Origin of the sequence: Candidatus Poriferisodalis sp., from assembly GCF_965214215.1 — a bacterium.
Lineage (GTDB): Bacteria > Actinomycetota > Acidimicrobiia > Acidimicrobiales > Poriferisodalaceae > Poriferisodalis.
This window is the reverse complement of the sequence record NZ_CBDCBD010000003.1, coordinates 575,645-633,315: the sequence shown is the minus strand read 5'-3', so window position 1 is coordinate 633,315 and position 57,671 is coordinate 575,645. Positions and strand designations below refer to the sequence as shown.

Genomic DNA, 57,671 nt, shown 5'->3' with positions numbered 1-57,671 from the left:
ATGACCGCGGCACAACATCCACCTCGGCGCCGAGGAGGTCTTTGAGATCTGCCTTGAGGCCGCCGATGTCGAACAGCGTGACGCCCCGGTCGAAATCGACCAAGAAGTCGTAGTCGCTGTGCGCGTCGTCGTCGCCCCGCGCAACAGAGCCCACGAGCGCAATCGCAGTCGCCTTGTTGCGCGCAGCTGCGTCCCGGATCTCCGCTCGGAACCGGCCAACGACTTGCTCACGCCTGCCCACGCCGTCGAATGTAACGCTTCGGCTCGACAGGTCGAAGCCGTCGCACACGCGTGCGGGTCGACGGTTCCCAGCGACCGCCATACCTCTCGCTGCGCGCCGCACTTCGGTCACAAGTAGGACTGCCTGAGCCCCAAGCTCAACGAGTCGGAACGACGGGGCATGTATCGCACCTCCATGACGTGTCTCTCCGTGTTCGGCTCCTTCCGGTGCGAATTCGGGTCCTGACAGCGCTCTCGACGGCGGCGGCCAGCTCGAGAGTGACGAGATGCTGGACCATCTCTCGGCAGGCCGAAGCGGAGACGCGAAGCACCCCGGGGCCGAAACCCCGGGGCTCTTTCGTTGTTGGTCTCTGCCGATCAGGCGGGCAGGCCGCCCGAACGGTTCAGGCCGACGGTGCAGCAACTCGCTAGAAGCGTGGACGAAGGTCGTCCAGCAACGCTCCACTGGCATCGTGCAGGTCAGACGCTTGCCTGCGAGCGGCTGTCAGGTCTCCGCTGCTCAACGCCTGTTCAGCCTTCCACAACGCCTCACCAGCCATCCTTGTGAACCTGTTGCCTGCTGGTTTTGCTTGGCGCATGCTCGCGAACGCACGGTCTTCCTGCTTCCGCTTGATGAGCAGGTCAACGTAGCCGTCAACGGCTGCTTGGCGCCCTCGCCGCCTGCGGGTCCCAGCCACATGCCCAAAACGTCGCGTTCTTCTTGAAGATCCACGCCTATGGCGACATACACGGGCCGGTTCGCGACCTGGGAGTCGCGGACCTTGACGACGATCGCGTCGATCAGCAGCACCGCGTACACGGGATCGAGCGGTGCGGTTGTGCCACGCAGCCATGTCAGCCACGATCCCGTCGGTGATCTTCGAGATCGTCTCCCGGCTGACGTCGGTGTCATAGATCTCGGCCAAGTGGGCCTGGATCTCGCCGGTTGTGAGCCCTTTCGCATAGAGGCTGATCACATTGCCCGACAGCCCGTCGAGACGGCGCCGATGCTTGGGCACCGTGACCGGCTCGAAGGTGCCCGCACGATCCCGCGGAACCGCCAGGTCGATCTCGCCGCTTGACAAGGGAGCGTCTGACAGACCCGAGATGTGCTCTCACCTGGGCCTATGCCCGCAGCGCGGGCTCGGCTCGAGCCGCTTGAGACGTTGTCCAGCAGCGGTTCGGCATGAAGGTATAAGGACTGCAACAGGCAAGCACGGGCGAGCGTCGTCTGCATCGGCGAGCCGTCCGGCGCTCAAGGTGCGAGCGGTGGCACCGTCAGTAGGTCCAGTCCTGCCAGTCGGCGCTGAAGTACGTGCCGTCGGCGAACAGTGTTGCATCCGCGGCCGCCTGGACGATCCCGTTCGCCTCGTCCGCGAATCCGTCCAAGTCGACGCGGTCGCCGTCTGCATAGCGCAACCTCTCCTCGACGAGATCCGCGATGCCGAGCAGCAACCCCAGCGTGTACTGGCCGTCATCGGTCCTCGCGGCTGCGATCGGGCGTCCGCCGATTTCCAGCGGCACCCGCGTCCAAGCAGGCGTGTCGGCTTGGACGCACTGGTAGAGCGTGTAGTAGTTGCCGAACCTCAGTTCGTCCGCGAGGCGGCCGTCGATCTCCGTCTCAGGCGGCGAGAACTCCTCCGGATCGAACGCGTCGCCCTGACCTTCGTCCGTGCAGCACAGGTGGAGGACGAATAGCTGCAACGGCGTGGACCTCTTGGTGGCAGTCCACGATGCGCCGGGCGAGGCGAACCCGGCCGCGCACCCGACTCGATGACAGCACCGGACGCCGGGCCACAAGTAGCACCCGGAGTGATTCCGCGGGATGACGCTGCGGACTGGGTGACGCCGCAGCGGCCGATGCCGGCATCGTCATGTCGATTTCCCTCCGATACAGACGTCTGCCGAACGCCTCTCGAACCCGACACTTGCTCGTGAAACCAAAACGACGCGGACGGGACTGTACCTGGGTGTCTCGGGCTGGTTGACCGGTTCATCGGGCTGGGAGCCCCGGCAAACCCAGCAGTGACACTCGGGTGCTCTGTGTGAGCGAGGCGGCTGGCGACTATGTCGAGCAGCGCCTGGCCCTACCGGTGCGTCGCTGTCATCGCGGTGTGCCAGCCCGTTCCCAGCTCGGCTGCGATCTCCTGGATCGCCCCACCCCGCGCCCGTCCGGCGAGTCGCCCACCGGGCAGCGAGGCATGCCTCATACGACCCAGCCGCACCTGCTGACCCGAGCCGGACATTTCGTGTCGTGTCGGCTGCGTGCTGCACCCGATCTGGCACGTCAAGAACCCGACCGCTCGTCACATGCGCCAGCTCCGGCTCTGCCGTGCTTCGCCGCAGCCGACCGCAGAGAGCCGGCACGCCGTGACGGGAAGACCGCCCCGGCGCCGCCGGTAGAGGCCCGCCCTGGTGCTGCCGGCAGATGTCGTCGTGCTGTTCGCGGGCGCCGACGCAATGCTGGAGCGGCTGCGCGGCCAAGCAAGGTTCCTGCACCCCCCGCCGCAGCGCACTGCAAACAGCGATCCTCGCCGCCACCGAGACCCCCACCCGCCACTGGGACAAAGCCCACATCGGCTGACACACCACCCCCCGCAGAGACGATGTAGTGGAGACACCGACCAGCCGCGCCCCCGCCGACCTTCACAAACACAAAACACGCGCCAAACTCGGGCCCGAGACCTCGTCGGCAAAGCCTTCGAACTGCTCGGCTGCGGATTGCAGCCGATGGCGGAAGTCAGGTGCCGCACACGTGCGCCTCGGGCTCAGTCGCTGAAATCGCACGTAAGGACTGTCGGCAGACCGCTACGTTGGAGCACACTGATCGACGTAGGGGAAACATGACCGAAGACTCTGAACAAGACGCGGAGGCTGAAACGGGGGAGCCTAGCGATCCGGCCGATGATCCCGCCCTCGAAGCACTAATAGTTGAAGCATTTCGTGTCGCAGCGCAACGCGGATCGCCGGTCTGGTTCCAGATGCACGGAACTGTGTTGAAGAATCGTTTGCTCGACCTCACCGATCGACGATTCAGCGAGTCCAAGTACGGCGTGGAGCGATTCGGAGAACTCCTCGATCGACTTGACAAACTCTTGGCAATTGACCACTCCATTCATCCCTATGTAGTGGCGTTGCGTGAGCCATATCGTGCTCGCGTTGCTCCTTCGAACTTGGCGCCGTCTCTCAAGATTCGACAAGATCTCTGGCGGGCAACTATTGACTATTCTGCTTCGGGCAAATGGGTTTGGGAGAAGTCTTCCCGTCAAGCAGTGCTTGTGGAAACAGATATCGATGACGACGCACTGCTCATGCCAACACTTGACCCAGAGGTGCTCGGGGCTTGGAGGTCTGATTTCCTTGCCGAGAACGCGTCGCAATTGGACGAAGCTGGTCGCCTTCAGGCAGAGGCATGGAGCAGCAAGAGCCTGAGCACATCGGCGCTACCGCCCCAACTGCGTAACGCGTGGAACGATCGAGTCCGAAAGGGAATCTATGAGCGCCTGGTTGGGTTCTTCGAGGACCACGAATTGGAAGCCCCGTCAGATCTGTTGCTAGAAGCAGCACAACCGAAGCCGAATGTCGGACTACGCGAATATCTTCGGCGATGTATTGACCTGATGGATGAGGCGGAACTAAAGCAATTGCTGATTCCTGCCCACATCGCTCATCGTACACGTCGGTGACTTCGATCTCGCCGCTCGTGTGGCATGTCGCACTGCCCAGCTCCGGGAACCAGAGAACGATAGAACGAACTGCACGCAGTCATGGCTGGGAGTTCACATCAGTTGACTGCGTCCATCTGACTTCAAGCCAGGGCAGAAAGGCGTACATTCTTGGCCGGAGAGATGCGACCAAAGTCTATGCAGAAATGCACCGTCGCCCAGTCGCCGTCGTCTACGACGGGGCAGTGCACGTTCGAACGGATCCCAGCAAGAGATTTCACCATAAATGGTTGATCTCTATACACCGCTTCTGCCGATACAAGGCATTCGCAAAGAGTCTCAAGTCCAATAATGCCTTGCAGTGGGACAACGATTTCATCGATTGGATGTCGTCGGCCTCGTGCGACGATACGAATGACCCGAGAATCCTCCCATTTCATATGTTTGACTTTCAACAACAACTCGACCTTGATACGAAAGACAGCCGTAAGCGATTCAAGCAGATTTATCGTTCGGGACCGTCTCTTAGGGATGGCAGCAGCCGACGTTGGTCGTACGCAAACACCGGCCGTCGACATGGACGTGAGCCTCAGACCGTTCGGGGACTCTTGCTGCCCACGGGCTTCCATTGGGATGTGAACGCAGGCAAACAGTGCACCATCCGTGCGTCGGATTCGGTGTGGAAGGTTTCGCCCAACGGCTACATCAATGTCTACGCCGACGGCCATGTCCGGGTCGGCGACCACTGTCGTCAAGTCTGGTCGGTCAAACAGAGCACTCAGGAAGACGCCGCTGAACGAGGGCACTAGACGCGTCGATGCCGCCAATTGCAAATTCCCGGCCAAATGGCCGGGAATTGCAGTTGACTTGCGAGGTCTTTGCCATTGAGTGTGTGATTCGGTGGGAACTGGACTGCGCAATTGAGACTGCTGAGTCTCGCCTCGCTCTTATGGGGCAGTCCGTTCAGCTCACCTCCACCCTCACATGACTGGTGTTTACGGTCTCGAGTGTTCCGCGCGCACCCCCCTCGGCACTTAGGCCTCGGATCGCTAAACACTGTATCAAGAGCCGCGACAGGTCGCGCCTGGCGGGCACGCGTCGCATGCGAGCGGGACGGGACTTGCGGATCGGCACACGGCAGTGCTGATCGAGAATCTCCTCGCGTAGAGACACAACCTCAGCGTATCTTCGCCCTCGCGACCGACTCACCGACCGACGACCGATGCACACCGACACCTCATGTTTCTCCTTGCTCGGCTCCTTCCGGTGTGATCTCGGATGAATCGCCCCGAGTTTCGTGGAGGCTCTGGGGGTCCCTGACTTTGGTGGAGGCGGGTTACTGGATTCATGCTGCCGGTTTGTGTTGGTGTCGAGCTTCGAACTCGATGGGTGTGAGCATGCCAAGCGAGGTGTGCCGTCGCTGCCGGTTGTGCCAGATCTCGAGGTATTCGAAGATCGCGTTGGCCAGCTCGATGCGTGTGCGCCAGCGTTTGCGGTCCAGCAGCTCGACTTGCATCCGGGACCAGAACGACTCGACCATCGCATTGTCGAAGCAGTCCCCGACCGAGCCCATCGATGGCAGCAGCCCCGAGTCGACAGCGCGTTGGGTGAATGCCCAGGAGGTGAACTGGGTGCCTTGGTCGCTGTGGATCACGGTCTCGCCGGCTGTGGGGTTGCGGCCGTCGATCGCCATGCCCAAGGCGTTGGTGACCAGTGACGCTGCGGGCCGCGAGTCGATCGACCAGCCCACGACGCGGCGGCTGAAGGTGTCCAGCACCACGGCGCAGTAGACCTTGCCTTCGCGGGTCGGATGCTCGGTGATGTCGGTCACCCACAGCCGGTCGGGCTCGGCTCGGGCGAAGTCGCGGTCCACGAGATCGGATGCGGTCGCCACGTTGGGGACCTTGCGGAACTTTGGCCGCCCCGAGATGCCCCGCAGCCCTGATCGTCTCATCAACGTCTCGACGGTCTGACGGCCCACCGCGATGCCGCGGCCCAAGGTGAGCTCGGCATGCACCCGAACGGCGCCGTAGGTCTGCCGGGAGCCAGCGTGAACCACCGCGATGACGTCGCTCAGCCAAGCGTGGCGGACCGACCGCGCCGATGGCGGGCGACCCAGCCAGCCGTAATAGCCCGACACCGACACCCCCACCACGCCGCACGCCCGCTCGACGGGAAGTCCCTCCGCGGCCATCACTCTGATGGCCGCGAACCTGCTTTTGGGTCGGCGTCCCCCTTCAGCAGCTCGGTCGCCCGACGATGGATCGCCAGCTCGGTCTCGAGCTCGCGGACCCGTTTGCGCAACGCCGCAAGCTCGGCGTGCTCCGCGGTCGTCATGCCCGTCTCGATCCCGGCGTCGATGCGAGCCTGACGTCGCCACATATAGATCGACTGGCCGCTGATCCCCAGCTCCGCAGCCACCGCAGCCACCGGCCGGCCCGCCTCGACCAAATCGATCACACGCCGCCGGAACTCCGGCGAATAACCCCTCCGTGCCATAAAACCTCCTCAAGGCCCATGACAGCAGAATCCAATAATCCGCCCGCGCGAAACACAGGGTGCACCACTCTGTTCCTTGAGAGGATGGAGCTATGCCAGGAAATGGAAGATATCCCGCCGAGTTGCGTGAGCGTGCGGTGAGGATGGTGCTCGACAACGAGCGTCTTTACGGTTCGCAGTGGGAGGCGATCTGCTCGGTCACCGGCAAGCGGGGGCCGACGCCTGAGACGGTGCGGCTGTGGGTGCGCCGCGCTGAGATCGACGTCGGTTCGCGCCCGGGTGTGACCACGGCGGAGCGTGAGCGGATCAAGGTCCTCGAACGCGAGAACCGTGAGCTGCGCCGCGCGAACGAGATCTTGAAGGCGGCGTCGGCTTTCTTCGGGTAAGGGGCTCGACCGCCAGTCCCGCAGGTAGTGGCGTTCATCGACGCCCACCGGCACCGGTTCGGGGTCGAGCCGATCTGCGCTGTGCTCACCGAGCACGGCGTCGGGGTCGCCCCGTCCACCTATTGCGCCGCGAAGACCCGGCCGCCGTCGGCTCGGGCGCTGCGAGACGCCCGGCTGCGCGGCTGGATCGCCAGGGTGCATCGGGAGAACTACGGCGCCTACGGGGCGGCGAAGGTGTGGGACCACCTCAACCGCGTCGAGGGCGTGCGGGTGGCTCGCTGCACCGTCGAGCGGTTGATACGCGAGCTGGGCCTGCAAGGAACCCGCCGAGGCGGCACGGTCCGCACGACGACCCCAGCTGACGGCGCCGAGCGGCCCGCGGACCTGGTCAAGCGGGACTTCAGCGTGCCGGCCCCGAACCGGCTGTGGCTGGCCGATCTCACCTACGTGCGCACCCAAAGCGGCTGGGTGTACGTGTCGTTCGTGCTCGACGCCTATTCGTGCCGAGTGCGCGGCCGGCAGGCGTCGCGTTCGATGCGCACCGAGCTGGCCCTCGACGCCTTGGAGATGGCTGTCTTCGCCCGCCGCCGCTCAGGAGCAGACCTCGCCGGGCTCACCCATCACAGCGACATGGGATCCCAATACCTGTCCATCCGCTACAGCCAGCGGCTCGCCGACAACGACATCGTCGCCTCGGTCGGCAGCAAGGGCGACAGTCCTGACCTATAGGGGCATCAGTGAAGATTTGAGCAGGGAGCGGGCCGTCGGCGTCAGGCTGCCAGCCAGCCGTGCACACGAAGGTGCTCGTGAGCCGCTGTGACGTGCTTGTTCGAGAACATCCCCCGTTTGCGTTCGCTCCACCCGCGCACCTTGTCGATGATGTCGTCGGTGTCGCCCCCGGCGCTCTCGCGGTGGGCGATCCAGTGCACTGTGGCAAGCAGTTCCAGCGCGTAGGACGATTCGAAGCCTTCGACGAGTCCCAGCACTTCTTCGACTCGGTCGCCTGTCGCTTCGCCGATTATCAAGTCCGCGGCCTCGACCACAGCCTCGGGCACGGCACGCAGCGGCTCTGCGTCGAAGACCTTGGCTGACCCGTCTCCGTACCCCTGCAGAAAATGGCCTTCGACCGCTTTGAGCACGTGACGGAGGTTGTCGGCGTAGGGCCCGTAGCGGCCGCGCTGGAAGTCCAATCGCAGCGGTTCGCCTGCTTCCTGGAGGAAGTACATCAGCTTCTGCACGCTGACCAGCGACGCCCCGCCTTCCAGCGTGCGCGCAGCGATGCGGTCCACCAGCAGCACGAGCGCTGCTCTGCCCGGCGTCCAGTTCGGCCTGACCGACGCGTAGCGCATGTCCGCCGCGGCCGGCGTTCCTTCAGGCGCGTACACATGCACCTCGACACCCAGCCCGTCGAGGTGCTCTTCGATCAGCGGCCGGACGTCTGTCCACGCCAGCCCTCCGTTGCCGCATCCCAGCGGCGGCACGGCCACCGAAGCGATGCCGAGCCTGATGATTTCCGCCCGCAACGCCTCGAGCCCGGCGGCGATGTCGCTGATCCGGGACCCCGACCGCCAATGGCGCTTGGTGGCGAAGTTGATGATCCACCGCGGCGACACCAGCTGGCCGTTGTCGAACACGTGCATCCGCCCGATCTGGACCTCGCCGCGTTTGCAGGCCCGCCGGTACGCCTCGAAGTTGGCCCCGAACGCCTTCTTGAACTGGAGGGCGATGCCCTTGCCCATCACCCCCACGGTGTTCACCGTGTTCACGAGCGCGTCGGCATCCGCGTCTAGGAGATTGCCGTGGGACTCGACAAAATCCGTCATCAGAAATACCAGTCAGGGCGGACGCGAACCGTCGTTGTGGCACCAAAGGTATCCAACGCGCTCACCGCCACGCGCGATACGGCGTCGGTCTTGTCCCGCCGACGCGAGCGATGCTGCGCCGCCGACGATCCCCACGGTGAAGGTGTCGGGTTAGGGGGCGATTCCCCCGACTGGCGATGTCATGGTGTGCTCCTGGCCGAAGCGATGCTCCGCAGGGCTCGGGATCGACAGGGCCGTTTCGCCGCAACCGAGTCGAGACAGCCACGCCTCCTACCGGACAGGAGCGCTCCTGTCCGGTCTCAGGCTCGACGCGGCAGGTCGGACAACAGGCACAAGGCCAAAATATTGTGGAGTCAGCGCCGAGCGCAGGACCGGACCGTAACCCCTTGGCTGGAGGCTCCGGCGACATCAACAGTGGCACTCGGGATTTTCTGTGTATCCGGTCGTGGTCTGAGGGTTCGCAGCTTTGGGCTGGGAAGGATCATGTCTGTGACGGATCAGAACATGGCGGCTGTGCCGACGAGAGAGGTCGTCGGCGAGACGGCCATGAATGACTGGACCGAACGGCTGGTGACCCAGGCACGCGCCGATGGCGTGGAGCTGACCGGCGGCGGCGGTCTGCTGACAGGCCTGGTGCGCCAGGTGCCCCCGGACCGGCCCGGAGGTCGACATGAGCGACGCCGGCTCGCGCTCGGCGGTCCGCGGCTCGCAGCGGCAGGCGGCCGGTTCGACGGGGCAGGGCATCAGGCCTCGCTCCAGATAGCGGCGCTGCAAAGCGCGTGAGTGGTCTCGGGACGACAGCCACATCAGCCGGGCCGCGACGCACACCCGACATGACCCAGCCGCGCCTGCTGACCCGAGCCGGACGTTTCGTGCCGTGTTGGCTGCGTGCTGCACCCGATCTGGCACGACAAGAATCCGACCGCTCGTCACGTGCGCCAGCTCCGGCTCTGCTGTGCCTCGCCGCAGCCGACCGCAGGGAGCCGGCACGCCGTGACGGGAAGACCGCCCCGGCGCCGCCGGTAGAGGCCCGCCCTGGTGCTGCCGGTAGATGTCGTCGTGCTGTTCGCGGGCGCCGACGCAATACTGGAGCGGCTGCGCGGCCAAGCAAGGTTCCTGCACCCCCCGCCGCCGGGGCCCCGCGGCGCACGCGGCTACGCATGCGGTGGCGGCGCAGAAAGTGCATTGCGCAGCAACGCAGCAGCACGTACCCTCGCAGATTGCCGTGTCACAGGGAACGCCCTGCCACGGTTCTACTTGTCAGGCGGGAGATCGGTGCCACGAGGCCCCGTGCCCGGCACCACAACCCAATAATTCCAGCAGGAGGCTTGGAACCTTGACTATTCGAACGAAGCGGCGGGGCTGGCGCTCCCTTGCTGCGATCCTGGCGGCGATGCTCATGGCATCGGTGCTCGCGGTCGTGGCAGGCGCACCGGCTCAAGCCGCGAACACGTCCGACGAGCACATGATCGATACGAACGACGACGGCAAGAAGGACTCGCGCGAGTTTGCCGGCGCTGATCGTTACGAGACATCGCTCAAGTTGGCGCACAACTACGCCGGTGGCGACCTGGGTTCAGTGTCGACGGTGATCGTCGCTTCGGGCGAGACACTGATCGACGCGGTGACCTCAGCTGGCCTGGCCGGTTACAAGGACGCACCGGTACTGCTCACGCGCTCTGCCGGGATCTCTCGAGGCGTGGCTAACTACATCGAGGACCATGGCGTCGGCCAGGTCATCGTGGTTGGCGGCGCAGCGTCGGTCCCCGATGCGGTGCTCGAGGAGATCAAGAATCTGGCTTCAGAGCCGACGGTGATGCGCATCGCGGGCGATGATCGTGCTGCGACAGCTGCTGCGGTCGCTTCCGAGCTGGGTGGCAACGCCACTTGGTGCGGTACCGACGAGAGCGTGGCAGTCGTGGTGAACGGCAGCGATATGCCAGCGGTCGACGCAATTGCGGTCGGCCCGATGGCGTACGCACTCGAATTGCCAGTGCTGCTGACCGACTCCGACGCATTGCCCGACTCGACTTCCAACTTCCTGATGGACGAGAAAATCGAACGGGTTGTGATCGTGGGTGGCATGGCATCTGTTTCGGCTGATGTCGCCGACGAGATTTCCGAACTCGGCAACATTGCCGTGCAGCGGATCGCCGGCGACTCTGCGGCGGCTACGTCCGTTGAGATCGCCGAGTTGATGCTGGACGACTGCGATGACGACTTGGGCACCTCATCCACCCGCGTTGCGCTGGTGAATCGCGAGGCCACCGCTGACGGCATCAGTTCTGCTCCGGTGCTCGGCAAGGGCATGGGCGACGGACCGATTCCGGTTCTCTTGGTCGACAGTGAGCTGCCAGCCTCGGTCCGCGACTACCTGGCCAGCACGCCCGAACAGGTTGGTCCCGAACAGACAGATCCAAAGACGAACCTGACGATCATCGCAATCGGTGGCAATGCCGTTGTGAGTGAGGCCGTCATGGAGGCTGCGATCGCTACGGCTACATCGTCGGATCCGCTGACCGCCGAAATCAAGGCCGCTGCCTCGGCTGCAGAAGACAACACCGAAACTGATGTCGATGAGACCAAGGGTCTGATCACCATCACGTTCAGTGATGGCATCAACGATCTTGACGAATTCAAATTGGCCGCCAAGCTGAAGGATGTCCTGTACGTCAACAGTGCCCCGGCATCGATCGGCGAGGAAGGCGGCGAACTGTCGATTACCGATCCAATGCCTGCCGCGACTGCCACGTGCGGTCCTTCGGAGTCATTGATGGTGACGCTCACGCATGGTCTGAAGGCAGGCGATGAGATCGAAATCCGGCCGACGGCGACTCAGTTCGGTGACGATGACGACAAGAGGCCGCTGCAGCCAGCATCGTTCACGGTGCCGACTCCCGACCGGGACACCGCTGCTCCGAGCCTCGAGGTCATCGCGGTCGAGGGTGGTGGCGACATCCACGTCATCTCCAGCGAAGCGGGTAACGCCGATGCGACTAAAATCTCCGTGACTACACGTTCTGGTGTCAAGGTTTCAGTCGCAGCGGCCGCTACCCCAGAGGCGGCGGAATTCCCGGCTGTGTTTGGTGCCGTCCGCTTTGACTTCGAAACGATGTATGCGTCGGACAACACTGTCGGGGACGATCCAGAGGGATCTGGTACCGACGGTGTTACTACCAGTGGCGCATACAACTTGGTCAAGGGTGACATCGTCGTTCTGAATCCTGGTGCGATCAAAGACGAAGCGGAGAACGCCAACCGGACGATTCGCGAGACGGTCGACGCTCGGACGAAGTCCTTCACGGTGTCGTCGATCCGACTCAGCGCGGTCAATCCGGGCGTCGATGACGATCCGACCAACGACCTTGGTCCTAATGCTGTACCTGACAGCATTGCTGGCGTGAGCACCCCGGCGAAAGTCACCATGGGTGCCGTGACCATCCAGGCCCTCTGGGACGGCAGCGCCGCTGGTGCCGCTGGTAACGGCTGGACCTTGACGGTCGACTCGGCAGCTGGTCGTGATACGGCAGCAGAGACTCCCGAGATTGATGTCAGCGTGAACTCGCGGAACAGCATCATCCGGGTCCGTTTCATGGACGGAACGCCGAAGGTGTCTGACCTGCTCGCGGCGCTGAACGGGTCGAGTGACTTCACTCGCCACTTCAAGGCCGTCGCAAATTGCGCCAACGCCAACAATGGCGCCGATGACGCCAATAAGTCTGGCGAATCGCTGACAGGCGGTCTGAGTTCAGTTGCGTTCATGGTGACGTTCAACGACTACGTCGAGATGCTCACCACAGACGACAACGGCAACAACAACCTGCGTGATGACATCCTCAGCGCGTTGGTCACCAAGTACTCACCTGCTTCCGTTGCCGATACTGCGGAAAACCTCAGCGCCAATACTCCGTACACCGCGGCCGTTCGGTTCTTGCGACCGTTGGATCGGGTCCACATGTTGTTCACCACGAACAACGCTGGAACGATCCCAGGTGCCCGAACGGGTACAGGACGCGGCGTCGTTGACATTGGTGGTGACGATGAGGGTGATGACTCTGACGAAGAGCACGTCGCGAATAGCTACTTCCCGGAGAACCTTGAAACGCTAAAGGTCGACGAAAAGCAGAACGCTGCGAAGGAACTCCGCATTTCCTCCAACCGGAGCGTTCTCGTCAAGTAAGTCGTCTGACATACAGGACACCCAGTAAGGAGGCATCAGCTCACTGACAGGGTGAACAGCCTGAGAAGGGCCCCGGGGCAATCGCCCCGGGGCCCTTCGCGTCTGCGAGCAGCAATAGCGCATACATGATCCAAATTGCTGGATATAGGAGGCAGCGCGGATAGGTGGCGTCTTGGGGGCTCTTCGCGTTTTAGCGTGGGGTGAGGGTGTCGAGGAGGGTCCAGTCGGGTTTGCCGGCGTAGAGCAGGACTCGGGTTCGGTAGTGGTCGAAGTTGGCGGTCCCGAACGACACGCGCTTGATCAGCTTTGCCAGGTTGTTGGCTGCTTCGGTCGGTCCGTTGGTGACGCGTGAGCGATGCCAGTTGGTGATCTGGGTGCGCCAGTCGCGAAGGGTGCGGCCGAGGCGGTTCAGTTCTGCCGAGTACGTCTCGTCTCGCAGGTCGCGGGAGAGCTCGTCGAGGGCTTCGACGGCGACTTGGTGGTCGCGGATGCGGTAGGTCATGCGAAGGGTTTCTTTGGCGTGCCAGGCGTCGCGGACCTCGCCTCGGGGGTCGCCGGCTGCGAGCAGGCCGCGCAGTTTCGCCTCGCCGCGTTCGGTGACGCGTTCGTGTGCTTTGAGCAGCAGCCGCCGTATCCGGTACAGCGGGTCGCCTTTGGTGCCGCGTCCGCCGGTGGTCTCGTTTTGGACGCGTCGGCGCACGTCGTCGACGGCCGAGTTGGCGAGCTTGACGACATGGAACGGATCGGCGACCCCGGTCGCTTTGGGCAGCGCGTCGGTGAACGCTTTGCGGTACGGGCCTGACAGGTCCATCACTCCCCAGCGCACCCGCCGCCGCCATCGCGACGTGCGCCCCTGGATCCATCTGGTGGCGCCTTCGGCGCTGCGACCAGCGACTATGTCCAGCAGCTTGCCTTTGCGGGCGTCCACGATGGTGGTGCTCCACTGCTTGTCGCGATAGCGGCCGCGGCGGAATATCAAGATCTCGTCCAAGCCGAGCGCGGTCACCCCGTCGTTGCGTGAGGCGTCGGCTTCGAGCAGCGCCCGGCCCCACCGCTGCACCGCGGCCATCGCGGTGTGCCAGTTGCATCCCAGCTCAGCTGCGATCTCTTTGATCGCGCGTCCCGCACCGGCGCGACGGGTAGCCCAGCGGGCCGCCCGGCTGGTCATGCGCCCCCTGGGCGGCGCGATCTGAGGCTGCTGATCGGTGAACGTGCGCACCGCACAGCCCTGATGCGGGCACAGCCAGCGATGCTTGCGCCACACCAGCTTCACCGGCCGCCCGAACACCGGCAGATTCGCGAGACGCACCTCGCTGACGCCGTGACGGTGCACCTTGGCGCCGCAGCCGCCACAGCACGGCCGCTCGGTCAGCTCGATCTCGACCATCAGCGGTCCGCCGCGGCGACCCCCAACGCCGGTCACCGCGACGCCCGGGCCGAGGCCCACCATCAGCCTCAACGCACGCATAGGGTCAACAAGCACAGGGATCCTCCAGAACTCGGGTATGCGAACACTCCCGATTCTGGGGGATCCCTCACTACACGGCCCGGACCCTCAAACGCTCATCCCACGCGCAAACGATGCTCCTATGTTTGTCAAGCGGCGATTTGGTCGAGATGTCGTTGGTAGCGTTCGGCGAGCTGGCGGTCGTGGCGCAGGCCTCGTTCGACGGCTGAGATTTTGGGGGTGGAGGCTCCCAGCGCGGCGGCGGCTTGTTCGAGGGTGATGCCGTGTTTGACGCGCAGGTCTCGCAGGTGCTGGCCGTCGGGCACCTCGGGCGGGTCGACGATGAGCCGGTGGATTTCTCGGGCTATGTGACGTTTTGATTCGCACTGGGTTTTGCGCAGGCTCCAAGGATTGGAGCGAGCATGGGATCTATGGACACACAAACAGGCCGGGCGGCGACGTCGCGTCGGTATTCGGCTGAGCAGAAACAGCACGCGGTGCGGATGGTGTTCGCGTTGCGCGAGGAGCTGGGCACCTCGGCGGGGACGGTGGTCAGGGTGGCTCGGCAGCTGGGTTACGGCGAGGAGTCGCTGCGCCGCTGGGTGGCCCAGGCCGAGATCGACGCCGGGACACGGGCAGGGGTGTCGACCGCTGACAACGCCGAGCTCAAGAAGCTCCGCCAGGAGAACCGCGAGCTGCGCCGGGCGAACGAGATCCTGCAGCGGGCAGCGGTTTTTTTCGGGGCGGAGCTCGACCGCCGACAGCGATGATCGTCGAGTTCGTCGACGCGAACCGTGCCCGCTTCGGGGTCGAGCCCGTCTGCGCTGCGCTGCAGTCGGCTCCGTCCACGTATTGGACAGCCAAACGGCGGCCGCCGTCGCAGCGGTCGGTGCGCGACGCGAAGATGATGCCGATCTTGTTGGCGCTGTGGCAGGCCAACTACTGCGTGTACGGGGCGCGCAAGCTGTGGATCGCCGCCAGACGCGCCGGTCACGACATCGGCCGCGACCAGACAGCCCGGCTCATGAAAATGCTGGACATACGGGGCATAAGGCGGACAAAAAAGGTGCGGACCACCCGGGCGGACCCCCAAGCGGACCGGCCTGCTGATCTCGTCGAACGCGACTTCACAGCCGACGGCCCGAACCGGCTGTGGGTCGCCGATCTGACCCATGTCCCCACCTGGTCCGGCGTCGCGTATGTGTGCTTCATCACCGACGCGTTCTCCCGTCGCATCGTCGGCTGGCGGGCCGCCTCTCACATGCGCACCCAGATGGTGCTCGACGCGTTGGAGATGGCCCGCTGGGCACGCGGGACCCGACTCGAAGGACTCGTCGCGCACACCGACGCCGGCAGCCAGTTCACCAGCATCCGCTACAGCGAACGCCTCGACGAGATCGGCGCGGTGCCCTCGATCGGGTCGGTCGCGGACTCATACGACAACGCCCTCGCCGAATCGGTCAACGCGCTCTACAAGACCGAACTGATCCGCGGCCCGAGCCAAGGACCATGGCGCACCGTCGACGACGTCGAGCTCGCCACCCTCGGCTGGGTCCACTGGTGGAACACCGACCGTATCCACGGCTACCTCGACGACATGTCACCCGATGAATTCGAAGCCGCCTACGCTGCGACCAGAACCGACCACAACAAGACAGAAAACCACAACATTCAGCCTGCGCAAAACCCAGGGTGAATCATTGGAGGCAGCGCAGGATCTCGCGGTCGGTGTTGCCTTGGGCTCGTCGGCGTGCGGCGTAGGCCTGGGTGCGCTCGTCGCTGCGGAGCCGGACGGTCGCGATGCGCCACAGGGCGTTGTTGGCCTGGCGGTCGCCGCCGCGGTTGAGCCGGTGGCGCACGGTGCGGCCCGAGGAAGCCTCGACGGGGCTGACGCCGCACAGCGCAGCGAACGACGCTTCGCTGCGCAGCCGTTCGGGGTTGTCGCCGGCGGCGACGAGCAGCGCGGCAGCGACTTGGGGGCCGACGCCGGGAGCAGCCAGCAGCGCCGGCGCGGCAGCGGCGCACAAGCGCGTGATCTCGGCGTCGAGCTCGTCTATCTCGGCGCTGAGAGACTGCCAGCGCGTCGCGAGCGTCCGCAGCGATCTCTTGGCGGCGGCGGCGGCTTCGCCTCGGCTCGGGTCGGGCCGCAGCCGTGAGCATGCCTTGATCAGCGAGGCGCTGCTGCGACCACGCAAAGGGGCCGTGACCTGCTCTGATGCGGTCACCGCCAAGCTTTTGATCTGGTTCATCGCGACGGTGCGGGCCTTGACCGCTGAACGTCGTGCCATCCTCAGCGCACGGATCGCCTCCACAGGCCCGTCAGCGGACTTCGGTGTCGCAGTGGCCTCGCCCGACAGCACTGAACGCGCCGCCGCAACAGCGTCCGCGGAGTCGTTCTTGTCGCCGCGGCGTGACCGCCGCCGCGGCCGCAGCACCTCGACCACCGTGACGCCGGCGGCGGCGAGGAACCGCGACACGCCAGCGCCGTAGCTGCTGGTGCCTTCCACGCCGACGCTGTCCACCTCGCCCCAAGCGCGCAGCCACAACCCCAGCTCCTCATAACCGGTGCGTGTCGCCGGGAACGACGCGGTTCCCAGCAGCCGGCCTGCCGGGTCCAAAGCTGCGGCGACGTGAGCGTCGCGGTGGGTGTCCACACCGCCGACGACCCGGCATCGATCTCGATATCGATCTGGCATAATCGGTTGGCCCTCCTCAAAATTGGGTCAGGCGTCAACCGGCCGGAACGACGGACAGTGCACTCAAGGCGCTTGAACCGACGCTCCTATCAAGTCACATTCCTTCCGGCCGGCTGGCGCGCGCCCCCGACGCGAAACAGGCCGACAGATCGTTTGCAAGGCACGAAACCAGCGAAGCGCGGAGTCAGACCCGTAACCGTCGAGGACACAACCACCATCATGAGTGCGAAGAGCCGGATTGAGGCGATGAGATCGACCGGAGCGACCGGTGAGGGCATCGCGACGGCGCTGGGCCGGCATCCGGCGACGGTGTATCGCGAGCTGGGACGCTGCGGCGGCCCCACCGCCGTGTACGACGCGGCCGCAGCGCAGACGGACGCGAAGCGCCAGGCGCGGCGGCCTCGCGCGTGCAAGCTCGAAGCCGACCCGGTGCTGGCCGCACAGGTGAAGCGGCCGATGAAGCAGCGCTGGTCGCCCCAAGCGATCAGCGCCGATGTGGCCGCTGAGGGGCAGCGGGTGTGCGCGGAGACGATCTACCGGGCCGCGTACAGCGGCTGCGGGCTCGGCGCCCAAGCGTGGGCTGACCTGCCGAGGGGCCGGCGCCGTCGCCGTCGTCGCAGCCGGCACAGCGAAAAGGCCAGCCCGCTGGGGGATTACCGGCCGCTCAGCCGGCGGCCCGCAGCCGTGGAGGAGCGAAACGAGCCGGGCCACTGGGAAGGCGACTTGATCATCGGGGCAGCCAACCGCACCGCCGCCGCGACCCTGGTGGAGCGGGTCAGCCGTCACACGCTGGTCGTCGCATTGCCGCACGGCTACCGCGCGCCCCAAGTCGCCGCGGCTGTCACCGATGCCCTGGCGAATCAGCCTGCTCATCTGTTGCGCAGCCTGACCTGGGACCAAGGCCGCGAGATGGCCCGCTGGGCCGACATCGAAACGGCACTGGGCATCGAGGTGTTCTTCTGCGAACCCCACAGCCCAAGCCAACGCGGCACCAACGAGCAGACCAACGGGCTGCTGCGACGCTGGCTGCCCAAAGGCACATCGCTGGACCTCAGCCCGCTGCGACTGTCGATCATCGAGGACAACCTCAACTGGATGCCCCGCCGACTCCACAACTGGCAATCAGCCGCCGAGGCTTACACTCGACTCGCTCGCAACCACCGATAGAGCCTGCCGAGCGACGTGACCTCATCCGAACCTGTGCTGGCAGATGCCTCATCACTGTTATGTCCGTCCCGTCCCGGCACGCGAGCCGTTCCGAGATGAAGGACGACATGATGCCAGACTCACAGCAGGCGGTGATCGGCGGTATTGACTGCCACACCGACTTCCATGTCGCCGCGGCGCTCGACCCGCTGGGTCGGGTGCTGGGCACCGAGTCGTTCCCCGCGACTGTTGCGGGCTACGACTCGACCTACATATGGCTGGCGTCGTTCGGGCCGATCGCTGCGGTCGGCGTCGAGTCGACCGGGTCCTACCGAGCGGCCCTGGCCCGTTCGCTGACCGAGCAGGGCTGCGGGGTTATCGAGGTCAACCAGCCCCATCGCCATCTGCGTTCGCGTCGCGGCAAGAACGACGCCATCGATGCCGAGGCCGCCGACCGCAAGGTGCTGTCGGGCGAAGCGACCGCAGCCGCCAAGGACACCACCGGCATCGTCGAGTCGATCCGTCAGCTCAGCGTCGCCCGCAACGGCGCTGTCAAGGCCCGCACGGCTGCGCTGTGCCAGCTCGGCAATCTGCTCGTCACCGCTCCCGCCGCTTTGCGCGCCCAGCTCGACACCCGCCGAACATTGGAAGGCAAAGCTGCTGTGTGCGCAAGGCTGCGGCCTGACACCGATCGCCTCGCCGATCCCGTCCAGGCCGCCAAAGCCGCCCTGCGCAGCCTCGGCCGTCGCATCGCCCAACTCGGCGCCGAAGCCGACGGGCTCGAACGCAGCCTGAGCCAGCTCGTCGCAGCCGCAGCGCCCGCCACGGTGTCGCGACTGGGATGCGGCACCCACCACACCGCCACGCTGCTCGTCGCCGCCGGTGAGAACGTCGACCGGCTCAGCACCGAGGCGTCGTTCGCTCACCTGCGAGCCGACCTCGCCACCCTCAAGATCCGCACTTGACATCTATAGGAACGTCCCAGGGTGAATCAAAACCGCAGGTCACAGACCTGACACCCACCCCAAACCGCCCCGAGGCGCCAAATTCGGGTACAACCTCCGACGGCTCCCGGGCACTAGCATCGACCCTCATCGCGGCGTCATTCAGACCGACGCTGGTGTCGCGCGCAGCTTCCATCCCGACAACCCAGATACCGAGCTCGACGAGAGCCTCATGCCGCGAAGTCTCTACGTGCCTCCCGCAGCCGACTTGCGCCGCTGACGTAAGACGACCCGATCACGCCGTAGCAAGCGCCCCAGACACGGCGCGCGTCCTTGGTACGGTTGGCTGAGGGTGTGCCAAACATGCCCGTGGAGGTCTCCGATGACGCAGCGCGCCTTGTTGCCTCGAGCTTGCAAGGAAGGAAGCAGCGACCGCGCTGGTCGGGGGCGGTCCCGACATCTACGTCGACGTCTCGGAGCGGCCCTCGCTTGCAGTGGGCTTGTGGCGGCGCTGCTGCCAGCGTCCGGCGGCCCTGTCGGAGCTGCGGCCGTGGATGTCACATCTGACCGAGTATTCGGCCCGACCCGGTACGAGACCGCCGTCGAGATTGCCGAGGAGTATCTCGATGAGTTGGGTGGTAGCCGTTCGGTGCCTGACACGATCATTCTCGCCTCCGGGGCAGATGATCACTTCGGCTACGCCCTGACAGCGCCTGCTCTCTCACGTCGCTTCGAGGCGCCGCTGCTGTTGACCGATCCGGACCAGTTGTCGCCATCGACATCAAACTTCCTCAATCGCAACGACATTGAAACGGTGTTCATTCTCGGCAGTACCGATGTGGTGTCTGCGGCCGTACAACAGTCGGTTGAGGCCATCCGCGGCACCGAGGTGGAACGCATCGCCCGGGCTGATGTCTACGGAACCGCCGCCGCCGTGGCCGAGCGCGTCGGCCCCCGAGCAGGCCAACCGGGGACCTACCGCACCAATGGTCGGACCGTGCTGTTGGCGACAGGTGACGTATTCGCCGACGCCTTGGCAGCTGGACCGCTGGCGTACCGGGGAGAGCACCCGATTCTGCTGACGCCCGGTAGTGAACTGGACACCAACGTCTCGCGCTTTCTGACACGCAGTGACACGGACCACGTGATCATCCTCGGAGGCACCGCCGCAGTGAGCCCGCGTGTGGAGCGTGCCATTCTCGACATGGACGTCACCGTGGACCGGCTCTGGGGATTGGATCGATTTGCCACTGCTGTGCGCCTCGCCGAGGAGTTGCTGGGCGATCGTCCCCCGCAATCGTGCTTCGTCGGAGGTGAAGTCGGGCTTGCCTACGGCCGCAAGGCTGCTGACGCCATCGCCAGCGGACCGCTGCTGGGTGAACTATGTGCGCCGCTTCTTCTGACCGAGTTGGGTGAGCTGCCAAGTGCCACACGCGAATTTTTGGAGTCTGACGAATACGAGACAGGCGATCTAGACGGTGATCTACACATCACGGTGTTCGGTGGTCGTTTCGCTGTGTCACCGGATGCGCTCGCCCAGGCAGACGCGGCGGCGACGAGAGATCCGATTCGAGCCCAGATTTCGGCGCTGCAAGGTCGCTGTCACTTCACTGTGACCTTTGATGAGCCAGTGCTGACACGAGATGCTCAAGATGTGCGCAACTACCGGCTGGAAGGCGACACGCTCAACTCCAGTCAGGCCAGAGTCGACGCTGGCGTTGGCACTATGACGACCCGAGCCACTGTCGTGCTCAGTGGTGCCAGCAGCGCGGCGGCTACTTCAGTGCCGACCGGCTGCAATGCCCCGCTGATGGCCCGCGATGAAATCGAATTAGTTGACGGCGTGATTGGCAACGACATCGACCGTCGCAGAGTGGAGCGCGTCTCGTCAGCGGTGCGCGCCGATCGTTCCCGCCCCCGCATCACCATCGCCGCACTCGATGGCTCCACGATTGTGTATGTCGAAGCCAACGAGCCCCTTGAGCCCGGGCCTCAGGGCAATCCGGAGCTCATCTTCAAGCGCAGCGGTCAGGAAGACGAGACGCAGCAGTTCGCCGTCGGCGATGGATCGCTTCGCTACGAGGTCGACGTGCCCCTCGTAGATGGTCTGCAGGCCGGCGACCGGGTTTCCATCGCCGAGGATGAGGTCGAGGACCTGGCTGGCAATCTCAACCGTGAGGGCACGGTCACGGCGCGCCGCGACGGCACCGCACCGCGCATCTCGCGAGTGATTATCACCGAGCCCATCGGTCGCAGCGCCGCCTATGTGGGCGTTGACGGCCGCTTCAGTGGCAGGCGGTTCGAAGATGCGCTGACGATCACAGCGAAAGCTACGGGCGAGGCTTACGGTGCCATCGGCAACGGCTGGACTCTGGAGGTCATGCTGGAACCGGATTGGCCCGGAAGTCGGGTGTCTGAGATCGAGGTCTCCACCCGCCGACAGACCATTTCTGCGACTGTCGGATTCCCGCGGAAACTCGACGATGTAGCCAGGGACTTCAATAACAATCCGGACTTCCGGGAACTGTTCAGCGCGGATGTCACCGGTACCAACTCCGGAGACGTGGCCATCGTCAACGACAACATGCGGCCAACAAACTTCCGTGACGGCATCAGCACCGTCGACATGACGGTCGAATGGTCCGAACCGGTGCGCGACTGCGACGCCGCTGAGGGAGCGGTGGACCCAGGCAGAATCGAGCTCGACGTCGAGGGTGACGGAGAGTACGACTTTTACCTTGACGGCCGCTTCGCAGCGCGGCTGCAGGTGGACTTCGTTGACGCACCTGATGGGAATACCTCGATCGTCTCCAATGAAGCAACCTGCGACACGGCCCCCGGCGTTCCTTCTGGCACGCTCGTTGCGCGCCTTGAATCGCCGCAATTCAGCTCGCTTCCGGATCTTGACTCTCGACTGTTCGTGTATCGAGGAGCTGCTACTGACCTGAAGGGCAACGTTGCGGTCAACCGACGCGTCGGCAACTTCGTCCGCCCGTAGCGTCTCGGAGTGCGAGGGTGACGCGATTGTGCAGCCCGGTGTGGTTGAGTGGACGCGCGACCCCTGACGAAATGGCAGGAGGCACCGATGAGTGCTCGTTCTTCGCACGAATCCGATGAGCGTCGCGGACGGTTTTCCGCTGGAGTGCAACGCAGACCACGCGCCTGCCGGCGACGAGTGACATGGTCGCTCGTGGCCCTATTGATCGCAGCGAGTGTGTTGGCGCCCGGCAGTGGCACAGCAGGCGCTGCCGCCGTCGAAATCAACGCTGAGCGCCTTTTCGGGCTGACCCGCTACGAGACCGCTGTGGCCGTTGCCGAGGCCTACCTCGAGGAACGGCGAGGAAGTCGCACACCCGTCGCAACGGCGTTGCTCACCTCAGGCCTGGATGAGCACTACGGCTACGCAGTCGTGACACCGGCGCTCTCCCGTCAGCACATAGCGCCGTTGTTGTTGACAATGCCCGACGAATTGCCGGTATCGGTTGCCGAGTTCCTCGGGACCAACGGCATCAGAACCGTCTACATCCTCGGCGGCACGGACGTTGTATCCAGTGAGGTCGAGGATGCTGTTGATGAGATCAGCAACGTGGGAGTTGTGCGTATTGCTCGCGACGATGTGTACGCAACTGCTGTGGCCGTTGCCGACCGTGTCGGGCCGCGAACGGGCCAACCCGGCGAGTACCGCTCCCATGGCGGTACGGCTGTGGTCGCGACAGACACAGTCTTCGCCGATGCGCTGGCGGTGGGGCCACTGGCGTATCGCGGTGAGCATCCGGTCTTGCTGACGCCACGTGATTCGCTGCATCCCGGGGTTGCCGATTTTCTGGAGCGCAACGTCGACCATGTCGTCATCTTGGGCGGACAGGCCGCGGTATCGAACGCTGTCGAAGACTCCATCGAGGAGTTGGGCATCACGGTCGATCGGCTGTTTGGACCAGATCGATTCGCCACCGCAGTGGAGATTGCCGAAGAGCTGCTCGGAGACGAGCAGCCCGAGGGGTGCTTTGACGGCGGTGAGCTCGGACTCGCGTACGGCCGCAAGGCGGCAGACGCACTAGTCAGCGGGCCTCTACTCGGCGAGCTGTGCGCACCGCTGTTGCTGGCCGAGCTGGCATCGCTGCCCGCGGCTGTGCGCCGATTCTTGGAGTCCGATCAGTACGAGACAGGTGACGCTGACGGCGATCTCATGTTTACGGTGTTTGGGGGTCCGGCGGCGCTGTCGTCAAACGTCGTCGCCCAGGCCGAAGCCGCTGCCACACTCGATCCGATCCGCGCGCGGGTGTCAGGCGTACAGGGCCGTTGCTTCTTCACGGTCACCTTTGTTGAGCCGGTGCTGACTACGGATGCGACGAACGTCCGGTACTACCGGTTGGGTGGCAGCACACTCGATCCGCGCGATGCTGAAGCCGCTGGTGGTGACGGTACGTCGACGACGCGTGTCACCGTGGTCCTGACCGGTGCCTCTCAGTCCACCGATGCCGCAGTTCCGACGGGATGCGACGAAGAGACAGCGCTTCGGGCTCGCGAGGAAATCGAGATTGTTGGAGGCGTAATCGGCACCAACGGCGATCAGCGCACGGTGCGGCGTACTTCAACCACGGTGTCCGTTGACCGTTCTCGGCCACGTCTAACGGTGACGGCACTGGACACCGCTGATGTCGTATGGGTGGAGTCGAATGAGCCGTTGCGGCTGGGTTCTGGTGCTGTTGAGTTCCGACGCGGTGGTGCCAATCCGCAGACTGCCACCGAGTACGTGCAGATAACTCGGGGCGCGGTGCGCTTTGAAGTACCGGTACCACCTTCGTTCGCTGATTCGCTGCAGAACGGCGACCGGGTGACTGTGAAGGAAGGCGCCGTACGCGATCTTGTCGGCCTTGATAACCGCGAAGTATCGATCATCGCCCGGAGGGACACCACATCGCCACGAGTCTCGAAGGTGATCGTGACTGAGCCCGAGGGCCGCTGGGCGTCGTCGATCGATATCGACGGCCGGGAGCGCGGTGTCAGAGAACGCAGCGCATTCACGATCAGGGCCAAGCGTGACGGTGACGCGTATGGTGCCGTGGGCAACGACTGGCGCCTGCGAATCGACGTCGAGCTGGCTTGGAGTGCTAACCAAGCTTCCGAAATCAATGTGGTACCGGCAGGCAAGCGCATTGAATTACGGGTATCGCACAGCCGATCACTCGGGGATCTGGCGGATGAGCTGAATGGCCACCACGAGTTCTCAACATTGTTTGAAGCGGAAGTCGACTCCGATGTCGACGGCGACCGAGCGGTGCTTGACGACGACGTCGAGCCCGTCCATCTTGAAGGCGGTCTCAGCACCGTGGACTTCACCCTCGAATGGACCGAACCTGTGGTCAATTGCGAAGCAGGAGAGATCGAGATCGATGTCGACGGCGACGGCGACTACGACTTCTTCCTCGACGGCTACAACGCGGAGTCATGGGGTGTGGAGTTCGTGGACGCTCCGGAAGGCAATCCCGCCATCATCGCTGGCGGCGCCGATTGCGACTTCGCTCCGGGTGTGCAGGAGGGCACCATGGTGGCCCGCTTGCAGTCCGATGACATTTCGGCTCTGCCGTCGACGCGGTCCCGTTTGCGGACGTTGATCGGTGCTGCAATTGACCGTGTCGACAACGAGTCTGTCAACCGCCGATTCAGTTCATTCTCCCGTCCCTGACGGACGCTGTCAACGTTGGGACGCCTGATGACTGATACTCGGCTGTGCCCTTCCAGCAAGATCTGTTTGCGGCAGAAATGTCAGTGAAGCGAGCCACGGCGGGTCGCCGCATCGTCAGTGCGGTGGCGGCGCTGGCAGCGGGGTTGGCAGCCCTGTCGGCTGGCGTGGGTGCTGCCGAGCCCGCAGCATTGAACGCCGGGGGTGTCCCACCTGCGCACTGGCCTAGTTCGAGCTTGGCCGCACCACAGATCGAGGGTTGGGCCAATGCGCTGCGCATCTTTGGCGCTGATCGCTATGAGACATCGTTGGCGACTGCCCTGACGATGCGTGGCACAGGCGATTTTCCCTTCGATACGCCCGACGCAACATCAGGCGGTGCAAACGGGCTTGCCAGCGCGAGCGATTGGTGGGGCATCGGTGCCTGTCCACGGGCGATCGTGATCGTGGCAGCGGACTCATCCGCCGACGCGATTGCCGCCGCAGCTCTGTCCGATCCGACGGGGCGGTCCACCGAGCCGTATCTGCGCCGGGTAGCGGCTGCGGATCCGCTGTTCGATCCGCCGGGAGGGTTCTCACGCGTCGACACCTTCGCCGCGCCCATCCTGCTGGCCCCGTCTGCCCGTTCGGGCGAAGTATCACTCGGATTGCCGACGCGGCTTGCGGCTCAGGACTTCCGCGACGGCGGCTGCCAGACGGCGAGGCAGGCGGTCGTGGTCGGGGGCCCGTCGGCGGTGCTTCCCGAAGTCGAAGCGGAACTCGTCTCGGTGGGCTACACCGAAGTGTTCCGCGTCGGCGGCCAGAATCGCTATGGCACGGCGGCAGTTGTGGCCACGGCGCTGGGCACCGCTGCTGTTCCCGCTGCCGCCACCGGTTGTGCCGACCCAAAGGCTGATGATGGCAGCGTGCAGTTGGGGTTCTGGGCGAATTCGGTGGTCGAGTACCGGCCGAGCGCGACCGAGTGCGAGCTGTTGGGGCGCACGGTGGTGCTCACTGACGGAGTCGACGGCATTGATGCAGTGGCAGCGGGTTGGTGGACGAGCTATTGGCAAGTCCCGGTGTTGCTGCACGACGGCACGGGGCGTCTGCCCCGTGAGACGGCACAAGCGCTGAGCTTGCTCAATGTGGATCACATCGTGGTACTGGGGGGGACTGCCCGTGTACCGCAGCAGGTGGCCGACGAGGCGGCTCGCTTGGCGAGCGCAGAGGTCACCCGGGTGGGCGGCTCAAGCCGCTATTCGACCAGTGTCGCCATGGCGCAGCACTTCGGCGGCTGGTGGCCCAACCCTGCACGAGGCCCGTTCGAGTCGTCGCTGCTGTGCTTGGCAGCCTCCTCGGGCAGCGGTCGCAACACACGAGGCTGGCCCGATGCACTTGGGGCCGGCGCTTGGTGCGGTGCCGCATCTGCCGCGACGGAATTCAGCGCTCCGGCGCGGATGATCGGCCCGGTCACCGGGAGAGCGCCAGCCATGGCCGGCGCCTCTGCGCAAATGAGCGACAGCAGGCCGAGCGGCGATTCGCCGGGTCGGTCGCATGACGCTGTGCCGGTGATATTGGTGCCTGCGGGAGGTGATGCTCTGCCGCCCTCGGTCGAGCAATTCCTGACCGATGCGTTCGAAATGCCGGGCGCGTGTCGTGCATTGGTGGGATCTGGCGCTGCGGGCAGCGCTACCGATGCCTTGGCCTATGCACAAGCGTTGAGGCGGGGCTCTTGCCCTATGCCAGGCTTCGCCGTTGCCTTCGGTGGCCCGTCGTTGATTCGGCCGGAGATACTCGGCGAGGTCTCATCACTGCTGAGCGGCGGGCTGACCAGTGCGGAGCAGCCTGTCGTGGAGCTCATCGGCGCCGAGACGCCCGACCCCTCGGCACCGTTCGGCGTCTCGTCGCGACGTGGCGTGCCACTCGGCGTGGGTGCTTTCGCTACCGAGCTGTCCATGGCGCCGGTGTTCTATGCGTCCACGGGCCTGCAGGCGTGCATGCCAAGACGCAGCTATGCCGATGCCCGCTGGCTTGTCGCTGAGGCATCGTCACAGCTGACACCTGTCTCGATAGTCGACGTTCCGAGCACAGAATGGTACGTCCGCGATACGGACGGAACGAGGCGCACCCCTGAGTCGGGTGCGCCTGCATGCATGAGCGCCCTCGTTCGTCCGAGTGAGCCGTTGCTCGTGCGCGCCGTCGACGCCAATGGGCGCACTTCACGTTCCTTGCTGCTCGCCGCGGATGCCGACCGGAAGTTCGAGTTGACCGGCGACGTGCTCGCGCGCCTTCCCGAGTCGGAGGGTTTGAGCAGCAGAGACCGCAGCCAGCCCGGCACCACGAGCTGGCTGTTCGAGACTGACGAAGCCACTGAAGCGGCGCCGGCGCCGAGAGCGATGCTTGAAGGTGAACGAGCGCAGATTATGTCGACCCGTTTGTCGTTGGAACTCCGGCACCGCCAAACAACGACTCGGCCGTTGCGGCCGAGCACCTTCACGGCGACATGGAGGATCAGGACGAGTTCTGGCGCAGTGGTCGGCTCGGCCGAAGGCGAAGCAGTGTTCACCGCAGGCCGCTGGCATTTCCGTGGTGCCACCGTGCTGACCGGGGGCTCATGGGTGACTTCGCAGATTGGTTTGCCGGGCATGAGCGTCGACGAGGGCGCGCCTGTCGTGGTCGCGTCGCCGCCTGAAGCGCTTCGGGCGGGCACATCTGATGCATACGGTGCAGGCGGGTTCACAGCCACAGTCACCGTGAACGGCCAGGACAACCTCGACGACATCATCCGATGGCAACCAGAGGCGTTTATCAACACTCGTTAGCAAGCCTCCCGACCGCCACCCCCCAGCCCCTCGTACTCGTCGTCGGGTGCGGCGTCGCGCTGATTCACCTTGGGACGTTCCTACAGAGGGACTGTCATATTTCTTGTGTATCCGGCCGTGGTGGTGTTCGTCGGATGTAGGCGGCTTCGAATTCATCGGGCGACTGGTCGTCGAGGTTTCCGTGATTACTATCGCAACCGTGGTCGACGAAGACGAGTCAGCCATCGAAGCATCTCCGAAAGAGCATGAGGCGGAGACGGCCGCGCGGGTCGAATCGCAGATGACTTCGCGTGGCCTTGCGGGCACCGTTCAGCGTTCGCTGCTGGTGCCTGCGCTTGTCGCGGTCATCGTGGCGCTGATCGGTGGCGTGTTCGGGCTCGCAGCGGTGGGCTTCAACGCGCTGCGCGACGACATGAATGAGGGGTTTGCCCGGGTCGACGCCAAGTTTGTCCAAGTAGACGACCGCTTCGCCGAAGTCAATGCGATTCTGCTCGACCACACCGAGCGACTCGCTCGTATCGAGGCGGTCCAAGGCGCTCGCGCACTCCAGTAGCGCCACGGTCTCGTGACGGGTTGGCTCTGCCGCGCGCCGGCTCCGTTCTCTCTGCCTCCCAGGCGGCTGCAGTGATCCCGATGGAGTTCGCCCACCCACTGCCCCAGCTTCCCCCAGGGTGCGGCCGGACCGCGTCGGTGTTCCCTGCGGCTGGCGCGGCGATCTACAGCGTGGCCCGCGATGGGTTTGGGCCGGGTTCGACGCGAACTGGCAGCTGGATGCGCCGCAGCGATGCTTCTGGTACTCGCGGCTGCGCTGCCAGCCGGGTCGCAGGAAACCCCAGCGACGATGGGCGCCGGATCCGTTTCGCCTGCTCAATGGCCTGATTCTGAACTGGCGTCGTTCGGCATGGCGGGATGGCCGAACGCCCTGCGGGTCTTCGGCGGCGACGCTGTGCAGAATTCGGCCGTCGCCGCGTTGCTGATGCGCGGCACCGGACAGTTCCCATTCGACTCGCCTGACCGGACTGACGGTGGCGTCGGCGGATTGTCCGCGGCGTCGCATTGGTGGGGCTTGGGCGTGTGCCCGAGATTGGTGGCTCTTCGCGTTTTAGCGTGGGGTGAGGGTGTCGAGCAGGGTCCAGTCGGGTTTTCCTGCGTAGAGCAGGACTCGGGTGCGGTAGTGGTCGAAGTTGGTGATCCCGAACGACACGCGCTTGATCAGCTTGGCCAGGTTGTTGGCTGCTTCGGTGGGACCGTTGGTCACTCGTGAGCGGTGCCAGTTGGTGATCGGGGTGCGCCAGGTGCGTAGCGTGCGGCCGAGCTTGTTCAGCTCCGGCGAGTACGCCTCGTCGCGCAGGTCGCGGGACAGCTCGTCGAGCGCTTCGAGAGCGGTCTTGTGGTCGCCGATGCGGTAGGTCATGCGAAGGGTTTCCTTGGCGTGCCAGGCGTCGCGGACCTCGCCGCGGGGGTCGCCGGCTGCGAGCAGGCCGCGCAGCTTCGCCTCGCCGCGTTGGGTGACGCGTTCGTGGGCTTTGAGCAGAAGCCGCCGTATCCGATACAAGGGATCGTCTTTGGTGCCGCGTCCGCCGGTTGTCTCGTTCTGGACGCGTCTGCGCACCTCGTCGACGGCCGAGTTGGCGAGCTTGACGACATGGAACGGATCGGCGACCTGGATCGCTTTGGGCAACGCGTCGGTGAACGCCTTGCGGTACGGGCCCGACAGGTCCATGACTGCCCAGCGCACCCGGGCTCGCCATCTCGACGTGCGTCCCTGGATCCATCTGGTAGCGCCCTTAGCGCTCTTACCAGCGACTATGTCCAGCAGCTTGCCTTTTCCGGCGTCCACGATGGTGGTGCCCCAGTGCTGTTCGCGGTACCGGCCGCGTCGGAACATCAAGATCTCATCGAGACCCAAAGCGGTCACCCCGTCAATGCGCGAGGCGTCGGCTTCGAGCAGCGCTTGGCCCCAACGCTGCACCGCAGCCATCGCGGTGTGCCAGTTGCAGCCCAGCTCGGCCGCGATCTCTTTGATCGCGCGTCCCGCACCGGCGCGGCGGGTCGCCCAACGCGCAGCCCGGCTGGTCATGCGCCCCCTGGGCGGCGCGATGGCGGGCTGCTGATCGGTGAACGTGCGCACCGCACAGCCCTGATGGGGGCACAGCCAGCGGCGCTTGCGCCACACCAGCTTCACCGCCCGCCCGAACGCCGGCAGATCAGCGAGGCGCACCCCATTCGCCCCGTGAGCCCACACCCGCCCGCCGCAGCCCCCACAGCACGGCCGATCCGTCAGCGCTATCACGACCTCGAGCGGGCCGCCGCGGCCGCCCCCAACATCGCGCACCGCGACACCCGGACCCAAACCGACGATCAGCAACAACGCACGCGTACAGTCAACAGCCACAGGGATCCTCCAGATCTCGGGGTCTCAACACCTCCGATTCTGGGGGATCCCTCCCTATCGAGCCGGGACCCTCAAACGCTCACCCCACGCGCAAACGCGAAGCGCCAGATTGGTGATCGTGGTAGCAGGCGATGTGTCTGCCGATGCGATGACCGCATCGGCGTTGTCAGATCCGACCGACGGATCCAGCGAACCATGGCTGCGACGCGTGGCTGCGGCCGATCCGCTCTTCGACCCGGTGGGCGGGTTCGCGCGAGTGGACACGTATGCGGCGCCGATTTTGTTCGCCGATTCGGCTCGGGCCGGCGCGGTGTCACTTTCTTTGTCGACGCGGATCGCAGCAGCAGACATGCGTTCGGGCGGTTGCAGGGCGGCGCGTCAGGCGGTGATCGTTGGCGGCACGGCGGCGGTCCCCGCGGCTGCTGAGTCTGAGCTGGTGGCGCTGGGTTTCGCTGAGGTGTTCCGGGTGGCGGGCGCGGAGACTCCCGACGGCGCCGGGCCGTTCGGCGTCTCGACGGTGCGAGGGCTGCCGCTGGGCGCCGGCGCGTACGCGACGACGTTGTCGATGTCGCCGGTGTACCGCCACAGCAGTACCGGCGGGGTGTCGGAGGCCGGTGCTGTGCCGTTGGGCGTGTGCCTGCCCAGAGCAAGCTACGCGAACGCGAGGTGGCTGGTCGCCGAGACCGGCGCCGACACGTCGGGGTTGGCGGCGTTGGGTCTGTCGGAGGCCGGCTGGTATCTCGCTGACGGTGACGGAGTCGTGCGCTCGACAGCGACGGGAACGCCGTCGTGTCTCGATGTCGACGTGCCCGCAGCAGCGCCGCTGGTGGCGCGGGCGGTGAGCAGCGTCGGGCGCACGACGCGTTCGCTGCTGGTCGCCGCGGAACCGCAGCGCCGTATGTCGCTGTGGGGTCCTGTGCGGGCCAGGTTCGCGCAGGCGTCGGGTGTGCGCAGCGATCGGCCGCTCGACGTCGGCGTGTCGACCTGGGAGTTCGCCACTGGTGCTGCGGGCGGGTCAGCACGGCTCGTCGGCGAGCAGGCCGCCGTGGCGGCCACCAAGCTGACCGCGGCGCTGCGTCGCCGCCCGCCGACCGATGAGGGTCTGGTCCGTGCGGCGGTGTTCGCTGCTGAGTGGTCTGTGCGCACCGAGCGTGGAAGGCCGACCGGCACCGCGCAAGGCGAGGCCCGGTTCGCGGCCGGGCAGTGGGAGCTGCGGGGCGCGTCGGTGCTGCGAGGCGGCACGTGGGCGTCGTCGCTGCTGGGCATGCCCGGCCGAGCCGCCGACACCGAGGTGGGCGACAGCGCTGCCGCCGCTGGGGTCCCGGCCGGTTCTGAGGTTCAGCTGTTCCCCGCGGTCGAGCCGCTGCGAGCCGGCACCGCCGACGGCTACGGCGCAGGCGGGTTCACAGCCACACTCACCGTGAACGGCCAGGACAACCTCGACGACATCATCCGATGGCAACCAGAAGCCGTCATCAACACCCGCTCACTGGTCAGTCCCGCCGGGGGCGATTCGTAGGCATCGATTCCGAGTCGCGAAGAGGGGGGCGTTCGCCTACGCTTCCGCTGCCACGGTGCACGAGCCGCCTCGTGTCGGGAGGTCTCGGCTGAGGTGTGGCACGACGGCACTGGTGGTTGGAGACGACCGATGACATGTGCGACATCACTCAGTCGATGGCTGTACGAGCACGACGAGAGCCCGAAGCGAAAGCATGCCTGGGGTGAGGGGAGTGCTGGGTTCGCGAGCGTGCGCGGAGTCCTCGTCGGAAAGTGCCCTGCTCACATGGGTATCTCGGAAGCGCAGGAGCTCCTCGACACTGCATTGCCGTTCTCGAGCCCCAGATGGCCTCACGTCTACCCGCAGAGGCTGTACGCGGTTCACGATGGCGTGGTGTACCGAGCGACGCGCACCCGTCCCGGAGTCTCATACCATGGATTCCCTGAGCATCCCTCCCGGTTCCCCGAAGGACGTACCGGTGGGTTGCTGAAGGAGCGTCTGCTGCAACGGGCCACAGAGCTCGGTTGCGAACAGGAGGTGCGCCAATGGATGGATTGGTAGCGGCCGCATCGGGCGGCGATGTCGAATTCGCCCTCGACTGGTGCGATCCAAAGCCGGCAAGTTCGGAACCAGACGGCATTGCCGCAGCCGACTTGACGCGTGGTTGTCTCAGGGTGCGCCTGCGAGGCACACCGACGTGGAGTGGACAGACGGAATCGGACGGCTTCGAGTGGACGTGGATCGAGTTGCTGGAGTTTCTCAGCGACAACTGGATCTACCTGTCAGTCGAGGACGGAGCTCCACTCGGAGTGGCCCCCGGTACTGCATCGGCGATGCTCGCATCAGCCGAGAATGCAGCACAGCGTTTCAACCCGCTCGATGCCGACCTTGAGACTGAGCACCTTGAGGCGTTCAGACTGTCTCACGATCTTGCCGAAGCCGTAGAGGGTGCAGTGCTGCCCCCGCTTTGGGTCGTCCGAGACGGCAGATGGGGCGTGGTCGCGTCGACGCATAATGTCGTCGCGGCTCCATTCGATGAGATCTTGGGGGTCTTGGAGCAGGTTGGTGATCACATCGCGGACCGACTCGAGTCGGCATCCGACGAGCGGTCACGACGTGTCCTCGACGCATGGGCCCGCCGGGAGTCTCATGACAGGTCGCGCCTGATCGAAGTCATCACGGGATACCCGAGGGATTTGATAGCTGAATTGGAAGGGCTGATCGAAGGCGACGAGGCCGACATCAGCGAACTCCAAAACGACGAACTCTTGGCGGCAGCGAGGCTGGTTGGGCCGCAACCGCTTGCGACGCTTGAGCCGATCCTCGCGGCGATGCAGGACGTCGGCTATGCAAGCCGACGTGTGCTAGACCGATTCAGCAAGACCGCGTTGCAGGCTGTCTCTGCGGCGTCCGACAAGCCCCCTTGCGCTCAAGGCCACGCCATCGCTGTATGGCTGAGACAACGGCCGGGAATCGTGCGATCGAACGGGCGAGTTGACCCTGAGGAGATCCTCGTGCTGTTCGGCGTTCCGGTCATCGACGTCGAGTTCGGCCTCAAAGACATTGACGCGATCGGGTGCTGGGGGCCAAGGCGTGGGCCTGCCGTTCTGGTAAACGCGAGCGGCAAGTCTGCTGGGACCAGAAACCGAAGACGCTCCACTCTCGCCCACGAGATCTGTCATCTCCTCGTCGATAGATCTCGCTCGCTTCCTCTCGCGGAAGTGTTCGGAGGCAGAACACCCGAGCATGCAGAACGACGTGCTCGGGCCTTCGCAGCCGAGCTGCTGCTCCCAAGACACGTCGCCCGTGCCGAATTCGGCAAGTTCGTCGATGCAGATGCCGCCGTCAGGTCGCTCAGTTCAAGATTCCAGGTCAGCGCAGAGATCGTGGCGTGGCAGGTCAAGAATGCTGGAACGATGCTGACATCGCAGCAACGCCATCACTTGGCTCAACACGTCAGCACCCCGTCGACGTATGGCTGATTCAGACCTCGATCCTGAGCCATGAGCCCCGGACGAGTCTGGGGCTCCAACCCAAATGGGTGGGCCCTCACAGACGAGGGACATCAGCGAGCAAGCCTGAGGAGATCTCCATGAGCGTGGTCAGCGAGGCCACGATGGAGCCTGCGCTGGGTGCAGCATCGTCCACTGATGCGCTGACTGTGCGGATCGGTGCTGCGAGCGACACCAACCGGGACGGCGCGACCAACGCGGACGACCCGGTGCGGCCCGACACGGCGGCTGCCGGCACGGCGACTGCGGCGGAAATCCGGCCAATAGATCAGCAGCCTCCTAGCCAAGGTGACAGGGATCCTTGATTTAGGCCCGTGTGGGGGAGCGTCCGTGGCGAGATCCACATCGGTCGCGTGCTCGGTACCGCTGACGCTCAGCCGGGCGAACGTGGTCCCCTCGGCCAGACGGTGTCACCGCGAGGCGTTCTCTGCTCGATGGTGGCCTGAGCGGCCCGGTGACGGAACGGCTGCTGTGTCATGGGTTCGCGCGTTCGTTCGCGGTACCATTGACCTTGGATCGCCGTTGTGACGAAGGACCCACCGAGTCATGCGGTTGCGCCAGGTTGGGACATGTCGAACGAGACATCCACCCGTCGAGCCAAGAGCCGTGCTAATTCGAAGGCAATGTCCGGCAGATTTCTCGGCGTCCCGCGGCAGTTCGGATCGGGACCGTTCATGGGTCAACTGGACGCCTGCCTGCGTGTGTCGCGGCTAACTGGCTCCTTCAGCCCTACGGCATGCTGAGCGTGGTGTCCCAAGCCTCCAGCCCACGCCCGGACTACATACATCCACCGGTCACCGAAGTGGCGTTGGCTGTCCAGTTCGCTGAACCACTGCCGATCGGGGCTGGCAAGGTCGAGCACATGTCCGAGGTGTGGGAGGACATGGTGCCGGTCTCCTCGATACGTGAACCTCTGCCTCCACTGAACCCTTACGTTGGTTCGGAGGAAGACGCAGCGGCGTCCCCTCCGACGCAGAGGCTGTGGCTGACTGACGACACCGGGAATCGAGTAGTCCAATTCCAGTCCGATCGATTGACGGTGAATTGGCAGAAGAGCGACGAGCGCGACGAGTACCCACGATTTGAGGCGATTCGGGCGTTTTTCGTCACTGCCTGGCAGCGACTCGCGGATCGTCTGGAGGCAGACGGTCTCGAAGCCCCCGAGCCGAACGTTTGCGACGTGCTGTACATGAATCAACTCGGTGAAGCACAAGGTTGGTCTGGAAGCAGCGATACTGCTGCCCTGCTCGCCCCTTGGAACGGGTCGCACAGCGACGAATTCCTGCCCGAACCAGAGATGACCGGGATCTACCTCCACTATCATCTGCCGACCTTTGGTTGGCTCAACGTTGAGGCTTGGGAAGCCACCGATGACGACGAGAATGGGCTACTCGCCTTGTACCTGCAGAGCCGCGGTCATCTACCGATAGAGGACTGCAACCTGGATGGCGCTCTTGCGTTCATGGACGAGGCGCGGGAGTGGATCGTTCGTGGTTTCACGTCTGTGACAACAGAGCACGGACACCGGATATGGGGAAGGTTTCAGTGACCGCTACCACGCAGGAATACATGCACCAACCCGCCGCGAGAGTCTGCGGCAACTGCTCGACAGAAGCTTGGCGCGTCCGTTCGGACAGCGATACCGCGAGACGGATCGAGAGGCGCAGCCCCGCGTGGTTGCCCGCCGTCGAGGACCGACTGCGAGGATTCTTGGAGTTGCCGCAGAATTGGAACGGATACGGCGAGCAACGCATCAGTCGCCGCGCTGTCAACGAAGCACTCGGATTGCTGGAGTCGCTTGGTCCGCACATCGCCAAGCCCATCGCCTCGCCACTGCCCGATGGAGGTGTGCAGATGGAGTGGATTCGCGATCGCTTCGAACTCGAAGTTGAAGTCCGCGGCAGTATGCCTCTCGCTCTGTTCTTCGTCGATGCCGACGGCAACGAAACTGACCAAGACGACGCGTCTAGAGAGGAACTGCGCCTCCGCTTGGCGGCTATGGGATACCAACCCCGTTGAGTCGCTATGCCGATCTTGACGACGGCGAGGTCTTGTGGCGCAGAGTTCACGAAGACCACTACGAAGACGGGCGCGTCACCAGCGCGGCATTCAAGGGCTTCGACATGTCGGTTGATCGAGCCAAGCTTCAAGAGGACCGGGCAGCCACGTTGAAGCACGGAGTGGGCGTGGCTCAGTTCACGGCGGCTGAGGCACGCCGACACGATCAGCAGCCGGTGGCGGCACCCAATCCAGGAGAGCCAGCTCACGCTCTGGTCCGAGGGCACAAGTCCAAGGGCATAAGTCGCGCCTTTGCAAGACTTGCTCGATTCATCCCACGCGACGAGTTTGTGCCCTAGGAGACTGGTCGGAAAGTCGGTGGATTTCCGCGTTCGGTGTGAATCACTCCGGTTTCTTTTGTGGAGGCTGTGGGGGTCCCTGCACGGTCCGCCCTGTGTAGCGGCTCAGCCGCGCAGCCACTCCAGGGCCGGTGCTGTGCCGTTGGGCGCGTCGGTGCTGCGAGGCGGCACGTGGGCGTCGTCGCTGCTGGGCATGCCCGGCCAAGCCGCCGACACCGAGGTGGGTGGCAGCGCTGCCGCCGCTGGGGTCCCGGCCGGTTCTGAGGTTCAGCTGTTCCCCGCGGTCGAGCCGCTTCGGGCTGGCACCTCTGATGCCTACGGTGCGGGTGGATTCACTGCCACAGTCACCGTGAACGGCTCTGGCAACGACGACGACACCATCGCCTGGCAACCCGAAGCACTCATCAACGCCCGCTAGTGGTGACGACCAAGGTCGGGATCGGCCGATCAGAATTGGACCGTCCACCGCACGAAGCTTGTGAAAGGCTTCCTGCCCTGCGCACAGGCACTGTGGGCCTTCGGCCGGGTGTCGATCAGCGGGGTGCGAAAGATGTCGGTGGACCGCAAATGCGACATTGCCTGCTCAGCGGTCCTTCGACGGCGGTGGCACGAGATGCCCGAAGCACACAGGAGCGCCCCCTATGTTTCGGACCGTCAAGGGATGTGTTCGGAGGAGCCAACGGCGAGCGGGTTGGCCGCCGATCCGCCTCCAGGCTTGGAGTATCACCCGCAGCTCTTGACGGCCCGCGACGAGGCCGGTTTGCTGGCTCGGATCGACGGCGCCGATTCGCCGTGGCTCGACGACTTGTCGAGAAGGGTGCAGCACTTCGGTTTCAAGTACGACTATTCGAATCGCAGGCTCGATGAATCGGCGCGCATCGGGCCGTTGCCCGTCTGGCTGACTCAGCTTGCCCGCAGGGTTCGCATGGCTGCGTCGCAGGAAGCGAAGTGCGTGCTGGATGCGCAGCGACCTTTCGAGCAGGCGATCGTCAACGAGTACGAGCAAGGCCAAGGAATCGCGCCGCACGTCGATCGGGGTTGCTTCGGGCCGGTTGTTGCCACGGTGAGCTTGGGTTCGGCCATCAACATGGACTTTCGCTGCGACACGACCGGTGCGGGGTACGTGCAGCGGCTGGAGCCACGCAGCCTTCTGTTGTTGTTCGGCAACGCCCGCTCGATGTGGCGACACGGCATTGCCAAACGGCGTACGGACATCTGGGACAGTCAGAAGATCACCCGAGACCGGCGTGTGTCGGTGACGTTCCGGACAGTCACCATGCCTGACATCGAGGGGGGATGAGACGTAGCGACGCTCGGCATGGACGGGCGAAGCATCCCAGCGCCGGAACGGTGACTGCGCCCCAGATCGGATTCGACGGTGCAGCACGACGTCTGGCTTCGGACCCGTGCACCGCTGAGGCGCCGGGGCCGAACCGATCCGCGGTGCCCATCCTGCTCATGTCTGCCAGGGCCAGTGAGCCGATGAAGGAGCACCTGTCGTGGTCGCATCGCCGCCTGAAGCGCTTGGGGCGGGCACATCTGATGCATACGGCGCGGGCGGTTTCACAGCCACCATCCGGGCGACCAGGCGCGGACTACCAGGAACGCCCGCTGTTAAATCTGATTGCGTGGATCAAGCAAGCTGGCAGTACCGTGCCAGCACGGAGTCCCGGGGGGTCAGCATGAGCGATCTTGATTTCGAACTGGAGTCCCAACTTGAGCGTCACGAAGCCGGGGTCGCTGACCTGATGGCTGCATATGAAGCCGCAGAAGTCACCTACTTCGAGTCGGTGAACGCGTCTGCTCCGGTCGAGCATCCCTTGGTCGCCTCGAACTCGACCAACTGGGTCGTGAATGCCGACGTGGGGTGAGCAGCTCGGACCGATTGATCCGCAACTGCATTTGCTGACCCCTGAAGGGCCGCGATCGACGCCGGCGCAGGCGGCTTCGTGGGCGCCACCTCGCTCAACAACACCGGACCCGACGACGACACCGCCACCTGGCAAGCCGACGCCCACATCAACACCGCTCCGTGACATGGAGTGATTCGCCCTGGGACGTTCCTGTCAGGAACCTTGTGGATCGGCGTTTGAATGAGGGTCTGGCATCACGGAGGTCGATGAGGTTGCTCGGAAACCGCAAGCGACGTCGGAGACCGGCAACCCGCGCTGCTGTTGCTGAGGAAGCCCGCTCCTTCAGGGCCGTCTATTTCTTGTTGCCCCTCGAGGCGCCGCTGTCGGTACCGGACAAGTCGATCATCCGCGGCCAAGAGAAACCACCGCCCGAGCGGGATTTCGAAGACCTCTACCTGGGAGTCGAATGGGACGACCAGGAAGGGCTGGTGGGATGCCGTATCAGCTGCTGTTTCCATCAGATCACCAGTCCCGAGATTGACGCCGGGCAAGTTGCGGCGTTCGAGGCTGCGCGGATCGCATTCCCATCCCCTCCTAGTGACAGACCGCCGAGTGAGCCTGAGCCGAAATCCGCTGCCGTGACGGTCGCGGAAGCGGCTGTCCACTTAGCCGAGAACAGCGACGAGGCCGTTGACGGTGCTCTCGACGAGGCTGTCGAGTTCGTCGCCGATGTGCAGCGCGCCTATGGCGCGTTGTCCTCGGATCCGGTGCCGATCATGACTCGTGCCCGGCTTCCGCTCTTAGTCCCGCACCTGGTGCGCACAGGCATCCCTGGTGTGCATCCCAATGACTGGCCCGAAGAGCCCGAGCTGGGCGTCGTCATGCCTCGCGCGCCCGAGCGCCATGAGTACATGACGGCTCCGAGCGAGCAGAGCCCAGCCCGATGGACCCTCAAACAACTCAGCGACGTCATGACGCCGGTGCTGCAGGGACCGTTCCGCCACGCTCACGAGAGCTGGCGCAACGCAAGCGTCGCGCTGAACCAAGGCGACTACTCCGTCGCTGCAATCCTCACCGGCGTCACCTGCGAGCAGATCATCAGGGCGCTGCTGCTGTGCCTGCTGTGGGAAGAAGATGCCGACCCCGCAGAAGCCGCTGAGTCGCTCTATGAGCGCAACGGGAACACTCGCAACGCGAACGCCCTGCTCGCCAAAATTCTCGATCGGCTGCCCGACTCAGGCGAGACGGACGAATCGGCGCGCGAGCTGGCCTCGCGGGTTCTTGACTTGCGAAACAAGGTCCTGCACCGCGCCCACCGGCCGACTCAAGACGAGGCACGCGTGGCGGTCGATCGCTGCGCTCGATTCGCCGAATGGATGCGTCTCGCAGTTCTCGGCCGACTCGACCGCTACACCGTCACTGCTGCGATGATCGTCTCGAAGCGGGTCCTCGACGACGACACAGAGACCCGCCTGAACGAGGCACTCACCTCAAATCTGTGGCCCACGCGACCCAACGACAACGTGAGCCACTACCAGATCGAGATCGACCGGCACCTGCCCGCCAATGAATCCAAGCGCACAGGCAAGACAGAGCGCCTGCCCGACGGAGCCTGGGTGATGATGTCGTTGGCCTACCCCAATAGGGAGGTCCGCTGGGTCGGCGTCGACGAGGTGAATTGGCTCGCGTTCCTCGCACAACCGCCCCGGTCGCTGCCCGTACGTGCCCGACAAGTTCTGCAGGACAGCATCGACAACGCGCAGGTCGAAAGCGAAATGGACGGCGACAAGTCGACCATCGTCATCCGTTGGAACGACATCGCACCCGAACCCCATGCTGCCGAGCCGCTGCTGCACTCATGGTTCGAACTCGGTCCGCTGTTCAGATACGAGCGGTACGCACGCTGTCCCACGCCCTACATACCAGCTGGCTGACGAATCTCCCGCTGAAACGAACCGCGCCGCCACGCAGCGGCAGACCCGCGGTGCGATGCATGCGACTGTTCCCTCGACAACGACAGTGACACTCGGACGCTCCCTTGTCAAGCGGCGAGTGCGACGGCGCCGGTGCCGCACCAGCGGGCGAACTTGGCTTCGCGGTCGAAGCGGGTCGGGTCGCCGACCTCGCACAGCAGGGTCGCGGCGGCGATGGGGCCGATGCCTGGTTCGTCGCGCAAGGTGGTGCCGTGCTGGTCGAGCAGCTCGTCGATGAGCCGTTCGAGACGGCGGATCTCGCGGCGAGCTGTGCGGTCTTGGTCGATGAATGCCTGCAGCCAGGCGAGCCGATGGCGGCCGGCGGGGGTCGTGGCGGTGTCGGGGTCGATCGTTTCGAGGCGTAAGCGGCCGACTCTCGATCTTGCCGTTGGTGGTGAGCTGGTCGCGTATCTCGGTGGGGAGCTCGGGTGATCTGGTCGGCGACGTGGCGGGGGCATCAAAGTGCGAGCAGCCACAAGGGTTCTGCGGTGTTCGAGCACCGCCTCGATCTCTGCCACGGCAGGGTCGTAGGCCTCCAGAGCCTGGACCGGTCCCAGGGTCGGCTCGGCCAACAACGCCCGCGCAGAGGCGACCGCGTCGACGGCGTGGGTCTTTTCGAGCCGCCGGCTGCGGCGCTGCGCGGCGGCACGGGGGCGGCGTACAGATGTTTGTTTACGGATCCGTGATGCCGATGAGACACTTTCGCCGTGGCTGAGCAGCAGATGGATTTCAACGTGCAGGTGCCCTCGGAATGTCAGGCCGGTGTGTGGGCCAACTTCGCTGCGGTGTCGCACTCGCCGTACGAGTTCACGCTTGACTTCGTGCGGTTGAGCTTCAGCGGACCGCAAGCCGGGCACGGCGTCGTCGTGAGCAGAGTGAATATGTCGCCGTTGTTCGTGGACCAACTCATCGAAGCGTTGAAGGAGAATCAGGCGCGGTGGCTGCAACAGCAGGTCGAGCAGGTAGACAAGACGCCCAACGAAGAGGAATGAGCAAGCATGTCGCAACCGGTCCGTGTGCCACCCGGTCGAATCACGTACAGGGATCCGGCCAGCGATGAGCCGTTCCAATTTCCCGTGAAATTCGCGCCGCCGACGCGGCAATGCTCGCCGAAACCGTCAGGGCTGAACTACATCACCGCTGCGCCACGAGACGCCGCATACACCGAAATGAGACAGTTGGTCGATCAGCACATCGCCGAAGGAACCGACCCCGGCGTGTGGTCTGACTCGGAGATCGACACCTTCTTTGAGGATGCTTCCCGCCAGTCGTGAACGAGTCGTGGCAGTGGGCACCCAGCGACACAGCGCAGCTTCGAGACTCCATCGCGAGACATCGACGTGAAGCAGCGGACGCTCGTCGTGCTATGCACAGAGTGGCCGGGTGCCCGCGGCACGTTCTTCCAGGCGACCCCGTCGGGGCCACACCGTTCGACGAGAACCGTCGCTACATCGAGCTGGGCACCGCACGGATCGAATTCATCTTGAACCGTCAAAACGGTTGAGCGTATCTGTATGCCATCGGCCCTAGCCAAGGTGACAGGGGTCCTTGATTGGGGTCAGAGCGACTCGGTCCCTTGTTGTTGAATTTGGGTTGCAGGAATCAGTCTCCTTCCCGTTCTTGGTGGTGACGAAGCGTCCCTGCCGGTCGGGGACCCACCGGAGCATCACTTCGGCCAGGTGAATCGCTCCGGTTTTGATGGAGGCTGTGGGGGTCCCTGCACGGTCCGCCCTGCGTAGCGGCTCAGCCGCGCTGCCACTCCAGGATCGCTGCGGCGCCCGCGAACAGCACCACAACCTCCGCAGGCAGCGCAAGGGTGATCTTCCAAGCCCGCCGCCCGGCGTCCCTGCGGTCGGCCTCGCGCTCCGCGGCGAACAAGTTCGGATGCGCACGGTAAGCGGGGACGAACTCACGATCCGTCTCATGGCCCCGGCCGAGCCGCAGCCCGAACCTCACATCAAGATTGAACAGAATTGGCACCTGCCGACCACAGTCGGTCTCCCGTCCATGACCCAAGTCGGCTCTTCCCCCAAGACTTTTGTCGCCGCCTAACCGAATGTCCGGTGTTTTTCCCTGTCTCTGCCGAACGCGGCAGCGACGGGATGGCGGTAGTCAAAAGCACTGAAATTCACTTTGAAGCGTTGAATCAGGCATCTACCGTCGATAGCGCCCGCCCTCTCGACGAAGGTGTCCGCTGTGTCAGAGAATGACCGCTCTCGCCTCTACGCTTGGCTGTGTGAGCACGCCGACGAGCAGGTCGCGGAGTACATGATGTCGTGCCTGCCGGCCGCGCCGGTGTCGGACCTGGTCACCAAGCAGCACCTCGAGGCAGTGCTCTCGGCCGAGTTCTCGAAGCTCGCGCTGTCGATCGCCGCGCAGCGCGATGCCGACCGGACCGAACACGCCGCGCAGCGCGATGCCGACCGGACCGAACACGCCGCACAGCGCGAAGCCGACCGGACCGCGGACCGGGCCGAGTCTGCGCGTCAGTTCAGGTGGCTGATCGGCACCTTCATTGCACTGACGGGCGTGCTCGTCGGTGCAATGTACGGCGTCGTCGCCATCGCCTGAGATCTCTGAGTGTGTTGCGTCTGACTTCGCGCGACAGGTCTTGAGTTTCTTCAAGCAGCATCGGGCAGGGTTGGCGGTCTCAGTCCGGGAGGCCGCGGCTGATGAGTTCGCCGGACCGCAAACCGAAGAGGCTGCTCACAGCAGAGCAGAGGTACGACTTGTGGGTGAGGATGCTCGCCGGGCAGGTCACCCAGGCCCAAGCGGCCGCGGAGGCCTGCGTGGACCGGTCGGGTGCTGCTGGGCATCGGCGGCGGCCGTCTTGGCGACGGCACGCCGACCCGAGCACCGCCAACAAACCCGAGAACACCCCATGGCTTGCTTCACTAACCAGCCGAACTCCGCAGAAGACTCAGACACACCTCGCAACCGCCATCATGAGTGCGAAGCGCCGGAAAAACTCAGAACCTGTCGCGAGAAGTCAAACGGAACACAGGTGCGCTAGACGATGATGATCTCCGGTGTGCGCTAGACGATGACGACCACCGGTGTGCCGATCGGCGCCCAGTCGTAGAGCTGGACGGCTTTGGCGTCGTCTTGGCGGACGCACCCTGCTGAACGCGGCTGCCCTAGCTCGTCCACCGATTGGATGGGATGGATGCCGTAGGTGCGGGGGATGGAGTGGAAGCCCACATCGAGCAGCCCGGCCGTTCCCTTCACGAAGCGCACCATGTGTTCCATGGTGACCGGGGTCTTGGGCGACGAGCTCCAGCGAGACTTGGAGAACACCTCATAGCTGCCCGGCCTCGGGAAGGTGGCCCTTCCGCTGACTGGGTAGGTGTCGTACAGCGATCCGTCGGCCTCCACCAGCCAGACCCGCTGAGCGGTGCGGTCGTAGATGACGTGACGGGTGCCGCCCAGGCCGACATCGGGTGTGGAGGTGCCCGCGGTCCACAGCACCCGGCCGTCGCTGTAGCCGACGGTGACGGTGCCGTGGTCGTGAACGGTCAAGTAGGCACCCGCACGTTCGGTGGTGCGCGAGTGCCACAGCACCGGGGCCGGTGCCGCTCGCAGGTCATCGGCAGTGACCGGTTCGACGATCGTGGCCGTCGCGGCGGTGACCGAGGGCCTCGGCGAGGCGGCGGCTTGCAGCACCAGATCGCCGTCGTCGCGCATGACGAGCGCAGCATCCTCGGTGCCCGTGGTGCGGGTGTCCCACAGCGCCGTGGGCGCAGAGCCGTGCGTGAGGGTGATGTCGAACCACGCCGAGGCGGCAACCGGGCCGCCCGCGCCTGCTGTGCTGCCGCCCGCGATGTCGTACAGCACCAGATTGCCGTTGCGATGCAGCATCAGCCGGTAGCGGCCGCTGGCTGAGCTGATCGACTCTCCGGCCCGCAGCGTCTCCCCAGGCATCAGCGTGCTCTTGACGGTGTGCTCAGCCCCGGATTCCGCCGCCGGTGCCAGCACAGGTTCGACCACCGACGAGTAGGCAGCAGCGTGAGCGATGCCAGCGAGCGGCGAGACCGCCAGCGCAAGGGCCACCAGTCCGGCAAATCCCGCCACCGCAGCTCTCATCGGCGTGTTCGCCGCAGCGCGGCGCCTTCGGATTCGTCTGGGGATGCGCGACGATTGAATCTCTGGGCCCATCTGCTCCATTGATATCGCGCTGTCGGCACTGCGCGCCAGTGAATCGCCCCGGGTTTGGTGGAGGCTCTGGGGGTCCCTGACTTTGGTGGAGGCGGGTTACTGGATTCATGCTGCCGGTTTGTGTTGGTGTCGAGCTTCGAACTCGATGGGTGTGAGCATGCCAAGCGAGGTGTGCCGTCGCTGCCGGTTGTGCCAGATCTCGAGGTATTCGAAGATCGCGTTGGCCAGCTCGATGCGTGTGCGCCAGCGTTTGCGGTCCAGCAGCTCGACTTGCATCCGGGACCAGAACGACTCGACCATCGCATTGTCGAAGCAGTCCCCGACCGAGCCCATCGATGGCAGCAGCCCCGAGTCGACAGCGCGTTGGGTGAATGCCCAGGAGGTGAACTGGGTGCCTTGGTCGCTGTGGATCACGGTCTCGCCGGCTGTGGGGTTGCGGCCGTCGATCGCCATGCCCAAGGCGTTGGTGACCAGTGACGCTGCGGGCCGCGAGTCGATCGACCAGCCCACGACGCGGCGGCTGAAGGTGTCCAGCACCACGGCGCAGTAGACCTTGCCTTCGCGGGTCGGATGCTCGGTGATGTCGGTCACCCACAGCCGGTCGGGCTCGGCTCGGGCGAAGTCGCGGTCCACGAGATCGGATGCGGTCGCCACGTTGGGGACCTTGCGGAACTTTGGCCGCCCCGAGATGCCCCGCAGCCCTGATCGTCTCATCAACGTCTCGACGGTCTGACGGCCCACCGCGATGCCGCGGCCCAAGGTGAGCTCGGCATGCACCCGAACGGCGCCGTAGGTCTGCCGGGAGCCAGCGTGAACCACCGCGATGACGTCGCTCAGCCAAGCGTGGCGGACCGACCGCGCCGATGGCGGGCGACCCAGCCAGCCGTAATAGCCCGACACCGACACCCCCACCACGCCGCACGCCCGCTCGACGGGAAGTCCCTCCGCGGCCATCACTCTGATGGCCGCGAACCTGCTTTTGGGTCGGCGTCCCCCTTCAGCAGCTCGGTCGCGCGACGGTGGATCGCCAGTTCGGTCTCGAGCTCGCGGACCCGTTTGCGCAACGCCGCGAGCTCGGCGTGCTCCGCGGTCGTCATGCCCGTCTCGATCCCGGCGTCGATGCGAGCCTGGCGTCGCCACGTATAGATCGACTGGCCGCTGATCCCCAGCTCCGCAGCCACCGCAGCCACCGGCCGTCCCGCCTCGACCAAATCGATCACACGCCGCCGGAACTCCGGCGAATATCCCCTCCGTGCCATAAAACCTCCTCAAGGCCCATGACAGCAGAATCCAATAATCCGCCCGCGCGAAACACAGGGTGCACCATCGGGAGGGTGGCCGCTGCGCGGACTGTGTGAGTGTCGTGCGGTGTTGTCGTCGGGAGGGTGGCCGCTGCGCGGACTGTGTGAGTGTCGTGCGGTGTTGTCGTCGGGAAGGTGGTCGCTGCGCGGACTGTGTGAGTGTCGTGCGGTGTTGTCGTCGGGAAGGTGGTCGCTGCGCGGGCTGTGTGAGTGTTGTGTAGCGATCGATGGCTCGGCAGCCGTCATGGTGAGCGGGCCTAGCCTGCACATGCCACCGAGCGGCGTCGTGGTTCGCCTCGGGCCGAGGAGCTGGGTTACACCTATGAGCAGTGCCAAGTCGGATCAGTTGCTGGAGATCCTGCGAGACGGCGGCCTCACGACGCTGGCGGCGCCGGTTCAGCTCGCATCAGGGCAGTGGTCGCGGTATTTCATCGACGGCAAGGAAGCTCTCGCCGCGGGCACCGACCTTCGGCTTGCCGCTGAAGCGATCTCGCAGCGGGTGTCGGGCGCCGGGCTCAGCTTCGACGCAGTCGGCGGTCTGACGCTGGGGGCCGATGCGCTGTCGGCTGCGATCGCGCTGGTGAGCGAGACCAGCTGGTTCATCGTGCGCAAGGCACCTAAGGGGCGCGGCACCGACCGTCGCATCGAAGGGGCGCGCATCGGCAACGGCGATCGAGTGCTGCTGGTGGACGACGTGGTGACCACCGGCGGATCGATCCTGCAGTCGTTCGACGTGGTGCAGGCCACCGGTGCCGACGTGGTTGCCGCAGTCACCTTGGCCGACCGGGGAGACGACGCAGCCCGCGAGTTTGCTGCACGCTCGGTGCCGTACTTCCCGATGGCCACCTACCACGACCTCGGCATCCCCCGCGTGGGCGACGAGGATGCCAGCTGAGCGACGGCTCGCCGGTTTTCGTGGTGCCGCTGAGTTTCGGGAGCAGGTGCCGTTTTGGGATGGGTGTGGTGTGCAGCAGCTTGGAGTGCCCTGCGGGAGCGACGGCTCGCCGGTTTTCGTGGTGCGGCTGAGTTTCGGGCGCAGGTGCCGCATCGGGATGTGTTGGCGGCCGTTTACGGGGTCCTTCGGCGGTGTCATGAGTTCGGTAGTTGCGCCCATGCCGTCGCTGCGCAGATCCCGAGCGCGTCGCCCGGTCGACTTCGGCGGTGTCACGAGCCAGCGGGCGTGGTCGGAAGAGGGGTTCGGGATGACCCAGCAAGCCGTTGACCTGCGGGTTTGCAACCGGAAGCGGCGGTAGTCGTCTGCCTCGGCCAGGAGCGCCGCGCACCACTATGTTGCCGACAATGCGACGTTGGCTTGTCCTGGTGCTGTCTGTTGCGGTGGGACTCGGCAGCGTGCTGGTCCTGCCGGCCGCTGCCGGGGCCCAGAGCGCCGGCGGCGAGCCGACCACCGTTGAGGTCACCCGCTACGGGGGTTCTGACCGGTATGCGACATCGCTGTTGGTGGCCGAGGCGTTCGCAGCAGACGCCGGCGGTTCGCTAGGCCATGTCGTGATGGTGTCGGGCCGCAGCTGGCCCGACGCGGTCGTCGCAGCCCCGGTGGCGGGCGCGCTGGAGGCGCCGGTGCTGATGACCCCGCCCGGTGAGCTGCGCGACGACGCGGCGGCGTTCCTGCAGCGCACCGGTGTGACTGACGTGACGGTGGTGGGCAGCACCAGCGGTGCGAACGCGGTCGGCGACGCCGTAGTGGATGCGCTGGAAGGCCTGGGCATCGCGGTGGAGCGCGTCGGGCGAGCGAGCCGCTACGCCACCGGCGTGGTTGCCGCGCGGCGGGTCACCCAAGTGGGCGATATGCCTGGCTTCGGCTCGACGGCGATCATCGCCAACGGCGACGTGTTCGCCGATGCGCTGGTGGCCGGTCCCTTCGCAGCACGCGGGCCGCATCCGGTGCTGCTGACGCCGCGCGACCGGTTGCACCCGGGCGTGGCGGACTACCTGAGCGAAGCCGGGATCTCCCATGTGGTGCTGATGGGCGGCACCGCTGCGCTGAGCGAAGCAGTGGACTGGGCAGTCTCGAGTGCGGGCATCGCCGTCACCCGCCTCGCCGGCGCAACACGCTTCGATACCGCAGCGAAGGCGGCACAGTTGGTGGATGGCCGCTACGCCCAAGGGTCCCAGGAGTGCTTCACCAGCGAACGCATCGGACTGGCCCAGGCGCGCGTGCCGTTCGATTCGTTCAGCGCCGGCCCGCTGCTGGGCCGGCTCTGCGCCCCGCTGCTGCTCGCCAGCCCCGATGCCATCCCCACCGAAACAGGGGACTATCTCGACGCGGCACGCACCGCCACGGCCGCCGCAGGCGTCGCCACGACAGACCTGCGCGTGTTCGGCGGCGACGCAGCCGTGTCGGGGGCAGCCATTGACGCCTACCTCACCGGCGAGTCCGCTGTCGTACCCGATGCCGCGCCCGCTGGGCTGCCCGCAGGAACCTGCGGCGGGCAGATCGATGCGGCCCCAGTGCAGCTCTTTTCCGAGAACGACCCTCAGGATCCTGCATGGTCGCCCGACTGCAGCCAGATCGTGTACGGGGCGCGATCACGGCTGTGGGTCGTGAACCGCGACGGCAGCAATCCGACCGAGCTGACCCTTCGAGACGGTGGCTACGCCTTTGAGCCGTCGTGGTCACCCGACGGCTCGCAGGTGGCGTTTGCACGCCAGATCAACCGGCAGACCCATTGGGAGTCGCACGTCTGGGTGGTGAACGCCGACGGCACCGGCAAGCGGCAGCTCACCCGCGGCGATGTCTGGGATGCCATGCCGTCATGGTCGCCCGACGGAACCCGGCTCGCATTCAGCCGCACCAGCGGGAACGGCCGAGACGCCGACGGCGACCGCATCGACGACGACCGTTACATCACTGTCATGAACGCCGACGGAACGAATCACCAGTTCCTGACGGTCGGCGGCAGATGGGATACCGCGCCGTCATGGTCGCCCGACGGCGGCCAGATCGCTTACATCGCGCATGACTCAGTCAGGATTCTTGACCTTCGTCGGCTTCGCGAGCGAGCAGTCGCCTCCGACGCCTATTGGAACGGCGGCCTGACATGGTCGCCCGACGGAACGAAGATCGCCTTCACGCGCCGCGACAGCGACGACGGCGACGACACCAGCATCCGCGTCGTCGAGATCGACACGGCGAGCGAGGAGGTGCTCGCCGACACCGCAGGCCGACAGAGCAATCCACGGTGGTCGCCCGACGGGCAGCGGCTCCTCTACTACACAACCGCTGACGACGGCTCGCGCCAAGCGTGGGCCGCAGGCGCCTCGGGGCGACAGGTCGGCATCGTGCCCGGAGAGGCCGTGGTGCGCGGCACCGCGCCGCCCGCCGCCGGTTGCGGCGGTGCAGCGGGGGATGCCGTGAGGCCACTCGGCTCGCTGAGCGACGCCTCCGATCCCGCCTGGTCGCCGGACTGCACCCACGTCGTGTTCACGCACGACCGGTCGCTGTGGTTCATGCGAAACGACGGCACCGATCTGCGCCGTCTCACTCCCTACGACGGCGGCACGTCGAGCGCGGCGGCATGGTCGCCCGACGGCACCCGCATTGCGTACGCCCGGCTGCACTACGCAGACGATCGCTGGATGTCCCATATCTGGCTGATCAACGCTGACGGCACCGGTCGCACACAGTTCACCGACGGTGACGTCTGGGACGACGAGCCAGCGTGGTCCCCCGACGGCACTCGATTGGCGTTCAGCCGTCAGTGGGGCAGTACTCGAGATGCCCAGGGCAACCGCGCCGAGCGCGACCGCTTCATCACCGTGGCGGCGCTTGACGGCTCGGGCCGCCGGGCGCTCTCGGCGGGCGACGCGTGGGACAGCTCCCCGGTGTGGTCGCCCGACGGATCGCGGATCGCGTTCATTGCGAGCGACGGCAGGGTGCTGTCGGTGTCGCCCGACGGCAGCGGCCTGCGCCCGATCGCGGCCGGCGTCCATGACGACGGCGGGCTGGCGTGGTCGCCCGACGGCAGGCAGCTCGCGTTCGCCCGACCCGCCGCGCCCGGCGGCGACAGCGAGGCGGACACATCCGGGCCGCTCGTGGCTGTGGCCGTCGACGGCATCGCCGAGACTGTGCTGGCCAGCGAAGCCACCGGGGCCAGCCGACCCCGCTGGTCGCCCGACGGGCAGCGTGTGGCCTACGTAGGTGTCGGCGCCGACGACGAACCCGCCCTGTATGTCACCGGCGCACGCGGCACGCCGACCGTCTCGGCCGCCGCGCAGTGCCGGCCCTTCGGCACCTCCCACACGACCGCAGGCTTCCCACTGCCCGACGAGGTGCCGAGCACGGGCACGATTCGCATCGGCGTGTTGTTCATGGACTTCCCCGACGCCCAAGCGGCGCATTCCACACAGCGTGAAGCCGAATTTGGCCTGCAGTGGGCGCAGGATTTCCTGGAGGCCGCCAGCTACGGCAATCTCGACGTTGTCCTCGTGCCGTTGCATCGCTGGCTGCGTGCCGAACAGCCCTCGAAGGCCTATATCGGGCCGACGGCGACAGGACGCCTCGACCTCATCGGTCTCGCATCGGAGCACGCCGTTGAGCTGGCCGACCCCGAGTTCGATTTCTCCTCAGTCGAGCTGGTGTTGAACGTGTTCCCCAGCAGCCATTTCGCTGCTGGCAATGATGGAGGTTCGGCCGACGCCGACGGTGTGACCGTGTCGACGACGCGGGCAAATACGTTCCCGCGCGACGAGCCCGGAGAACTCCGGGATTGGGGGCACGCCGCCGCCCACGAGATTGCGCACAACCTCGGCCTGCTCGACATGTACGCCTACGACATGGAGCTGCACGCGCTCCCCGAACTCGACGGTGACGACGACGTGTGGGTGACGGTCAAAATGGGGCTGATGGGCCTGCGCGGCTACTTCATCGCTGACGCCGACGATCGTCGTCTCGCGCACGAATGGCACTATTCGAACGGATCCAGGAGCACGAGCTATGACACAGGCTTGCGACAGCGCGAGATGCTGGCGTGGAGCCGATGGCAGCTCGGCTGGCTGACCGAGGAGCAGGTGCGCTGCGTGACCGATGACGAAGCTGTGGTGCGGCTCGGATCGGTCGGCGACCCAGGCGATCACACAGCCATGGCAGCGATGCCCCTGAATCGTCATGAGATGATCGTCGTCGAAAGCCGGCGGCAGTCCGGCTACGACGCTCCCGAGGACTACGTGGCTTCCAGCGGTGCCACGACTGCATGGCCAGCGCTCATCGAACCGGGCGTGGTCGTGTACACGGTCGACTCGTTCCTCGAGTCTGGCCATCTGCCTGTCAAGCACGCCGGCGACAGCGGCAACGGCCAGATCGACGACTTCCCGGTGCTCCAACTAGGCGAATCGGTGACCGTCCGCGGCTACACCCTCACGGTCACCGCAGACGCCGGCGACACCCACACCGTCACCATCACCGCAACCGATTCCGCAACCGGCTCCTGACGCCGAATGCATCCTCCCGAGCCGGAACCCGATCTAAGTGGACGCTTCGATGACTGTCACACCCCGTTCCTACGGTTGGTCTCATGAGGAGCGGTAGTGATTCGGCCTCTGGTGGCGGGGCGGCAGGCGCATCGGCATCGGGTGGGGTGTGTGGATGCGGTGGACGTGGCCGCGCTGAAAGCACGGCACGGGTCCGTCGATGCGCGTACGCTGGCGCCGAGGCACGATGTGTGCATTGGCTAAGGCTGTGATCCCCAGCTCGGAACGCGTGTGCCGCGGGGCTGTCGCGGCGATCGGATGCCTGCTGGCCTCGGGCGTGCTCGCTGTGGTGCCATCGGTCGCGACACATCCGGCGGCAGCGCTGGGGGTCGGCGAATCAGCGGCGGGGGTCGGCGGATCGGCGGTGGGGGTCGGCGAATCGGTGCTGGTGGTGGCGTTGGGTTCGTCGTTGTCCGATGTCGGCACCGCTGCCTCGCTGGTCGCTGGCGCGCAGGGCGATGCCGTCGTGCTCACTGAAACCGCCGATGAGCTCGGCCCGGGTGCAGCGGCGATCGTCGCCGAGCAGCAGCCGGGCCGCATCGTGGTGGCAGGCGGGGCTGCGGCCGTGGGGCAAAGCGTTGTAGATGAGCTGCGCAGATTGTCACCGGGAGTCGAGATCGACCGTCTCGGGGGCAGCGACCGCATTCACACCGCTGCGTTGGCCGCCGCACGAGCGCTGAGCGGCTCAGGGTCGGTCACGGTGGTGCTCGCGAACGGCTGGTCGTTGCCCGATGTGGGCGCGGCGGCGTCCGCAGTGGCGTCGGGTGCTGCAGACGCAGTGCTGTATTCCAGCCGCACGACCTTGGGTGAGCCGACCCGCCAGGTGCTGGCCCGACATCGGCCGGTTCGCATACTGGTGGCAGGTGGTGCGGCAGCGGTGTCGGCCGATGTTGTGGCGAGCGCGGCCGCCGCTGGTGGGGGCGTTGGGGCGGAGCGGCTGGGCGGCATGACCCGGGTGGAGACGGCGGCGCGGGTGGCGCAGCGCGCCCTGGACGCCGGTGCGACAACGGCGGTGCTCGCGAACGGCTGGTCGTTGAGAGACGTCGGCATTGCGGCGAGCCTGGCAGCGGCGCTGCCGGGCAGTGTCGTGCTGTACACCGAATCGGACTCGCTTGGTGCTGCGACCAAGGCGGCGCTGTCGGGGCATTCGATTGATCACGTGTTCCTCGTCGGTGCCGTAGACACCGCGACGACGCAACTCCTGGCCGACATCGAGTCCAAGCTGGGCGTGACACAGATCACCGAAGCGACGCACGCGTCCCTGCACGCACTGGGAGCAGCTGCGCCGGCAAGCCAGTCGCGCTTCGTCGCGGTCAGCGCCGCTGCGGATTATGCATGCGGCATCGAGCCCGATGGCACAGCGGTGTGCTGGGGCGACGACGGTCGCGACGACGCAGCGGATCCTGCTGGGACCTTTTCCTCTCTCAGTCTCGGACAGAGCCGCTTCGCATTGGATTACTCCTGCGGATTGCGCTTGAACGGCACTGTCTCTTGTTGGCCGTCCGACCGCAGCGGCGGATCGGCCGCGCCGTCTGGCGTGTTTGACGCAGTCTCGGTCGGGAGCGCCAACTCGGTCATCCGGCGACCCGACGGCACGCTCGTGATCTGGCGCAGGAACGCGTGCGGCCTGCGATCCGACGGCACGGTCGAGTGCTGGGGCGACACAAACACCGGGGTCAACGATGTTCCCGACGGGTCCTACATTGAGATCACTGTCGGGCGGGCCTATGCGTGCGGCCTGCGATCCGACGGCCCTATCGAATGTTGGGGCCACGGCGTTGAGGCGATGCCGCCTGCGGGAACGTTTGTCTCGGTGACTGCAGCGCCCAGCGGCGCGCCGCTGCCACAGGACGATTCGGGCCTCGCACTGCTATGGCGAGAACGCCATAGCGACACGTGCGGCGTTCGTCCGAGCGGCACGGTGGAGTGCTGGGGCAGGCGGTACCAAGGCGACGACGCATTGGAGGTTCCGTCCGGAGCGTTCCGCTCGGTCTCTCCCAACGTGACTCATGCGTGCGGCATCAGGACGGACAGCTCGGTGGAGTGCTGGGGCGACAACTACGGCGGCCAGCTCGGCGCGCCGCACGGTGCTTATCGCGCTGTCAGCCTCGGCAGCGAGCACACCTGCGGTCTGCGGCTCGATGGCACCGTCGTGTGCTGGGGCGAGAACTCTCATGGGCAACTGGAGGTGCCCGAGCGCGACGGCGCGTCGAGCCTTGCGCCGCGGCTGTCATCGGACGCTGCGTCGGTTGTCGGCGTCGGCACTCCCTTCGAGGTGGATGTCCGGTTCCCCAGGGCGGTGAGCGGACTCGAGGTCGACGACTTCGACGTCGTCAATGGCGACGCGACAGCTCTGTCGGGATCCGGCGCGAGTTATCGAGTGACGGCGGTGGCGAGGTCGCCCGGAGCCGTGGTGGTCCGCGTGCCCGAGGGCGCGACCCATGACCGTCTCGGCTACGGCAACGAGAAGTCCCGACCCGTGGCAGTCACCGTCACTGACAGCGGCGCCGACGCAGTCTTGGGTATCGACACGTGGGACCGCGGTGCCGTGCTGGCGGCATATCAGGTCGAGTATGAGCGCGAGGAGCCCGAGTGGGGCTACACCGGCGACGTGGCAGGCTGCGTGGCGGGAACCACCAGCCAGGAATTCCGCGACAGCATCATCCAGCGAGCCAACTGGTACCGGCGCATGGCGGGACTGACCACTGTCACTGAGAACGCCAATTTCTCGCGAACGGCCCAGCACGCCGCGCTGATGATGTCCGCGGAGGGTTGGCTATCGCATTCGCCGGGCGACGAGTGGAAGTGCTACTCCGAGACAGGCGCGTTGGGGGCTCGTTCGAGCAACCTCTTTCTCGGCGGCCCCGGCGTTCTCGGCGGTTCCCACGGCCTTCGTGTCATCGACGGTTACATCCGGGATTCCGGTGCCAACAACGTGCGCGTGGGGCACCGCACCTGGATCCTGTTGCCGCAGCAGGCGACGATGGGCACCGGCGACGTCCCCCATGGGGGTGCCGCCCACCGGGCCGCCAATGCCCTCTATGTGCTCGGGCCTCGATCATCGACCCGTGAGGTTCGGCAGCCGCGGGCATTCGTCGCATGGCCCCCGCCCGGCTATGTCCCCTACACATCGGTATTCGGACGGTGGTCCTTCGGCCTGGCGGCGCTGGAATGGCAGTGCGGCCAGCCCGCACTGTGGCAGTGCCGCCCTGATGTCTCGGAGGCGACGGTTGTCATGGCCGATGAGTCCGGGCCCGTGGATATCGAGATCATCGCGAGGGCGGATCGCTTGACCGAAGCAACGATCGTGTGGGCCGTTGGGGGCGACACCGATTCCGCGGTTCATGCGAAGCCAGACGACGCAGAGCACTGTTACACCGTCACCATCAGCGGTATACGCGTCGAGGGCACCGTCGAGGACCCGTACGAATACATGACCTGCGTGTTCGACCCCGACGCCGCTGGATAAGCCAGATCCTGCGCAACGTGCGCCGCGTTCAAAATATGACGGCAGCCGCTCGACACTCCCGACGGGCCGTGCGACAGCGATGACTACCTTGACACCGGTGGTGCGTACCGGCTTCCTCGCAGTGTGCGCGACCGTCATGGTCGCAGCGGTGCTGGCGCTTCCAGTCGCGGCGGGCGCTCAAACCGCACAGGAAACCATGCCGGCCGAGGTTGCGGTGTCGCGATACAGCGGCGCTGACCGCTATGCCACCTCGCTGCTGGTCGCCGATGCGGTCGCGGCAGATGCGGGAGGCTCGCTGACCTCGGTGGTGATGGTGTCGGGCCGGACCTGGTCGGATGCAGTGGTTGCCGCACCGGTCGCGGGCGTGCTTGGCGCGCCGGTGCTGATGACGCCGCCGGGGGAGCTGCGTGCCGATGCGGCGGCCTTCTTGGGGCGAACCGGCGTGAGCAGCGTGGTCGTGGTGGGCGGCACCAGCGGTGCGGATGCGGTAAGCCCGGCCGTGGTGTCCGCGCTGGAGGCCCTCGGCGTCTCGGTGGAGCGCGTCGGCCGGGTGGACCGCTACGCCACAGGAGTGGTGGCTGCGAGACGGGTCTCGCCGGTCGGCGAGATGGCAGGTCATGGCACCACGGCGATCGTTGCGAACGGCGACGCGTTCGCTGATGCCTTGGTGGCGGGGCCGTTCGCAGCACGCGGGGCGCATCCCGTTCTGCTGACCCAGCGAGACAAATTGCACGCGGGAGTGGCGGGGTACCTGTCGAGCGCTGGGATCTCCCATGTGGTGCTGATGGGCGGCCCCGCAGCGCTGTCTGAGACCGTTGAAAGCTCGATCACGGATTTGGGGATCTCGGTGACCCGGCTGGCCGGCGCGACCCGTTACGACACAGCAGTCAAGGCTGCCGAGCTGGTGCAGGGCCGCTACGTCGATGCCGGCGGCGAGCAGTGCTTCTCCGTCAGCACGATCGGCCTGGCTCGGGCGCGGGTGCCGTTCGACTCATTCAGCGCGGCGCCGCTGCTCGGCCGGCTGTGTGCTCCCCTAGTGCTGGCCGACCCCGCCCAGGTTCCCACCGACACTGCCGCGTTCCTCGACACCGCGCGCGCCACGCACACCGTCGTAGACGTCCGTGTCTTGGGCGGCGACGCGGCTGTCTCCCAGGCCGCCATCGACGCCTACCTCAACCCCCCGGACCCTGTCCTCGAGGATGACGCCGAGGACTCCGGGCAAGCTGAGGAGGCCGACGAAGCCGACGAAGCCGACGACGGCGCTGCGACTGCACCTGTCGTGCTGCGGGCAGGCACCTGCGGCGGCGACATCACCGATGAGCCCCGCGTGTTCGTGCCGTCAACCAACGCCGAAGACCCGGCATGGTCTCCTGATTGCAGCCGGCTCGTCTTCACCCAGGACGGCGCCCTGTGGACGATGAGCAACAACGGCACCAACCGGCAGCGGCTGCTTCACGGTGACGGCGCCTACCTCAGTTCTGGCGCGTGGTCTCCCGACGGAACCAAGATCGCCTATGTCCGGGGCTACCAGGACGGCAGCCAATGGGTCGCTCACATCTGGTCTGTCGGGGCCGACGGCACCGGCTCAACGCAATTGACCACCGGAGCGATCTGGGACGCGTCGCCGCGCTGGTCCCCTGATGGCGGGACGATCGTGTTCGATCGTGTCTCGGGCGGCCCCAGGCACGTCATGAGGATGTCCCCTACAGGCGACGATCTCGAGGCCGTGACCGCCGACGGGGGACCGAACTTTGATGCCGCGTTCTCACCCGACGGCACACAACTGGCTTACGTCGCCATCTCCACGCTGGTGGTCGCCGCTGCCGACGGGACGAATCCCCGCGCCGCGATCGCCCCAGTCTCCGAGCCCGGCGGACTGTCGTGGTCGCCCGATGGCAAACGGTTCGCGTTCATCCGCACCAGCGGTGGCTTCACAGCCCTGACCACCGCCGACACCGACGGGCTTAACGAAGAGATCGTCTTTCGATCAACGGATCGCGTGCGGGCACCCCGCTGGTCGCCCGACGGCGCGCGCATCGCCTTTCACACCATCGAGGCCGACGGCAAGCACCGGCTGTACATCGCGGGGGCCAGCGGCGAGCCCGTCGAAGGAGGCGTCGAGACGTGCCGGCCTGGCAGCACCATGGGAACGACTGCGGGATTCCCGTTGGACGATTGGGCAGCGCCTTCGGTGGGCTCGCTGCGGATCGCTGCACTGTTCTTGGACTTTCCCGATGCGCAGGCCACCCACACCACCCAGGACGAGGCTGTACAGGGACTGCCCTACGCCGAGGACTACCTCGAAGCGGCGAGCTACGGTCAGCTCGACGTGGAGTTCGTGTCGCATGACGCATGGCTGCGGGCCGAGAACGACTACAGCGCGTTCTCGACAGTGAATGTCCTCGGCAACCAGGCGGTGGACTCGTCGGCTGTCGCCCATGCGATCGAATTGGCCGGCCAGAACATGGACTTCTCCGGTATCGACGCCGTCATGGTGATCCTGCCCAGCAGCCTCTTCGGCGGAGGTGGATTCGCTCACCAGGCCATCAGCGCCCTTGACGAATCGTGGCCGTCGTCGCTCATCAACAGCGTGCACCTCGGCGATGAACGCGAGCCCTACGAGTGGGGATCGGTGGCTGCGCACGAAGTCACGCACAACCTCGGCCTGGCGGACCTGTACCCCTACGACGCCAACCTGCATGCTCGTGCCGAAGCGCCAGCAGGCATGACATGGGTCGCCGCCCAGTGGGGGCGCATGAATATGTGGTCGTGGTACCTGGCCGCTGAGCATGACCCCCGGATGGCCCATGCGTGGACCTACCCGGGCGGCTACACCTCCACGTCGTACAGGCTGCATCTGCGCATCGAGGAGATGCTGGCATGGAGCCGCTGGCAGCTCGGGTGGCTGAGCGAATCCCAGGTTCGCTGTACCGGTGCGGACGAGGCCACTGTGACGCTGTCGCCGATCGCGCAACCGGGTGACGCAGTGGCGATGGCGTCGATCCCGCTCAGCGCTCACGAGGTGATCGTGATGGAGAGCCGACGCAGGCTCGGTTACGACGCCGGCAGGCACTACGAGGCCGCCGACTCGGGTGTCACGACCACCTTCCCGCGCCTCATCACCGAGGGAGTGCTGGTGTACACCGTGGACAGCTGGCTCGGTGCGGGCGCCCTCCCGCTGAAGGTCGCCGGCGACAGCGGCAACGGTCAGGTGGACGATTTCCCCGTGCTCGAAGCCGGCGAGTCCGTGACGCTGCGCGGCTACACGATCACCGTCGTCGCCGATGACGGCGACACCCACACCGTCACCATCACCCGTAACGTCTGAAGTGTTCAAAATATGACGGCGGGCGGCCGGGGAGGCTGCGGTACCATCCAGCATGAGTGAGGCCGTTCGGGCCTCTGCTCGCAACCCTGAGAACTGCCATGGCACTCCGACTCGAAGATCGAGACTTGGTTCTTGCCTATCAGGCCGGCGACGACGAAGCGTTCGCCGAACTGGTGCGTGAGTACCGGCCACAGCTTCTCAACCACGCGCGCCGTCGCCTGAGCTGCAACGAGTCTGCCGAAGACGCTGTCCAGGAGACATTGGTGCGCGCCCTGCGGGCCATGCCCCGGTTCAACGGCAACTACCTGGTGGGGCCGTGGCTGCACCGGATACTTGCCAATGTCTGCATCGACG

Annotated in this window: 39 protein-coding genes, 3 pseudogenes and 1 other annotated feature (2 of these 43 running past the window's edge); of the genes and pseudogenes, 29 read left to right on the top strand and 13 right to left on the bottom strand. The window is 65.7% G+C overall.

Annotation, left to right across the window (positions count from 1 at the left end; genetic code table 11):
• The 3 genes and pseudogenes from ACOOF5_RS05280 to ACOOF5_RS05270 all read right to left on the bottom strand — a co-directional run.
• A protein-coding gene (locus tag ACOOF5_RS05280; protein ID WP_420437332.1) for a nucleotidyltransferase family protein crosses the window boundary here: on the bottom strand, positions 1-241 show its 5' portion. 50 nt of this gene lie to the left of the window's left edge; 241 of the gene's 291 nt are visible here — the first part of the coding sequence; the start codon lies at positions 239-241; its stop codon lies off the left edge, out of view.
• A gap of 591 nt (positions 242-832) precedes the next feature.
• Positions 833-1,301: pseudogene (locus ACOOF5_RS05275) on the bottom strand (IS256 family transposase); the annotation flags it as partial.
• Between the two features lie 196 nt (positions 1,302-1,497).
• A complete protein-coding gene (locus tag ACOOF5_RS05270) occupies positions 1,498-1,923 on the bottom strand; it encodes a hypothetical protein (RefSeq protein ID WP_420437330.1) in 426 nt (141 codons plus the stop codon).
• Between the two features lie 1,139 nt (positions 1,924-3,062).
• Here ACOOF5_RS05270 and ACOOF5_RS05265 point away from each other — a divergent pair.
• On the top strand, positions 3,063-3,905 hold the full coding sequence (locus ACOOF5_RS05265) for a hypothetical protein (RefSeq protein ID WP_420437328.1): 843 nt from the start codon (positions 3,063-3,065) through the stop codon (positions 3,903-3,905).
• Between the two features lie 1,324 nt (positions 3,906-5,229).
• On the opposite strand, the pseudogene ACOOF5_RS05260 reads toward ACOOF5_RS05265, so the two are convergent.
• Positions 5,230-6,383: pseudogene (locus tag ACOOF5_RS05260) on the bottom strand (IS3 family transposase).
• A gap of 92 nt (positions 6,384-6,475) precedes the next feature.
• Between ACOOF5_RS05260 and ACOOF5_RS05255 the strand changes: the two are divergent.
• On the top strand, positions 6,476-6,769 hold the full coding sequence (locus ACOOF5_RS05255; protein ID WP_420437326.1) for a transposase: 294 nt from the start codon (positions 6,476-6,478) through the stop codon (positions 6,767-6,769).
• Between the two features lie 27 nt (positions 6,770-6,796).
• Positions 6,797-7,498: an IS3 family transposase gene (locus ACOOF5_RS05250; RefSeq protein WP_420437324.1), complete on the top strand. Its 702-nt coding sequence runs from the start codon at positions 6,797-6,799 to the stop codon at positions 7,496-7,498.
• 41 nt (positions 7,499-7,539) lie between these two features.
• On the opposite strand, the gene darG is transcribed toward ACOOF5_RS05250, so the two are convergent.
• Positions 7,540-8,592 carry a type II toxin-antitoxin system antitoxin DNA ADP-ribosyl glycohydrolase DarG gene (gene darG, locus ACOOF5_RS05245; RefSeq protein ID WP_420437322.1) on the bottom strand — a complete coding sequence of 351 codons (1,053 nt, stop codon included), beginning with the start codon at positions 8,590-8,592 and terminating at the stop codon, positions 7,540-7,542.
• A gap of 489 nt (positions 8,593-9,081) precedes the next feature.
• Here darG and ACOOF5_RS05240 point away from each other — a divergent pair, with 489 nt between their 5' ends.
• On the top strand, positions 9,082-9,375 hold the full coding sequence (locus ACOOF5_RS05240; RefSeq protein WP_420437320.1) for a hypothetical protein: 294 nt from the start codon (positions 9,082-9,084) through the stop codon (positions 9,373-9,375).
• 553 nt (positions 9,376-9,928) lie between these two features.
• Positions 9,929-12,772: a cell wall-binding repeat-containing protein gene (locus tag ACOOF5_RS05235; protein ID WP_420437318.1), complete on the top strand. Its 2,844-nt coding sequence runs from the start codon at positions 9,929-9,931 to the stop codon at positions 12,770-12,772.
• Between the two features lie 190 nt (positions 12,773-12,962).
• Here the strand turns inward: ACOOF5_RS05235 and ACOOF5_RS05230 are convergent, their stop codons facing one another.
• On the bottom strand, positions 12,963-14,255 hold the full coding sequence (locus ACOOF5_RS05230; RefSeq protein ID WP_420437316.1) for an ISL3 family transposase: 1,293 nt from the start codon (positions 14,253-14,255) through the stop codon (positions 12,963-12,965).
• 113 nt (positions 14,256-14,368) lie between these two features.
• Positions 14,369-14,545, bottom strand: coding sequence for a helix-turn-helix domain-containing protein (locus ACOOF5_RS05225; protein ID WP_420437314.1), 177 nt, complete (start codon positions 14,543-14,545; stop codon positions 14,369-14,371).
• A gap of 105 nt (positions 14,546-14,650) precedes the next feature.
• Between ACOOF5_RS05225 and ACOOF5_RS05220 the strand changes: the two genes are divergently transcribed.
• Positions 14,651-15,915, top strand: a protein-coding gene (locus tag ACOOF5_RS05220) for an IS3 family transposase (RefSeq protein ID WP_420437312.1) whose coding sequence is annotated in 2 segments (ribosomal slippage) — positions 14,651-14,951 and positions 14,951-15,915 — 1,266 coding nt in all. Because the reading frame shifts where the segments join, the coding sequence is not laid out codon by codon here.
• Positions 14,947-15,063 (top strand) — a sequence feature (AL1L pseudoknot). It overlaps the preceding gene by 117 nt.
• Position 15,916: 1 nt before the next feature.
• Here ACOOF5_RS05220 and ACOOF5_RS05215 read toward each other — a convergent pair.
• Complete coding sequence (locus tag ACOOF5_RS05215; RefSeq protein WP_420437310.1) at positions 15,917-16,915, bottom strand: IS110 family transposase; 999 nt, start codon at positions 16,913-16,915, stop codon at positions 15,917-15,919.
• A 246-nt stretch (positions 16,916-17,161) separates the two neighbouring features.
• Between ACOOF5_RS05215 and ACOOF5_RS05210 the strand changes: the two genes are divergently transcribed.
• From ACOOF5_RS05210 to ACOOF5_RS05185, 6 genes are all read left to right on the top strand, one after another.
• Positions 17,162-18,082 carry an IS30 family transposase gene (locus ACOOF5_RS05210; protein ID WP_420437308.1) on the top strand — a complete coding sequence of 307 codons (921 nt, stop codon included), beginning with the start codon at positions 17,162-17,164 and terminating at the stop codon, positions 18,080-18,082.
• A gap of 110 nt (positions 18,083-18,192) precedes the next feature.
• The gene (locus ACOOF5_RS05205; protein ID WP_420437306.1) at positions 18,193-19,026 is read left to right on the top strand and encodes an IS110 family transposase; all 834 of its coding nucleotides are present in this window, start codon (positions 18,193-18,195) and stop codon (positions 19,024-19,026) included.
• Between the two features lie 529 nt (positions 19,027-19,555).
• Positions 19,556-22,003, top strand: a complete 2,448-nt coding sequence (locus tag ACOOF5_RS05200) for a cell wall-binding repeat-containing protein (protein ID WP_420437304.1) — start codon at positions 19,556-19,558, stop codon at positions 22,001-22,003.
• A gap of 192 nt (positions 22,004-22,195) precedes the next feature.
• Positions 22,196-24,691, top strand: coding sequence for a cell wall-binding repeat-containing protein (locus ACOOF5_RS05195; protein ID WP_420437302.1), 2,496 nt, complete (start codon positions 22,196-22,198; stop codon positions 24,689-24,691).
• A gap of 83 nt (positions 24,692-24,774) precedes the next feature.
• Positions 24,775-27,489: a cell wall-binding repeat-containing protein gene (locus ACOOF5_RS05190; protein WP_420437300.1), complete on the top strand. Its 2,715-nt coding sequence runs from the start codon at positions 24,775-24,777 to the stop codon at positions 27,487-27,489.
• Between the two features lie 181 nt (positions 27,490-27,670).
• On the top strand, positions 27,671-28,042 hold the full coding sequence (locus ACOOF5_RS05185) for a hypothetical protein (RefSeq protein WP_420437298.1): 372 nt from the start codon (positions 27,671-27,673) through the stop codon (positions 28,040-28,042).
• Between the two features lie 549 nt (positions 28,043-28,591).
• On the opposite strand, the gene ACOOF5_RS05180 is transcribed toward ACOOF5_RS05185, so the two are convergent.
• Complete coding sequence (locus tag ACOOF5_RS05180; protein ID WP_420437296.1) at positions 28,592-29,884, bottom strand: ISL3 family transposase; 1,293 nt, start codon at positions 29,882-29,884, stop codon at positions 28,592-28,594.
• Positions 29,885-30,002: 118 nt separating this feature from the next.
• On the opposite strand from ACOOF5_RS05180, the gene ACOOF5_RS05175 reads away from it, so the two are divergent.
• The 10 genes from ACOOF5_RS05175 (at position 30,003) to ACOOF5_RS05130 (ending at position 39,538) form a co-directional block, all read left to right on the top strand.
• Positions 30,003-31,403: a hypothetical protein gene (locus tag ACOOF5_RS05175; protein ID WP_420437294.1), complete on the top strand. Its 1,401-nt coding sequence runs from the start codon at positions 30,003-30,005 to the stop codon at positions 31,401-31,403.
• A gap of 524 nt (positions 31,404-31,927) precedes the next feature.
• The gene (locus ACOOF5_RS05170; RefSeq protein WP_420437292.1) at positions 31,928-33,364 is read left to right on the top strand and encodes an ImmA/IrrE family metallo-endopeptidase; all 1,437 of its coding nucleotides are present in this window, start codon (positions 31,928-31,930) and stop codon (positions 33,362-33,364) included.
• A 110-nt stretch (positions 33,365-33,474) separates the two neighbouring features.
• Positions 33,475-33,699 (top strand): hypothetical protein, encoded by a 225-nt coding sequence (locus ACOOF5_RS05165; protein ID WP_420437290.1) that lies wholly within the window; start codon positions 33,475-33,477, stop codon positions 33,697-33,699.
• A gap of 431 nt (positions 33,700-34,130) precedes the next feature.
• Positions 34,131-34,943 (top strand): TIGR04255 family protein, encoded by an 813-nt coding sequence (locus ACOOF5_RS05160; RefSeq protein WP_420437288.1) that lies wholly within the window; start codon positions 34,131-34,133, stop codon positions 34,941-34,943.
• A 128-nt stretch (positions 34,944-35,071) separates the two neighbouring features.
• Positions 35,072-35,413, top strand: a complete 342-nt coding sequence (locus ACOOF5_RS05155; RefSeq protein WP_420437286.1) for a hypothetical protein — start codon at positions 35,072-35,074, stop codon at positions 35,411-35,413.
• Entirely contained in the window at positions 35,410-35,751 is a 342-nt protein-coding gene (locus ACOOF5_RS05150; protein WP_420437284.1) for a hypothetical protein, read from the top strand. The genes ACOOF5_RS05155 and ACOOF5_RS05150 overlap by 4 nt, the downstream gene beginning before the upstream one ends.
• Before the next feature lie 136 nt (positions 35,752-35,887).
• On the top strand, positions 35,888-36,169 hold the full coding sequence (locus ACOOF5_RS05145; RefSeq protein ID WP_420437282.1) for a hypothetical protein: 282 nt from the start codon (positions 35,888-35,890) through the stop codon (positions 36,167-36,169).
• A gap of 243 nt (positions 36,170-36,412) precedes the next feature.
• The gene (locus ACOOF5_RS05140; protein ID WP_420437280.1) at positions 36,413-37,051 is read left to right on the top strand and encodes an alpha-ketoglutarate-dependent dioxygenase AlkB; all 639 of its coding nucleotides are present in this window, start codon (positions 36,413-36,415) and stop codon (positions 37,049-37,051) included.
• Between the two features lie 382 nt (positions 37,052-37,433).
• Positions 37,434-37,622 carry a hypothetical protein gene (locus ACOOF5_RS05135; RefSeq protein ID WP_420437278.1) on the top strand — a complete coding sequence of 63 codons (189 nt, stop codon included), beginning with the start codon at positions 37,434-37,436 and terminating at the stop codon, positions 37,620-37,622.
• Between the two features lie 248 nt (positions 37,623-37,870).
• Entirely contained in the window at positions 37,871-39,538 is a 1,668-nt protein-coding gene (locus ACOOF5_RS05130) for a hypothetical protein (RefSeq protein ID WP_420437276.1), read from the top strand.
• Between the two features lie 107 nt (positions 39,539-39,645).
• Here the strand turns inward: ACOOF5_RS05130 and ACOOF5_RS05125 are convergent, their stop codons facing one another.
• Positions 39,646-40,149: a transposase gene (locus ACOOF5_RS05125; protein ID WP_420437274.1), complete on the bottom strand. Its 504-nt coding sequence runs from the start codon at positions 40,147-40,149 to the stop codon at positions 39,646-39,648.
• Positions 40,150-40,284: 135 nt separating this feature from the next.
• Here ACOOF5_RS05125 and ACOOF5_RS05120 point away from each other — a divergent pair, with 135 nt between their 5' ends.
• The gene (locus tag ACOOF5_RS05120) at positions 40,285-40,569 is read left to right on the top strand and encodes a DUF3467 domain-containing protein (RefSeq protein ID WP_420437272.1); all 285 of its coding nucleotides are present in this window, start codon (positions 40,285-40,287) and stop codon (positions 40,567-40,569) included.
• 751 nt (positions 40,570-41,320) lie between these two features.
• Here the strand turns inward: ACOOF5_RS05120 and ACOOF5_RS05115 are convergent.
• Entirely contained in the window at positions 41,321-41,557 is a 237-nt protein-coding gene (locus tag ACOOF5_RS05115; protein WP_420437270.1) for a hypothetical protein, read from the bottom strand.
• 216 nt (positions 41,558-41,773) lie between these two features.
• On the opposite strand from ACOOF5_RS05115, the gene ACOOF5_RS05110 reads away from it, so the two are divergent.
• Positions 41,774-42,148, top strand: coding sequence for a hypothetical protein (locus ACOOF5_RS05110; RefSeq protein WP_420437268.1), 375 nt, complete (start codon positions 41,774-41,776; stop codon positions 42,146-42,148).
• 465 nt (positions 42,149-42,613) lie between these two features.
• Here the strand turns inward: ACOOF5_RS05110 and ACOOF5_RS05105 are convergent, their stop codons facing one another.
• Positions 42,614-43,648 carry a L,D-transpeptidase gene (locus tag ACOOF5_RS05105; protein ID WP_420437266.1) on the bottom strand — a complete coding sequence of 345 codons (1,035 nt, stop codon included), beginning with the start codon at positions 43,646-43,648 and terminating at the stop codon, positions 42,614-42,616.
• Positions 43,649-43,837: 189 nt separating this feature from the next.
• Positions 43,838-44,991, bottom strand: a pseudogene (locus ACOOF5_RS05100) (IS3 family transposase).
• Between the two features lie 364 nt (positions 44,992-45,355).
• On the opposite strand from ACOOF5_RS05100, the gene ACOOF5_RS05095 reads away from it, so the two are divergent.
• The 5 genes from ACOOF5_RS05095 to ACOOF5_RS05075 all read left to right on the top strand — a co-directional run.
• Positions 45,356-45,928 carry an orotate phosphoribosyltransferase gene (locus tag ACOOF5_RS05095; RefSeq protein ID WP_420437264.1) on the top strand — a complete coding sequence of 191 codons (573 nt, stop codon included), beginning with the start codon at positions 45,356-45,358 and terminating at the stop codon, positions 45,926-45,928.
• A 404-nt stretch (positions 45,929-46,332) separates the two neighbouring features.
• Positions 46,333-50,481 carry a cell wall-binding repeat-containing protein gene (locus ACOOF5_RS05090; protein WP_420437262.1) on the top strand — a complete coding sequence of 1,383 codons (4,149 nt, stop codon included), beginning with the start codon at positions 46,333-46,335 and terminating at the stop codon, positions 50,479-50,481.
• 247 nt (positions 50,482-50,728) lie between these two features.
• Positions 50,729-53,989, top strand: a complete 3,261-nt coding sequence (locus tag ACOOF5_RS05085) for a cell wall-binding repeat-containing protein (protein ID WP_420437260.1) — start codon at positions 50,729-50,731, stop codon at positions 53,987-53,989.
• A 79-nt stretch (positions 53,990-54,068) separates the two neighbouring features.
• Positions 54,069-57,317 carry a cell wall-binding repeat-containing protein gene (locus ACOOF5_RS05080; RefSeq protein ID WP_420437258.1) on the top strand — a complete coding sequence of 1,083 codons (3,249 nt, stop codon included), beginning with the start codon at positions 54,069-54,071 and terminating at the stop codon, positions 57,315-57,317.
• A 98-nt stretch (positions 57,318-57,415) separates the two neighbouring features.
• Positions 57,416-57,671 carry the beginning of a sigma-70 family RNA polymerase sigma factor gene (locus ACOOF5_RS05075; protein WP_420437256.1) on the top strand. The gene runs 1,490 nt beyond the window's last position, so only the first 256 of its 1,746 coding nucleotides appear in the window; it begins with the start codon at positions 57,416-57,418; its stop codon lies beyond the right edge, outside the window.

Excerpts from the sequence above, each read along its gene's own strand:
- ACOOF5_RS05265 (WP_420437328.1), top strand. The coding sequence starts at position 3,063 with ATGACCGAAGACTCTGAACAAGACGCGGAGGCTGAAACGGGGGAGCCT.
- ACOOF5_RS05255 (WP_420437326.1), top strand. The coding sequence starts at position 6,476 with ATGCCAGGAAATGGAAGATATCCCGCCGAGTTGCGTGAGCGTGCGGTG.
- darG (WP_420437322.1), bottom strand. The coding sequence starts at position 8,592 with ATGACGGATTTTGTCGAGTCCCACGGCAATCTCCTAGACGCGGATGCC.
- ACOOF5_RS05215 (WP_420437310.1), bottom strand. The coding sequence starts at position 16,915 with ATGCCAGATCGATATCGAGATCGATGCCGGGTCGTCGGCGGTGTGGAC.
- ACOOF5_RS05210 (WP_420437308.1), top strand. The coding sequence starts at position 17,162 with ATGAGATCGACCGGAGCGACCGGTGAGGGCATCGCGACGGCGCTGGGC.
- ACOOF5_RS05205 (WP_420437306.1), top strand. The coding sequence starts at position 18,193 with ATGCCAGACTCACAGCAGGCGGTGATCGGCGGTATTGACTGCCACACC.
- ACOOF5_RS05170 (WP_420437292.1), top strand. The coding sequence starts at position 31,928 with ATGGATGGATTGGTAGCGGCCGCATCGGGCGGCGATGTCGAATTCGCC.
- ACOOF5_RS05165 (WP_420437290.1), top strand. The coding sequence starts at position 33,475 with ATGAGCGTGGTCAGCGAGGCCACGATGGAGCCTGCGCTGGGTGCAGCA.
- ACOOF5_RS05160 (WP_420437288.1), top strand. The coding sequence starts at position 34,131 with ATGCTGAGCGTGGTGTCCCAAGCCTCCAGCCCACGCCCGGACTACATA.
- ACOOF5_RS05140 (WP_420437280.1), top strand. The coding sequence starts at position 36,413 with ATGTGTTCGGAGGAGCCAACGGCGAGCGGGTTGGCCGCCGATCCGCCT.
- ACOOF5_RS05135 (WP_420437278.1), top strand. The coding sequence starts at position 37,434 with ATGAGCGATCTTGATTTCGAACTGGAGTCCCAACTTGAGCGTCACGAA.
- ACOOF5_RS05130 (WP_420437276.1), top strand. The coding sequence starts at position 37,871 with ATGAGGTTGCTCGGAAACCGCAAGCGACGTCGGAGACCGGCAACCCGC.
- ACOOF5_RS05095 (WP_420437264.1), top strand. The coding sequence starts at position 45,356 with ATGAGCAGTGCCAAGTCGGATCAGTTGCTGGAGATCCTGCGAGACGGC.
- ACOOF5_RS05090 (WP_420437262.1), top strand. The coding sequence starts at position 46,333 with ATGCGACGTTGGCTTGTCCTGGTGCTGTCTGTTGCGGTGGGACTCGGC.
- ACOOF5_RS05080 (WP_420437258.1), top strand. The coding sequence starts at position 54,069 with ATGACTACCTTGACACCGGTGGTGCGTACCGGCTTCCTCGCAGTGTGC.